This is a genomic window from Salipiger pentaromativorans (assembly GCF_024721115.1).
GTDB classification, from domain to species: Bacteria; Pseudomonadota; Alphaproteobacteria; order Rhodobacterales; family Rhodobacteraceae; genus Salipiger; species Salipiger pentaromativorans.
Genome location: NZ_JAMDHK010000005.1, coordinates 245,155 through 299,655, shown reverse-complemented (window position 1 = coordinate 299,655; position 54,501 = coordinate 245,155). Strand labels below are relative to the sequence as shown.

The window sequence follows — 54,501 nt, the reverse complement described above, 5'->3', positions numbered from 1 at the left end:
GGCGCCTCTTTCAGCCGGTTGCGGAAATAGGAGAGCGCGCTGTCATCGGCGAAATCGTAATTCTTCAGCAGCCCTTCGATGCGGTTGGCGTGGATCGCCGGGGCGAAAAGCTCGGTGAGCGAGGCGGCGACGGCCTCGAGCAACGTCTTGTCGCGCACGAAGCGCACATAGGCGTCGACGGCGAATTTCGTGGCCGGCAGCACGCCCTCGCAGGAGGCGACATAATCGGGGTCGAGCCCCACCGCCTTCGCCAGCCGCAGCCAGCGGCGGATACCGCCCTCATTGGTCTCGGTGCCGTCGTGATCCTCGATCCGGCTCCGCCAGGCGCGGCGCAGCGCCGGATCCTCGACGCGGGACATGAAGGCGGCGTCCTTCATCGGGATCGAATGCTGGTAGTAATAGCGGTTGATCACCCAAGCGCGCACCTCGTCCTGGGTGCAGCCGCCGCCATGCAGCCGGTGATGGAACGGGTGCAGATCGTGATAGCGCTCGGCCCCGATCTGCCGCAGCCGTGCCTCGAATGCGTCGCGTGTCATCGTCATGCCGTGACCTCCATGCCGTCCTGACCGATGGTCCATCCCGCCGCTTCCGCTTCCCGGCGCTCCTCCGAGCCGGGGCGCAGGACGGGGTTGGTGTTGTTCATGTGAACGAAGATCTTCTCTCCGATATCGAGCCCGGCGAAGGCGGCGATCGAGCCCTCCGCGCCGCTCATCGACATATGGCCCATGCGCTGGCCGGTCTTGCTGCCGAGCCCGGCGCGGACCATCTCGTCGTCGCGCCAGAGCGTGCCGTCGAAAAACACCAGTGCTGCGCCGGAAAGCCTGTCGCGCAGCGCGTCGGTGAGCCGCGCGCAGCCGGGAATGTAATAGGCGGTGTCATCGCCTGCTGTGAGCTCGACCCCCACGGTCTGTTCGCCCATGAGATCGGTCTGCACCTCCTCGCCCTCGAGATAGAGCGGCACCTTGCCGGGCACCGCGAAGAGCGTTGCGACAAGGCCCGGCGCGATCTCGGCGGGGCTGTCGAGCGCCACGGTGGCGCGGGTTACGACCGCCGGGTTCAGCGCGGAAAAGATCGGGTTTTCCGCCAGCACCTCGTGGATGCCGGGTGTGGCGTAAAGCGTGAAGGGCTGCATTTCGCGCAACGTCAAAAGCCCCGCCACATGGTCGATGTCGCCATTGGTGAGCAGCACCGAACGCAGCGGTATCTCGCGCAGGCCCGTCGGGTGCAGGACGGTGCAGGCCGCGAGCTGGGCGCGGATGTCGGGCGAGGCGTTCAGCACCGCCCAGTCCCGCCCGTTGGCGGAGACGGCGAGCGAGCTTTGCGTCTGCGGCGGGATCTCGCCCGCGCGGGCGCTGCGGCAATTGTCGCAGCCGCAGTTCCACTGAGGCAGGCCGCCGCCCGCGGCGGCCCCCAGAATGCGCGCGCGGAATTGCATCGCGTCCTCCCGCGCGCCGGGGCTCAGAACAGGACGCCGTCGTCGTGCTCGGGGCCGTACATGTTGATTTCCATACCGCACTCGATTTCGCGGATCACGGGCTTGGTCCAGGCCATGGGTTTCCTCCTCCTCTGGCGTGCCGAACGATTGTTTCGGTGCATGCCAGACTGCCAAACACAGACGGGGGGAGGCGAGTCTTAGTTTCTAAGAAACGCTTAGACTTTGGTCGCGTGTAGAGGTGGAAACGCCCTAAAGCTCGCCCTTGGCGGCCTGTTTCAGCTCTTCGGAGAAGCGGCGGCGCAGGTCGCGGCGGACGGTGGCGGCGCGGTTGCGCTTGGCCTCGGTCTCGGTGAGAATGCGCAGCTCGGGCACCTCGGCGGGTTTGCCGTCCTCGTCCACCGCGACCATGGTGAAGTAGCAGGAGTTGGTGTGGCGCCGTGTGCCCTTGCGGATGTCCTCGGCCTCGACCCGGATGCCGATCTCCATCGAGGTGCGCCCGGCATGGTTCACGCTGGCGCGGAAGGTGACCAGTTCGCCCACGTTGATCGGCTGCTTGAAAGTCACCTGATCGACCGACAGCGTCACCGCATAGCGCCCGGAAAAGCGCGAGGCGCAGGAAAACGCGACGCGGTCGAGCAGGTTCAGCAGCGCGCCGCCATGCACCTTGCCGCTGAAATTCGCCATATCCGGCGTCATCAGCACCGTCATTTCCAACTGGCGGGGGTCCATCGCGCGCTCCGTTGCTGGCTGGGTCCTCTGCGCAAGATGGCAAAAACGCGGGGCGGTGCAAGCGCTTCCTGCGGTTCAGCGCTGCGGCGGCAGGCCGTCGAGACAAAAGCCTTTATGTCGGACGGTGGCGATCTCGAAGCCGAAATCGGAGGCGGGTTTCAGCTTCTTGCGCAGGTAGCCGATATAGACATCGACCACGTTTTCCGACCGGGAGTCGCCCGCCCAGAGCGCATCGAAGATCTCGCCGCGAGGCAGGGGCGTGCCGGCGTGATCGGCCAGCAGCGCCAGCAGTGCGAATTCCCGGTCGGTGAGCGTGACCGTGCGCGTGCCGGTGCTGAGGCTGCGCGCGGCGGGCGACAGCCGCGCGGGCGCCGGGCGCAGCGTGGCGGCGCGGCGCTCCTGCACCTTCAGCCGCGCGGCCAACTCGTCGAAGGAGAAGGGTTTGACGATATAGTCGTCGGCCCCGGCCTCGAGCCCTGCGGCGCGGTGATCGACATCGGACAGCGCCGAGAGCATGACGATGGGCAGTTGCGCGCCCGAGGCCCGCGCGTCGCGCACCAGCGCGATACCGCTGTCGGCGCCCAGCATGACATCGACCACAGCGGCGGCAAAGCGATGGCCGGTCAGATCCGCGAGCGCGGTCTCGGCGCGGTTGCGGGTCTCGACCGCATAGCCGTGCAGCGCCAGCCCCCGTGCGAGGGCGGAACAGATTTCCGGGTCGTCATCGACCACCAGAAGCCGGGTCTGCGTGTTCATGGCGACACCCTAACCCGGCACACGCGGAAGGCGAACCGAGATTTTCGTTCCGGGGGCGTCGCCGAGGGCGGCGTCGCGGGGCACGGGGCTCTGCACTGCGATGCTGCCACCCTGCTCCTCGATCACCCAGCGGGCCAGGGCGAGGCCCAGGCCAAAGCCCTGTGCATTGCCGCCGCCCGCGCCCTGGGCGAAGCGATCGAAGATCTGCGCCTGATCCTCGAGGGCGATGCCAGGGCCGTTGTCGGTGAGCGCGATCTCGCCGCCGGTGTCGGTCTCTTGCAGCGCGAGCCGCAGTTTTTCGCCCGCCCGCGCGTGGCGAATGGCGTTGCGGATCAATCCGACCACCACCTGCCGCAGCCAGTTGCGATCTCCGGTCACGATGACCGGCGACGCAGGCGGTGCCGTGACGGTCATTCCCGCGTTGGAGAGTTCGGCCTGTGTCTCGGCGATGGCCTCTTGCAGCAGCGCGGCAAGGTCGACCGGGGCCGTGTCCAGCGCGAGCTGGCCGGTTTCGGAACGGGCAATGCGCAGCAGGTCGTCGATGCGGCGGTTCAGCCGCTGCGCGCGGGTTTCGATGGTGGCGAAGGCCGGGGCCGGGTCGGCGCCCCGGCGACCGAGCTGGGCTTCCATCAGGATCACCGTCAGCGGCGTGCGCAGCTCGTGGCTGATGTCGGCAAAGAAGCGGCGGCGGTCTTCGTCGATGCGTTCCAGCCGCGTGTTGGCGGCGCGCAGCGCCTCGGTGCGCTGGCGGATCGTCTCGTTGAGCTGCGCCCGGTCGGCGGCGACCGCCCGCTGGCGTGTCGCCAGCGCCAGCGCCATACGTTCGGTTTCGCTGGAGAGCCGGCCGATTTCGTCGCTGCGCCCGTCGGGCAGGGCGATGGCGAAATCCTCGCGGCCGATCCGGCGGGCGGCATCGCGCAGCGCGTCGAGCCGCCGGAACTGAGGCCGGACGAGGCCGAAATAGAACCCCGCCGAAAGCGCCGCCGCACCCAGCGCGATGCTCAGCGCCGCCAGGGTCAGCCGGCGGCGCAGATCCTCGATCCCCGCGAGGATCTCGTTGCGCAGCCGCTTTTCCTCGTTGACGGCCTCGGCCAGAAGCGGCTCGAACCCCGAGGCGAACGTGTCGAGATAGGCGCGCAGCCGGGTCTGTTCGCCGGTTTCGGCCGAGAGCCCGTCCCGTGCCGTCCGGAACAGCGCCTCCATCCGGGCGATGGCAAGCGATTGCGTGGCGCGGCGGCTTTGCGCGTCGAGCCCGCGCGCTTCGGCGACCTCGAGGTCGAGCCCGGCGCGCAGCCGGGAAAAGGTCTGCCCGATGGTTTCGGCGATCCGGTCGATCCGCGCGGCGCGGGTCTCGGTCGGCAGACCGCGCTGGATCACCTCGGCGGCGACCACGATAAAGGTTGAGACCTGGGTCGAGAGCGCGGCATAATGTTCAAGCCGGGTTTCTGCCGCCAGCGCCGTTTCGAGCCGCTGCGACACCCGCGACATGCCCGCCGCGAGCAGCGCCGCGGTCAGCAGCGTGATGAGGCCCAGCAGCCCCGCACCCAGTCCGAGCCGGGCCTTGAGTGACAGTCCTTGCCGCATTCGGTCAGTGCCATTTACCTTTCTGCGCTGCTCAATATTTGGTCACATGATGAGAGAGCATGCAAAAACTTTGTCAAAATGCTGCAATGCAGCATGGTGCGACCTTTCTGTTGATCCTTTCTTCGGGGCCTTTGCGCGATCCTGCGCGGGCATCACGTCCAATTCAACGAGGCAAACATGATTGAGCTTCTCTTTGTGGCCTGCTTGTCCACCGCGCCAGATCAGTGCCAGGAACGCAGCCTGCTCTTTACCGACATCACGCCGATGACCTGTGTGATGGGGGCGCAGCCCGAGCTGGCGAAATGGACGCAGACCCATCCCGCCTTTACCGTCACCGGCTGGAAATGCCGGTCTGTCCGCCCGGGCGAGAAAGAGGCCTGAGGCCCGATGTCAGGGCCGCAGGCAGCAGCGGATGCGGGTGACACGGCTGCGCAGAGCGATCCTTTGCGACCGGGTGAAACCGCTCTCCTCCCTTCGGAGTAATTGACGCGCGCGGCGCGAACGGTCACGGTCCTTCCGAGGAAGGGGAGGATTTCCGTTGCCGAACGACACGGCAGAGCGCTGGCAGGGAGCGGCCACCGCCGGGCAGAAGGTGCCCGGGCGGATTGCGGTGCCCGCGATCTCGCTTGTCGCGCTCGGGCTGATCTGGATCGTGGCGGCGGCGGTGACCGCCGATCCCCAGATCCTGCCGCAGCCCTGGGCGCTGGCCCGGCCCTTTGCACAGGCGCTGCAATCGGGTGAGCTGCTTTATCATCTGGGCTGGACGCTGTCGCGGGTGCTTTGGGCCTTTGTGCTTGCCATGAGTCTCGGCACCGCGCTGGGGCTGGCGATGGGCCGGCTTCCGGTACTCGACCGCTGGCTCGACCCCTGGCTGGTGATCTTCCTGAACCTGCCGGCGCTGGTGCTCATCGTGCTGTGCTATCTGTGGATCGGGCTCACCGAGGCCGCCGCCATCGCGGCCGTCACGCTGAACAAGATCCCCAATGTCGCAACGGTGATCCGCGAGGGCGCGCGGGCGCTCGACCCCGGGCTGGACGCCATGGCCGGGGTCTACCGGATGCCGTGGCGCCGCCGGATGCGCCATGTGGTGCTGCCGCAGCTTGCGCCCTTCCTGACCGCCGCCGCGCGTTCGGGCGTGGCGGTGATCTGGAAGATCGTTCTGGTGGTGGAGTTCCTGGGCCGCTCGAACGGCATCGGATTTCAGATTCACCTCTATTTCCAGCTTTTCGATGTGGGGATGGTGCTGGTCTATGCCTTCTCCTTCATCGCCGTCATGCTGACGGTCGAATGGCTGGTCCTGCAACCCTGGGAACGCCGCGTGCGGCGCTGGCGGGGAGGGACGGCGTGACCGCCCTCGAACTCGTGGATCTCGGCTACAGCTACGGGGCCAAACGGGCGCTCGACGGGGTGAGCTTTGCGCTGCGGCCGGGGCGGTTCACCGCGCTTCTGGGCCCGAACGGCGCCGGGAAATCGACCCTGTTCTCGCTGCTCACGCGGCTTTTCGTCACCAAGGAAGGGCGCATCACCGTCGCCGGGCACGACATCGCGAAAGAGCCACGCGCGGCGCTGTCGAAAATCGGTGTGGTGTTCCAGCAGCCGACGCTCGATCTGGATATGTCGGTGGCCATGAACATGCGCTATTTCGCGGCCCTGCACGGCATTTCCGGGCGCGAGGCGGCGCGGCGCGCGCAAGAGGCGCTGGAGCGGCTGGGCATGGCAGAACGCGCGGGCGAGACCGTGCGCGGCCTGAACGGCGGTCACCGAAGGCGGATGGAGATCGCCCGTGCGCTGATCCACAGGCCCGAGGTGCTGCTGCTCGACGAGGCCACGGTCGGGCTGGATTTCAAGAGCCGGCAGGACATCGTTGCGCATGTGCACGAGCTGGCGGCGGGCGGGCTGACCGTTCTCTGGGCCACCCATCTGGTGGACGAGATCCATGACAGCGACGATGTGGTCGTGCTGCACCGGGGCCATGTGCTGGCACATGACACCGCCGCAGAGCTGCGGAAGGGGCGCCCGCTGGCCGATGTGTTCATCGAGATGACCGCGACCGGAGAGACCGCATGAAACCCTATCTCGTCGCGCTGCTCGCCATCGTGCGCCGCGAGGCGCTGCGGTTTCTGCACCAGCGCAGCCGGTTTCTCGCGGCGCTGGTGCGTCCGCTGGTCTGGCTGGTGGTTTTTGCGGCGGGGTTCCGCGCCGCGCTTGGGCTTTCGATCATCCCGCCCTATCAGACCTACATCACCTATGAGGTCTACATCGTTCCGGGGCTTTGCGGAATGATCCAGCTTTTCAACGGGATGCAAAGCTCGCTCTCGCTGGTCTACGATCAGGAGATGGGCTCGATGCGGCTGCTGCTGACCTCGCCGCTGCCGCGCTGGTGGCTGCTCTTGTCCAAGCTGCTCGCCGGTGTCGCGGTGTCGATTCTTCAGGTCTATGTGTTTCTGGCCATCGCCGCGGGGTTCGGCATCGTGCTGCCGCCGCTGGGCTATCTCTATGTCCTGCCCGCGCTGGTCATCAGCGGGCTGATGCTGGGCGCGCTGGGGTTGCTCATTTCCTCGACGATCCGGCAGCTTGAGAATTTCGCCGGGGTGATGAATTTCGTCATCTTCCCGATGTTCTTTCTGTCGAGCGCGCTTTACCCGCTGTGGAAGATGGCTGAAAGCTCGGACCTCCTGCGCGACATCTGCGCGGTGAACCCCTTCACCCATGCGGTCGAGCTGATCCGCTTCGCGCTGTATCAAAACCTGAACGGTATGGCGCTTCTGTGGGTCGCGGTCAGCTTCGGGGTGTTCTTCGGTCTGGCGCTGGTGGGCTACGATCCGGCCTACGGGCTGACCCGGCGCAAGCCGGGCCGCTAACCGCCGCCTCTCTCCCGCTCGCGGCCCGGAGCGCCGTTGCGACCTAGGGCTGTGTTCCGGCGTGATCCGGGCTCGGCTAGACTGAACAGCAAGCGTTCAACGGGAAGGAGATCACGCGATGTCGGCTCTGCACACCGCAGTCCGAGACCCGGGACGGGTCTGTTTCGGCCTTCGCTCCGGAGCCGATCTCACGTGACCGCCGCGCTGGATGTTCCCGGCGCGGGTCTCCGGGCCGACGAGTTGATCGCGCTGCGTGCCACGGCTCTGGCCGGTCCCGCCGCTCTCCCGGCCTGTGGCGGCGATTGTGTGCTGGTGGCGGATTTTCGACCGTCGATGCTGCGGGGGCTGATCCGGGCCTTCCGGTCGGTGGCCGCTGCCGAGGCGCTGGCGCTGATCGGCTGGCGCGTGGCCGAGGCGGGCGGCGGTGTCGGGCTGCTGGCGCTGGCGGCGGGCGAACCGGTGCGGGTGCCGCCCGGGGGCATGGTCGCGGTGATCCGCGGGCTGGTCCGTGCGCATGAGGCCGCGGCGGCCCATGCGCTGGCCGGCCGGCTGGACGATCCGCCCCTCGATCGGGCGCTGGCGCCACTCAGAGGGCTGGCGGCACCGGGCAGCGCGCTGGTCATCGCCTCCGGGTTCGAGACGCCGGGCGGCGGGCTTGCCGACCGGCTGGACGGGCTGGCACGCGCGCATCCGCTGCGGCTGCTGCATGTCACCGATGGCGCGGGGGCGGAGCCCGGCGTTGTCGGCCAGCCGCTGCTGTCAATCGACGCGAGCCTGCCTCCGGAGGCGACGGTCTGGCGGCTGGGCGCGCTGTTCCCGCCGGATCTTTCTCGCGCGCCGTGGGGCGGATCGTCCGATCCGGCGCATCGGTGACGTCCGGAGCGCGATGTTTCCTGTAAGGCTTTGCTTTTCAACGGAAGATTTGGGCGTTTTCCGCCCGATCTTTCGCAGAGATCCGCGTCTCACCCGTCTCGGAATCGTGCCTCGGGCCGATACGAATGGTTGAATTGCCAGAATCCCGGGCAGGGCGCACCCTTTTGCCGAGGGTGCCGTATGGAGGCGGTGCCCCGCTGGGAGGAGATAACAAAATATGGGAATTCTCGACAAGCTCTTTGGCGGTGAGGGGGGCAGCGCCGCTCCGACATACAGCTACGTGAAAATTCATCCGTCGGTCGATACTGGCGTGAAGCCCGCGACGCCCGGGTTTTCCGGAGGCACACTGAAATGCAACTGCGCCAGCGATCCGGTGGTGGTCGTGGTCGAGGCGCAGACCGCGCATAACCATGTCTGCGGCTGTACCAAATGCTGGAAGCCCGACGGGGCGATCTTCAGCCAGATCGCCGTGGTCGCCCGCGACAAGGTGGGTGTGAAGGAGAATGCGGACAAGCTCGAGATCGTCGATCCGTCGGCGGCGATCCAGCGTCATGCCTGCAAGGGCTGCGGCGTGCATATGTATGGCCGCATCGAAAACACCGGGCATCCGTTCTACGGGCTCGATTTCGTGCATACGGAACTGTCGCCGCAATCGGGCTGGTCGCCGGCGGAATTTGCCGCCTTCGTTTCGTCGATCATCGAATCCGGGGTCGATCCGTCGCGTATGGAGGCGATCCGTGGCCGGCTGAAGGAACTGGGGCTCGAGCCCTATGATTGCCTGTCGCCGCCGCTGATGGATGCGATCGCGACCCATGTCGCCAAGCAAAGCGGCGCGCTGAACTGAGGCGTCAGGCTGAAACCCGGTCCGGCCCCGGCGCGCATTCGCCGGGGATGCCGGGCCGCAACTCGACCGTTGCGCGAATGAAATGTCATACGCTAACCTCCCGGTGGGAGGATTGTTCAATGAAAGACACGCACGAGGCGCCGCCTGCGGGCGCCATCCGATCCGTTGTGATCGTGGATGACCATCCGCTTTACAGCGATGCGCTGGCCGCCGCGCTGCAACTGGTGTTCCCCGATTGCCGGATGGAAAAGGCCCAGACGCTGGGGGCGGCGCTGACGCTGCTCGACGGCGGCTTCGCCCCCGATCTGGTGATGTTCGATCTGAAACTGCCGGATGTCTCGGGGATCTCGGGGTTCCAGCGGTTGCGGGCGGTGCTGCCCGATGCGCCGATTCTGGTGATCTCCTCGCTGACCTCGGTGCAGGTGGTGCGGGCGCTGATGGAGGAGGGGGCCGCCGGCTTTCTGCCCAAGGACGCCTCGGCCCAGGTGCTGCGCCAGGCGCTGGAAGAGATCGGCGCGGGGCGCAAATACGTCCATTCCGGCTATCAGAGCGTGGCCGGCGCCGGGGCAGGGGCTGCGCCGCTCGAAGCGCTCCATCCGAAGCTGGCCGAGCTGACGCCGCAGCAGCAGCGCATCATGAAGCTGATCTGCGCCGGCAAGCCCAACAAGCAGATCGCCTACGAGATGTCGCTGGCCGAGGCGACGGTCAAGGCGCATATCACGGCGCTGCTCCGCCGGCTGGGGGTCAAGAACCGGACCCAGGCGGCGGTTCTGGTCGAGGGGTCGCAGCCCGCCACCGCCATCGGCGCCGGCGAGGCCGACGCCCAGGCGTTTCTGAGCCACTGACGGATGGGCCCGGACCGGCAGCCGCCGCATTATGTGAACATCGCCGTTTCCCGTGAGACCGAGGCGCGGGCTGCGGTCGAGGAGGTGTTGCGTGCCATCGACCTGCCCGAAACCTGTTTCGTGCTGGCCTTCGTGCCCGAGGGGCTGAACCTCGACATCGTGGCGCGGGCGCTGGACGAGGGCGCGGGTGGCGTGCCCGTCTTCGGCTGCACGACCGCCGGCACGATCACGCCGCTGGGCTACGAGACCGAGGCGCTGCTGCTGCTGGCCTTCCCGCGCGAACATTTCCGCTGCGCCTCGATGCTGATCGCGCCGCTGAAACCGCTGTCGATCCAGAGCATCGCCGCCGAGGCCCGCAGCCACGCGGCGCGGTTCCAGCGCACGGCGGGCTGGAACCGGCTGGCGCTGATCCTGGCGGACGGCTTGTCGAAACAGGAGGATCTGCTGGTTGCCACGCTCGAGGCGGCGCTGGGCGAGGTGCCGGTCTTCGGCGGCTCGGCGGGGGACAACCTTGCCTTCGAGGAAACCTTCGTGTTGCAGAACGGGCGGTTCCACAGCAATGCGGCGCTGCTTCTGATGCTGGAGACCGATCTGGAGTTTCGCGGGCTGGGGTTCGATCACTTCCTGCCCACCGAACAGCAGATGGTCGTCACCGACGCCATCCCCGAGGAGCGGCTGGTGCTGGAGATCAACGGCGCCCCTGCCGCGCTGGAATACGCCCGTATTGTCGGCTGCCCGGTCGAACATCTCTCGCCCGAGATCTTTGCCGAGAACCCGATGCTGGTGCGGCAGAACATGAATTACCATGTGCGCGCAATCCATGACGCGCCCGGCGCGCATGCGCTGTCCTTCCTTGGCGCCATCGACGACGGGCTGATCCTGACGTTGGGCCGGGGCAAGGAGATCCTGGAAACGCTCGAGGCCGAGCTGGATGTGAAGGGTCCGAGAGACGCGGCGCCGGATTTCGTGCTGGGCTTCGATTGCGTGCTGCGCAAGTTGGAGATCGAGCAGAAACAGCTCTCGGCCCCGGTGAGCGAGATCTTTCGCGAACGCCGGGTGTTCGGCTTCAACACCTATGGCGAGCAGCATTGCGGCGTGCATGTGAACCAGACCTTCGTGGGCGTCGCCTTTTTCGAACCGGGGAGGCGCGATTTCGCATGATCGACCCCGACGAGCCGCTCGACATTCAGGTCGCGCGCCAGGCCAGGATCATCGACGCGCTGATGCGCCGCGCCAACCGGCAGCACGAGGTGGGCAGCTCGGCCTATGGTGCGTTCCAGTCGGCCATCGCGCTTCAGGCGCAGGTCTGGGCCAAGACCCGCGATCTGGAGCGCACCACCGACGCGCTGCGCCACGCCCGCGACGACAGCGAGCGGATGCGCAAGAACCTCGCCGATGCGCTTTCGGCGATGGATGGCGGGGTGGCGTTGTTCACCGCGGGGCGGCTCGAAGTCTGCAACGACATCTTCCAGATGCTGCTGCCGGATATTTCCGGGCGCTTGCGGCCCGGCCTGCCGGTCGATGACTGTTTTGCCGCCATGGCCGAAAGCCGCCATCTGGTCACCGTCGAGGGCAGTTTCGACACCGCGCTGGCCCATGCGCGGCGTGGCCGTGTCGGGGCCTCGGTGGTGTCGCTGGTGATCGAGCTGGCGGGGGACCGCTGGTATCAGATCAACCTGCAACGCACGAGCGCCGAGAACATGGTGCTGCTGCTGACCGAGATCACCCTCATCGTGCGGCGCAACCGGTCGGAAAAGGAAACGCTGATCGACCGGCAGGCGGATTACCTGCAGGCGGTCTTCGAGAACATGACCTCTGGCGTCTGCACCTTTTCGCCCTCGGGCGCGGTGATGATGTACAACCAGCAGTTCCGGCAATTGCTGGGCCTGCCCTACACGATGCTTCAGAAGGGCACCGATTTGCAGCGGCTTCTGGATTTCGTCGCCCAGCACGCGCTGATCGCCGAAGCGGTGGATTTCGAGATCGGCTATTGGCTGGACCGGCTGGAGCGGCAGGGCCGGCTGCGCAAACGGGTGCGCCATGCCACCGGGCGGATGCTCGACCTGCACGCGCACCGGTTGCCCGATGGCGGCGTGCTGCTCGAGCTCAAGGACGTGACGCTGGAAACCCGCGCCACCGAGATGCTGGAGAACCGTGTTGCCGAGCGTACCGCCGAGCTGACCCGCGCAAACCAGCGGCTCACCGAGCAATACGAGGAAAAGGCGCGGGTGGAAGAGGAGCTGCGGCTGGCCAAGGAACGGGCCGAGGCGGCGGTGTCTTCCAAGACGCGGTTCCTGGCCGCCGCGAGCCACGATCTGCTGCAACCGATCAACGCCGCGAAGCTGTTGATCGCCACGCTGATGGATTCCGTCGCCGAGACCCGCTTTGCCCCGACGGTGGAGCGGCTGGAGGGCTCGTTTTCCTCCATCGAGCAGCTTTTGCATTCGCTGCTCGATATTTCGCGGCTGGAAAGCGCCGATCAGGCGCTGACCGCCACCGAGGTCTGCCTCGGCACGTTGATGCGCAGCGTCTGGGAGGACCAGATGCCGCTGGCACAGCGCAAGGGCGTGCGGCTCGACATGGTGCCCTGCATGGTCTTCGTGCGCTCGGACCCGGTCTATCTGCTGCGCTCGATCCAGAATCTCGTGGTGAACGCGATCCAGTATACGGAACCGGGTGGCCGGGTTCTGGCCGGCTGCCGGCGGCAGGGCGACCGGGTGGCGTTTCAGGTCTGGGATACCGGGATCGGCATTTCCCGCAAGGATCAGAAACGGATTTTCGAAGAGTTCGCCCGCGCCGACAATGTGCCGTTGGGCTCGGGCGTCGGGCTGGGGCTTTCGGTGGTCGACCGGACCTGCCGGCATCTCGGGCACAAGGTGCGGGTGCGGTCGAAGCCGGGCGTCGGCTCGGTGTTTTCCATCGAGATGGAAGCGGTTTCGGGGCGGCCGGCCGATGCGCAGGAAGGGTGCAGCCAGACCCCCAGCGCCGAGTACGACATGGATTACATCGTGCTGGTCATCGAGAACGATCCCGATGTGCTTTACGCCTTCACCAGCAAGCTCGAGCAATGGGGCGCAAGCGTGCTGGCGGCGCGCTCCGCCGGCGAGGCGCTGGACCATCTGCGGGATATCGGGATCGCGCCGGACATCGTCCTGGCCGATTATCAGCTCGACGATGGCGAGACGGGCGACCGGGCGATCCAGGCGGTGCGCGACATGACGGGGGTGCATGTTCCGGCGATCATGATCACCGCCGACCGCAGCAACGCGCTGCTGAAGAAGGGCGCGGAGGAGGGGTTCTCGGTGCTGACCAAACCGGTGCAACTGTCGCGGTTGCGCCCGCTCATCGAATGGAAGATCCGCTGGCAGGCGCCGGAGGAGGCGACGTTCTGACCAGAGCGTTCCGGGGGCCTTGCCACGCGGCGGCACGACTCTCGGCGCGCACAGGACAGGTTGAGGATGGTTGCGAAACGTTTCCGCCAAGCGCATGTTCCCCTTGTCAAAATCGGGCATTCTGCCATGTTGCGGGCATGAAAAATCTCCTTCTCCCGATGGTCGCTCTGATGATTGCGTTGCTCCTTGAAACGGAAGGGGTCTCGGCACAGTCCGCGGTACAGTCGCCGCCGCCTCAGATGGCCGAGGCTGGGCGCTGGCAGGTGGCGGTCGAGGGGCAGGCGACGAGAGGGCTCCGAGGAGCGTATCTTTGTCAGTCGGACCGGTTTGTGGGGCAATACTGCTTTTTTGCGGGCTGTCAGGCCGCGGCGCCGCTCGGGCTTTACGTAGTCACGCCGTCGCTGGCCATCAGCGGTCTGCGTGCCGCGACGCTTGTCGTCGATGGACGGCGGATCGGGCCGCTCGATTTCACTCAGGTCGAGGGGAGCGAAGATGTCTTTGCGGCGCGGCTGAGCGGGGCGAACGCGTCAAGATATCTTCAGGCGATGCGGTCGGGCAGCCGGTTTGCGTTCGATTTTCAGGAGGGGAGCGATGCCTACAGCTATGCTGGAGAGCTGAAGGGCTCGTCCCGGGCGATTGCGCAGGCGATGGAGATCTGCCCGGCTGTCGGTGCGCTTTTTGACGTCGACGGCGTTGTCGATACGGTGCTGGAGGATGCCTGTCAGGGCCGGGGCGGCAGTATGGACGGCGCCGGCGTGATACAGGCGGATCTCGATCGGGATGGCGTGGCGGATGTGATCGTCGATGAATCCTTTGTCACCTGCGAGGGCCCGGAACTGTGGATGCGGCGCCCGTTGAGCTGCGGGGCGCAGGTCTGCGAGTTCCACATCTACATGCATCGCAACGGTGCCCTAGTGCATACGCTCACAGGTCAGAACTCTTTGGGCGGGATCGTGGAGGGTGCGCTCCCGGGGGTTCGCGTCGTCAGCCATGGCGGCCGAACCGATGTCATCCGATGGACCGGCTCCGGCTTTGCGCCGGATTGAGCGTTGTGCCCAGCCAAGATCGTGAAACGGGTAGCGACCGCGGGGTCCGCCGCTCCTGAAGCGGGTGAGGCGGGCACCACCGCCCGGCCGCGGCCGGGCACAGACAAAAGTCGGCAATGACAGGCGGGTCAGGGGGATTAGGCTGGCGTCAGGGAGGATTCGAACCATGCGCAAGACACTGGCCCTCGTGGCGGCGGTGGCCTGGCTCGCGCTGCCGGTGACGGCGGCGACCGGCGAGGCGGCCCAGACCTATGACCTGCTTTTCCGGCAGGGAACGCTGGACGAGGTGAACCGCGATGCGGCGCTGCATTACACCCGCGCCGTGACCAACCGCGCGAACCCCGAGACCGCCGAGCGCGACACCGGCGAGATCGTGCTGTCCTTCGCCGAGGGCGAGGCGGTTCTCGCCAATCTGCAATTTCTTCAGGACGGCAAGCACCGCAATCTCGGCAGCTTTCCCGCCAGCGTCGGTAACCCGATGATCATGTATTTCTATGAAAGCGTGATCCGCGACATGGCAGAGTCCTCGGGCGGATCGCCCTTCTACATCCGCAACCGCGTCAAGGAGGCGCTGGTGCGCCCGGCCGAGATCGAAGAGGGCGAGGTCGTCTTCGATGGCCGGACGGTCATGACCCGGACGGTCACGCTGCGCCCGTTCGCCGACGATCCGAACCGGGCGCGGATGAAGGGCTTTGGCGATCTGGAGCTGCGGGTGGTGATGTCCGACGCGGTGCCGGGCTGGTATCTGGCGCTTGTCGCCGAGGCGCCGGACGCGCAGGGCAGCGCCGGCGGCTACCGGTCGGAGCTGCGGTTCGACGCGGTTGCCGGGCAATGACCCGCGCGGCGCTGGCACTGCTGACGCTCTGCCTCCCGCTGCCGGGCTGGGCGCAGAGCGTGGCCGAGCGGCTGAACGACTACCCCACCGAGGCGCGGGCGGATTACGTCTTTGCCTGCATGGCCTCGAACGGGCAGACCCGGCAGGCGCTGCGGCAATGCGCCTGCTCGATCGACGAGATCGCGGCGATCCTGCCCTATGCGGCCTATGTCGATGCCGAGACGGTGCTGTCCATGCGGCTGACCGGCGGCGAACGCATGGCGGTGTTCAACAGCGCCGCCGCCGCCAATCATCTGGTCGCCGATCTGCGCCGCGCGCAGGCCGAGGCCGAGGTCGTCTGCTTCTTCTGACCCACCTTCCCGGCTCGTGCCCTCTGCCGCTCAGCGCAACCGTGTCGCCACCGGGATTGCCGCGAGCACCGCAATGGTCGCCGCCAGCAGAGGTGTCGTCAGGTCTCCGACGGCGACCAGCAGCCCGCCGGCCAGCCCCGCCGTCCCGATCCCGACGTTGAAAGCCGCGATGTTCAGGCCGGCGCCCGCCGTTTCCGAGCCGCTTTCCCGGGCGATGCCGATGGCCGCATTCTGTAGCAGCGGTGGAAGCGAGAAGGCCATCGCGCCCCACACGAAGAGCACGGCGAAGGCCAGCGGCCCCTGCGCCGCGATCATCAGCATGCCGGCAAGCGAGACACCAAGCACGGCCAGCACGGCCAGCATGGTGGCGCGTATCCCGAAGCGGTCGCCCGCCCATCCGGCCAGCAGATTCCCGGCAAAGGCCCCGATGCCGAAGACCGACAGCGAAAGCCCCAGCCTCGCCGCGCTGGCGCCGCCGACCTCCTCCAGCGTGGCGGGGAGGAAGGCATAGGCGACCATCGAGCCGCCGAAACCGAGGATCGTCATGCCGTAGATCAGCCGCAGGCGTGCCTCGCGCAGCAGGCCGGCCATCGCCGACAGATGCAGGATGCGCAGCGATCCAAGCTCGGGCAGGGTGCGGACCAGCGCCAGAGCGCAGCCAAGCGCGGCAATGCCGATCACCAGAAACGGCCCGCGCCAGTTGTCCATGGTCGCCAGTACCGAACTCAGCGGCACCCCCGCGATCATCGCCAGCGTCGGGCCGACATAGACCAGCGCCACCGCGCGCGTCGACAGGTGGCTGGCGACGATGCTTGACGCGGCGGCGGTCGACAGCCCGTAGATCGCGCCTTGCGACAGGCCCGACAGCGTGCGCAGCCCGAGCAGCGTGGCGAAATTCGGCACGATGGAAATGCCGAGATTGGCGACAGCGAACAGCGCGGTCGCCGCCAGGATTGCCCGCCGGGGCGAGTGCCCCGTGGCGATCAGGTTGACGCCGATGGCACCGGCGATCATCGCCAGCGCATAGGCGGTGATCAGCAGGCCGCTGACCGGCAGCGGCACGCCGAATTCGGCCGAGACAGAGGGGATGATCCCCACAATGCCGAACTCGGCGGTGCCCGTGCAGAAGGTCAGCAGGGCCAGAACGTAAAGGACGATGGGCATGTCTGTGATCCGGGGGCGCCTCAGCGCGCGGCCCAGACGAGGCCACGGATCAGCAGCGTCCGCATCTCGGGCACGTCGAATTCCTCGGGCACATGGCCGAGCGCCGAGAAGAACACCCGCCCCTTGCCGAAGCGCTTCTTCCAGACCACGGGCATCACCGCACCGTCGAGCCAGTCATAGACCGACCCGTCATAGGTGGTGGTGGCCAGTACCTCGACCGAGGGGTCCACATGCAGGAAATACTGTTCCGAACGGTAGTCGAAATCCGAAAGCCCCTGCATCACCGGATCGTCGGGCCGGGTGATGTTGACGCGGTAATCGGTCACGCCGCCCGGCTCCGCCGCGTAGGAGCCGCCGACGATAAAGCGGAAGCGGTCGGAATTGCGGAACGCGTCGGCCATGCCGCCATGGAACCCGCCCAGACCCGTGCCCGCCTCGACCGCCGCCCAGAGGCGCTTGGCGGTGGGCACGCTCATCTCGCCGATGGTCCAGTTCGGCACGATCAGATCGTAGGATCCGAGGTCGAGATCGTCATAGGCCGACAGCGTGTCGCTGAGCGTGACGGAGAAGCCCTGCTGCTCGAGCTCGCCCGCGACGATGGCGGCGGCGTCATGAGGGCGGTGCGGCTCGTAACCGCCGGACACGATAAGGCAGGACTTCATGCGAATCTCCGTCAACATTTGTTGTTTCATGGCGAACAAATGTCAGATGCCAGCCGAGGTCAAGCCTTTCAGATCCTGCTCTGGGCACGGATCTCTTCGGTGATCTCTGCCGAGACGGACTCTATTGCTTTGACAATGTTGTGGAATTTCTCACTGTCGGAGCCAACGAGTGCCGAGATCGTGGAAATGCCGATGGAGGCGAAGGGCAGCCCGTTCTCGTCGAAAACCGGGCGGGCGACGCAGTAGAGCCCGCCATATGATTCTCCGGCATCGACGGCATAGCCGCGCTCGCGGGTCATGTTCAGATCCATGCGCAGATCGGTTTCATTTTCGATCGTGCGGGGCGTATGTTTGGTAAACTCAATTTTTTCAATAAGTTGATCCTGAAGCTCCACCGGAAGATGCGCCAGGATCGCCTTGGCCGCCGCAGAGCTGTGCAACGGCTCGATGCCGCCGATGGTGTGTTGAATCGCAACGATGGAGTTCGAAGTCGCGAAATCCGCCAGCAGCACCCGGTCGTTGAGCAGAAGCCCCAGATGCGCCGTTTGCTGCGTCATCGCGGCCAGCCGCTCCAGATGCCCGTGGAATGTGTCGATGATGCGGGTCTTGTTCCGCAGTTGCGACGCCCAGTAATAGAGCCGCCCGCCGGGCTCATATTCCTTGGTGTCCGCATCCTTCCTGATAAATCCCATATTTTCAAGTGTTTGAAGGAAGCGAAAGGCCGAAGCCTTGTCCATCTCCAGCGCCTTGATGATATGCGCGAGCTTGACCGGGGCGGGCGCGGCGATGATCTCGTCCAGGATGGTGAGGCCCTTGGCGAGACTCTGGATATGTCCAGATTTGCCACGTTCGGACGATGTGGTCTCTTTCATGCGCTCGGCCCTCGTATCCAGGAAACATTTGTTGAGTATATGTGCAGATGTCAGCACAGATACGCGGTTGGGCGCCGAATTTCCACCATCCAGCTTATATTTCGGAACGTTTTTTGCGTTATTCTAAGCGCGCAGGCCGGAAATATGCCGCAGACGGCCCCCGACCGGCGAAGTTCGAACCCTGTTCTGGCTGGGGAATCATGTGCCTCTCCTGCAAGATATGGATGCGTTCACGTGTAAGGTATTGAAACTCAAAGGTTAGCTTTGGATTGACATCAACAGGCGATGCATACATAAAAAAGAAACAAACGTTGATATATACGAACCAACAGGGAAAACCAAAAATGAAGAAAACAACCATCGCCACCAGCCTGCCGCTGCTGGTCTCGCTTGGCGCCGGGGCGCTGCATGCCGAAGGTGTGGTGAACGTGCTGTCGCCCGGCGGCTCGGTCTACGAGGGTGGCAACGCCGTTCTCTGGGGGCCCGCGGGCGAGAAACTCGGCATCGAGGTGCGCAGCGAAACCGCCGACGAGGGGCTGCCGGCGGTGCGTCTGCAGGTCGGCTCGGGCTCGGTCTACAGCGACATCGTTTTCCTCGCCGATTACGAAGGCACGCTCGGCGGCATGGAGGGCATCCTGGAGCCCATCGACTATTCCATCGTGGACAAGTCTCAGTTCATGCCCGGCACCGCGACCGACTATTGCGTCGGCGTCTACGGCTACGCCACCGTCATGGCCTGGAACACCGAAACCTATGCCGCGAAGGCGCCCTCGAGCTGGGCGGATTTCTGGGACACCGAGGCGTTCCCCGGCCGCCGCGCGCTGCGCGGCAACCCCGAAACCCAGATCGAGGTGGCGCTGCTGGCCGATGGCGTCGCGCCGGAAGAGCTCTATGACGTGATGTCCACCGAAGAGGGGCTCGACCGCGCGCTGGCCAAGATTTTCGCGCTGAAGGACGACATTTCCGTCTGGTGGTCGTCGGGCGCCCAGCATGCCCAGCTCATGCGCGACGGCGAGGTCGACATGTCCACCGGCTGGAACGGCCGGTTCCAGAGCGCCATGGACGATGGCGGCCCGGTCGATTTCACCTTCAATCAGGGCATTCTGGCCACCGACTGCCTCGGCGTGCCCAAAGGCGCCCCGAACAAGGATCTGGCGATGAAGCTGATCGCCGAGATGGCCAATCCCGAAAGCCAGGCGAAGCTGACCGAATACATCAGCTACGGCCCGGTGATCCCCGCCGCCTTCGACACCGGCCTCATTCCCGACGATGTCGCCAAGCGGCTGCCCACCCATCCCGATTACCTGAACGACCTGATCGTGCAGAACATCGGCTGGTGGGTCGAGAACAACGACCACGTGCGCGAGCTCTACGAAAACATGATGACCGAATAAGTCGACATGAAGATGGATACCCCTTCGATCCACCCCCACCCCGGCCTCGCCGGGGTGGGCAAGAGCGTGGAAATCACCGCGCTTCGCAAAACCTATGGCAAACATGTCGTCCTCGACGATGTGAGCCTGACCCTCCAGCGCGGAGAGTTCCTGGCCATTCTCGGCGCCTCGGGCTCGGGCAAGAGCACGCTTCTGATGGCGCTGGCGGGGTTCGTCGAGGCGGACAGCGGTTCGATCCGGCTGGACGGGCGCGACATCACCCACCTGCCCGCGAACAAGCGCGGCTTTGGCGTGATGTTCCAGAACTATGCGCTGTTCCCGCATATGACCGTGCTGGAGAACATCCTCTATCCGCTGAAACTGCGCCGCGTGCCCAGACCCGAGGCGGTGGAGCGTGCGATGGCTGCGCTGGCGACGGTCAAGCTCGACCATCTCGCCGCCCGCCGCATCGACGCGCTGTCGGGCGGGCAGCGTCAGCGGGTCGCGCTGGCGCGGGCCATCGTCTACGAGCCGGAAATCCTGCTGATGGACGAACCGCTCTCGGCGCTCGACAAATCGCTGCGCGAGGAAATGCAGATCGAGATCCGCGAGCTTCATGAAAAGCTGGGGATCACGACGCTTTACGTCACCCACGACCAGCGCGAGGCGCTGACCATCGCCGACCGCGTGGCGGTGATGCGCGACGGACGCTTCGAACAGATCGCCCCGCCGGAAGAGATCTACCGCCGCCCCAGCTCGGCCTTTGTGGCGGAGTTCCTTGGCGAAGCGATCCTCTTCGACCCCGAGGAACAGGCGCAGATCCTGTCCGGCCTGCCCGCCGAACACGACAGCGACGGCCCGCTGCTGATGATGCGCTCGGAGGACATGCAGCTTGTGCCCTGGGTCGAGGATGCCGCGCCGGTGACGCTGACCGCCGAGCTGCGCGACATCGTCTTTCAGGGCGACAGCTGGCTGGTAAAGCTGCGGCTCGGCACCGGGCGCGAGATCGCCATCCGGGCGCAGCGCGTCTCCTCCAGCCGGATCGAGACGCTGGCGCCGGGGCAAAGCTGCACCGTCTACCTGCGCCGCGACGCGCTGCATTATGTCGGACGGTCCTGAGATGGTGAGTCTTCCCGCGCCCGACAGCCGCGCGCCGCTCGCGCTGCACCGGCTCACCGGCTTTGTCCTCGGGCGGATCGGCGTGATGCCCGCGCTGCTGACCGTGGGGGTCTTTGTGCTGCTGCCCTGCCTCTGGCTGGTCTGGCTGTCGGTGCTCGACCGCAGCGGCGCGCTCAGCGGCGAGAACTATGCGCGGCTGATCGAACAGGCGAGCTATCGGCGGATCTTTCTGATCACCTTCCGGGTGTCCTTCGAGACGGTGCTGTGCTGCCTCGTGCTGGGCATTCCCTTTGCGAGCTATGTCGCGAAACTGCCGCCGCGCGCCTTCGGGCTGGTGATGGCAGCGGTGCTCTTCCCGCTCTGGACCTCGCTTCTGGTGCGCGCCTACGCCTGGCTGGTGATCCTTCAGCGCAACGGGCTGCTCAACACCTGGCTTCAGGACTGGGGGCTGATCGACGCACCCCTGCCGCTGGCCTTCAACGAATTCGCGACGGTGCTGGGGATGACCCATATCATGCTGCCGATCTTCCTGTTGCCGACCATCAGCGCCATGCGCTCGGTCGATGGCAACCTGCTGAAAGCCTCGGAAAGCATGGGCGCCTCGGGGCTGCGCACCTATCTGTCGGTATTCCTGCCGCTGTCGCTCTCGGGCATCCTCGCGGGCACGATCCTGGTCTTCGTGATGTCGCTGGGCTTTTACGTCACACCGGCCATTCTGGGCGGCGGCAACGTGCAGGTGATCTCGATGCGGATCGCGCGCAGCCTCTCCACCTATTCCAATTTCGGCGCCTCCTCGGCCATCGGCGTGGTGCTGCTGATCTGCGTCTTCGCCGTGCTGGGGCTGAGCCTGCTGCTGCGCCGACGCCTGTCAGGCGGAAAGGAGACAAAATGACCCGCTCCGGTCTCGTTCCCCGGCTGCTGCGCGGCCTGCCTGCGCTTTATGCCGTGCTGCTGCTGGTCTTCCTTGTGGCGCCGTCTTTCCTTGTCGTACCGATGTCCTTCTCGGGCAACGACTTCCTCGAATTCCCGCCCAGCTCCTGGTCGCTGCGCTGGTATCGCGAGTTCTGGAGCTCGCCGACCTGGCGCTCGGCCGCCGTCACCTCCGGGCTGGTCGGGCTGCTGACCGTGGCGCTGTCGCTGCCGCTGGGCACGCTGGCCGCAAGCGCCATGCGCCGGATGACGGCGCGCTGGCGGGCACTGGCCGGCGGGGTGCTGATGCTGCCTGCGGTGGTGCCCTCGATCCTTGTCGCCATCGGCCTTTTCTTTGTGCTGAGCAGCGTGAAGATGGTCGGCAGCCTGACCGGGCTTGTGCTGGGCCACACGGCGCTGGCGCTGCCCATCGTCTTCGTGGTGATGAGCGCGGGCTTTGCCGAGTTCGACGACCAGCTCGAACGCGCCGCCGAAAGCCTCGGCGCCACCCGCTGGCGCATCTGGATCGACGTGATCCTGCCGAACCTGCGCGGCTCTCTGGTGGCCGCCGGGCTGCTGGCCTTCGTCACCTCGCTCGACGAGGTCGTGGTCGCCATGTTCGTCTCGGGCGGGCAGAACGCCACGCTCCCGAAAGTCATGTTCGCGGCGCTGCGCGACAAGATCGACCCCACCGTCGCCGCCATCTCGTCGCAACTGCTGCTCTTCGCGGTGATCGCCATGCTCGCGATGCTGCTGAGCAGACGCAAAAAATCCTGAAAGGCCCCTCGATGACCACGACCATCCCCGACGCGCCGTTTCTGGACGGGGGCCCATACGATTACATCGTCGTCGGCGCGGGCTCGGCGGGCTGCGCCGTCGCCGCTCGCCTGGCCGAAGATCGCCGCCGCTCCGTGCTGCTGATCGAGGCGGGGCCGCGCGACCGCTCGCCCTGGGTGCATCTGCCCATGGGCTATGCCAAGCTCTTCGCCAACCCGCGCCTCAACTGGATGTATGAGGGCGAACCCGAGCCCGAGATGAACGGGCGGCGCATGTATCAGCCGCGCGGCAAGGTTCTGGGCGGGTCCAGCTCGATCAACGGCATGATGTTCCTGCGCGGCAATCATCTCGATTTCGACGACTGGGCCGCCCTCGGCTGCAGCGGCTGGTCGTTCCGCGAGGTGCTGCCCTATTTCCGCCGCTCCGAGGATCATTTCCTGGGCGAGAGCGAATGGCACGGCAGCGGCGGCCCTGTGAAGATCTCCGACAGCACGCGCGGCGGGCGGCTGCCCGAGGCGGTGCTCTCGGCCTGCTATGCCGCCGATCTGCCGCGCAACGACGATTTCAACGGCGCCGCGCAGGACGGGTTCGGCTATTACCAGTTCAACACCGCGCGCGGCCGGCGCTGGAGCTCGGCCCGCGCCTATCTGAAATCCGCGCCGCCCAATCTGCGCATCCTGACCGATTGCACGGTCGAGCGGCTGCTCTTCGAGGGCCGGACCTGCCGGGGCGTGGCGCTGCGCCGCACGGGCGACGACACGCCGTTGCATGCGCGGGCGGCAGGCGAGGTGATCGTCAGCGCGGGCACCATCGCGGCGCCGCAGCTTTTGATGGTGTCGGGCATCGGCCCCGCCGCCGGGCTGATGGCGCAGGGCATCGCACCCGTCGTGGATCGGGCGGAGGTGGGGCGGAACCTGCAGGATCACACTTCGCTTCAGGTGATGTTCCGCTGCACCGAGCCGGTCACTGTCAACGATCTGGCCAACAGTGTCTGGCGGCGGGGGCTGGCGGGGCTGCGCTACGGGCTGACCCGCAAGGGGGTGCTATCGGAGACCGGGATCTATGTCGGCGGGTTCACCCGCACCGATCCGGCGCTCGACCGGCCCGATCTGCAAATCACCCTGTCGAACTGGAGCGTCGCCGAACGCACCAGCACGGGCGCGCGGCAACACCCATTCTCGGGCTTTACCATCAGCCCCGAGCATCTGGCGCCAGACGCGCGCGGCGACATCACCCTGTCGGGTCCTGACATGCGCGCGGCGCCGCGCATCCGCTTCAACTTTCTGCAGACGGACTACGACCGCAACGCGCTGATCCAGGGGGTCCGGCTGATCCGCAGGATCGCCGCGCAGCCGGTGCTGTCGGTGCTGATCGCCGAGGAGCTGCGGCCCGGCCCGAGCGTACAGGACGAGGCGGCGCTGCTATCTTTCGTGCGCGAGGCGGCGGGCTCCGACATCCACGGGGTCGGCACCTGCCGGATGGGCGGGGACGAAGACTCCGTGGTGGACCCGCAACTGCGGGTGCGCGGGGTCAGCGGGCTGCGGGTCGCGGATGCCTCGATCATGCCGCGCGTGGTGCGCGGCAATACCCACGCCTCGACAGTGATGATCGGCGAGAAGGCGGCGGATCTGGTGAAGGGTGTGGTGCAGGGGTGAAAGGGCGGTGGGCAGATTGCCCACCCTACGAGTGAGCACGGGCTTAGCCGCGCAAGCGCCGGACCTTGGGCTGGCGCTCTGCCTGTCGAATCTCTCGATTTATCCCTGCCACATCCGAAGGACCCCAACAGGCAGCGCAAACGTCACCAAAGCGCCAGACCGCGGAGACGGTCCGGCGCCTGCGCGCCTCTCGGCGTTTGCTTGCAAACCCCTGCCGGCAACACATCGCTTTGCGATGTGTGAGAGGCGGGCTTCGGCCTTGATTCCGCGCTGGGGCAACGCACAATTGTAGGGTGGGCAATCTGCCCACCCCCCTTTCACCCCTCCCAATCCGTCTCAGGCAATGGTTCGCAGGATCCCGGCCAGCTTGCCGAACAGCATCTGGATCTCGTCTTCCGAGACGATCAGCGGCGGCGACAGCGCGATGATGTCGCCGGTCACCCGGATCATGATCCCCGCGTCCCAGGCCTTGTTCATCGCCTCGGCCGCCCGCGCGCCGGGGGCGCCGTCGCGGCTCTCCAGCTCGATCCCGGCCACAAGCCCGAGATTGCGCAGATCCTTCACATGCGGCAGCCCCTTCAGCCCGTGCACCGCCTCTTCCCAGAGGCCCGACAGCGCCTCGGCGCGGGCGAAAAGCCCCTCTGCGGCATAGGTCGCCAGACTCGCCTGCGCGGCCGCCACGGCGACCGGATGGGCGGAATAGGTGTAGCCGTGGAACAGCTCGATCGGCGCATCCGCGTGCTCCATCGCGGATTGGTAGATCTTGCCGCTCACCATCACCGCCCCCATCGGCACCACACCGTTGGTCAGCCCCTTGGCCGTGGTCATGATGTCCGGGGTCACCCCGAAATACTCCGCCGCCGAAGCCTTCCCGAGCCGCCCGTAGGCGGTGATGACCTCGTCGAAGATCAGCAGGATGCCGTAGCGGTCGCAGATCTCGCGCAGGCGCCGGAGATAGCCTTTCGGCGGCAGCAGCACCCCGGTCGAGCCCGCCATGGGCTCGACGATGACCGCGGCGATGGTCGAGGGATCGTGCAGCTCGGTCAGCCGCACGAGATCGTCGGCCAGCTCCGCGCCATGCTCCGGGCAGCCGTGCGAAAAGGCGTTGCGCTCCAGATCGTGGGTGTGGCGCATGTGATCGACGCCGGTCAGGAGGGAGCCGAAATGCATGCGGTTCTTGACGATCCCGCCCACCGAAATGCCGCCGAAGCCGGTGCCGTGATAGCCGCGCTCACGCCCGATCAGCCGGGTCCGCGCACCGTCGCCGCGCATGCGGTGATAATGCAGCGCGATCTTCAGCGCGGTGTCCACCGACTCCGATCCGGAGTTGGTGAAGAACACATGGTCGAGCCCGTCGGGGAACAGCGCGACCAACTGCTCGGCCAGCTCGAAGGCCTGCGGGGTGGCGAAATTGAAATGCGGTGCGTAATCGAGCGTGCCGATCTGTTTCCGCACCGCCTCGACGATGCGCGGCCGGTTGTGTCCGGCGTTGACGCACCAGAGTCCGGCGGTCGCGTCGAGGATCTGCCGCCCGTCCGAGGCGGTGTAATACATGCCGTCTGCGGCGGTGATCAGCTTGGGGTTCTGCACAAAGGCGCGGTTGGGGGTGAAGGGCATCCAGAAGCTGGAGGTCGTATTGCTGTGGGCGTTCATGGTCTGTCTCCGGTCGGGGCATCCGGCATAGCCTCTCACCGCTTCGGAAACCGGACAATCCTGATTTCTTCCGCCCTGTTTCCCCATTGAAACCGCAGGTTTTTCATATGACACTGCTTCGGATCGGAAGCAGGAAAGCACATCCGCTCATGTCATCGACCTCCAGTGACGCCATTGTCGCCCGCCGGCTGCGCGTGGTGCGCAAATCCAAGGGCCTGTCGCAGCGGGAGCTTGCGCGCCGCGCCGGTGTCGGTTCGGGCACGATCTCACAGATCGAGGCGATGACGATGCAGCCGTCGGTCTCGGTGCTGAAAAAGATCCTCGACGGGGTTCCGATGGATCTGGCCACCTTCTTCAGTTTCGAACTCTCGGGACAGGACGCCTCCGTCTACCGCCGGGGCGAACATGTCGATATTGGCGCGCCGGGGGTGAAATACCTTCTGGTCGCGCCGCAGCGGCCGGGCCGCAGCCTCCAGATGCTGCATGAATTCTACGAGCCGGGAAAGGACTCGGGCCGCCGTGCCCTGTCGCATGAGGGCGAGGAATGCGCGGTGATCGTCTCCGGCACGCTTGAGGTCACCGTGGGCGACGAGGTGCATGTGCTGAAGACGGGCGACGCCTATTACTTCAATTCCAACACGCCGCACCGGTTCCGGAATGTCGGGACAGAGGTGTGCGAGGTCGTAAGCGCCTGCACGCCGCCGAGCTTCTGAGGCGGCGGGCGCAAGGAGCGTCGTGCCGGCGGCGCCGGGACGCTAGCCGCCGGCTTTCGGCAGCACCGTCTCGAAGCGGTTGCCTTCGGTGTCGGTGGCCTTCACCGCCAGCGCCGGCGCGCCGTTGTCCGTATAGGAAAACCGGAAGCTGGGATTTTCGCTGATCGAGATGCCGCCATCCATGGAGAACAGCATTTCGTCGCCCTGCCACACCTCCAGATGGTCGATGAAATGCGCCGGGATGAAAAGCTGGGTGATCTGGTCGCGCTGCAACCCGGAATAGTTCGGATGGCGCACAAGGATCTGTGCCTCGCGGCGCGGGGTCGAGATCGCCGGGGGGTCTCCGAACAGCCGCAGTTTCATCTGCCCAAGCCCGGCCAGCGCCTTTTCGGGGTCTTTCGTGGCCGGGGCCGAGCAGCCGCCGGACGCCTTGACAAAGCGCCCGTCCATGCGCAGCCCCTGCGGCGTGCCGGCAATGACGCGGATGTTGGAATACTGGTTCACCCGCACCCGCATCTCGAAATCGAGCGGCGCCATGGCGGGAGAGAACCGGAACGCGCCGGCCACCGGCGCGGGGTTCTCGTCGATCACCACCGTGGCGGTTTCGATGCGCAGGGAGGGATCCTGCTGCACGATATGGATGGGCACCGTGGCCGCGTCCTCGGCGCGATAGGGGGCCTCGACGGTAAAGAGCCCATTGGCGGGGGCGACCGGCCCGGCCATGCCGGTGACGTCTTCGCGCAGCGAATCCCAGGTCGGGCTTGCGGTCAGCGGGTTGGGATTGTCGGCGGCCAGCGCCGGAAAAGCGCATGCTGCTGCCAGCACCGCGGCGGTGAGAGTCTTGCGGTCCATGCTTCTCCTCCTCGCATGGGATGTGGGGCACAGTGTGCCAGATTTCGCCGGTTGCCGATACCGAGCGCATGGTCGGTATGGATCACATCCTTGCGCGGGGCGAGGCTGGGCACGGGAGGACGGGCCATGTTCGAAGCTGTGGTAACGCTCTGCGCGACGCTGGCGGGGGCATCCTGCCGCGACGCGCTGCTGCCCGGATACGAGGCGGGCAGCCACGCCGACTGCGTGGCGGCGCTGGCGGCGGATCCGCCCGCGATCGCGGGGGCGGTCTGTCGCCCGGCGGGTCCGGCGCTGGACGTGACCGAGATCGCGCCGGGGGTCTTTGTGCATCGGGGAGAGATTGCCGAGCCGGATGCGGAGAACGGCGGGGATGTATCGAATCTGGGGTTCGTGATCGGTTCCCGGGCGGTGGCGGTGATCGACAGCGGCTCGGCGGCCTGGATGGGCGAGGCGCTCTACCGTGCGATCCGCGCCCGGAGCGATCTGCCGGTGGCCTATATGGTTCTGACCCATATGCATCCAGATCACGTGCTCGGGGCGTCGGTGTTTTCCGGCGCCGAGGTGATCGGCCACGCGAATCTGGCCCGGGCGCTGGCCGAGCGGCGGGACAGCTATCTTGAGAGTTTCGCGCGGCTGATCGGCATGCCGCGCTTTCTGGGCAGCGAGATGCCGCATGTGGACCGGGGGCTTGCCGGGGCGGTCTCGCTGGATCTGGGCGGGCGGATGCTGGAATTGCAGGTCTGGCCCACGGCGCATACCAGCAGCGATCTGACCGCGTTCGACCGCGCGACGGGCACGTTCTTTGCGGGCGATCTGGTGTTCGACGCGCATGCGCCGGCGCTGGATGGAAGCCTGCGCGGCTGGCAGACGGTGCTGGACACGCTTCAGGACATGGCGGTGGCGCGGCTGGTGCCGGGCCATGGCGGGCCGGTGCTGGACTGGCCTGAGGGCGGGGCGCCGCTGCGGCACTATCTGGAGGTGCTGGCCGAAGACACCCGCGCCGCCATCGCCGCCGGAGAACGGCTGGGCGAGGCGGTGACCCATATCGCCGAGAGCGAGGCAGGCGCCTGGGCGCTTTTCGAGGCCTATAACGCGCGGAACGCGACGGTGGCCTTTACCGAACTCGAATGGGAATAGTCGGGCCGGCGTCGGGGGCGTACGCTTATCCCCCGTCCGGCTGCGCAGTCTCGTACAGCATCTGCGCCAACGCATAGAGCCGCTTTTCCAGCAGCACCGGGGTTTCGCAGAGATAGGTGATCGTCTTCTGCCGGTCGGTAAAGATCCGCTGGTCCCAGTCGAGTTGTTCCTCCAGCGCGTCCACCCGGTCGTAATCCGGCGTCTCCAGCGCCATCTGGGCGTCCATCTCGCCGCGGGTCGCGTCGATGCGTTCGGACAGGGCGATCTGGCTGGTCGAAAATGCCCCGATTCCTCCGATGATCCGGGTGCGCCGCGTCGCCAGCTTGTCGAAGACCCGGGCAAAGATCTCGCCCATGAGCGCGGTATCGCGCCCCTCGCTCTCGGCAAACGCCTCTGCCGCAACCCGGGCGGCATCGAGATCGACCCGGCGCAGTGCCAGCGTTTCGGCCAGCTCTTCGGCGGCGCGGTCGGTTTCGGGGGTCAGCTTCAGCTTGGCCAGTGGTGCGGGCCACATCAGCCCGATGGACAGGTGTTCGACCTTGCGCTGGACGCAAGGCCAGGTCGGGTCCGAAAAATCGGCCGCAAGCAGCGGCCCGGCACAGCCCAGAAGGGCCGCGCTCAGGGCGATTTGTTTGATATTCAACATCGCGCTTTCCTCCCGTCGCAGACTATGGGACAGGGTGGGCCGTCTGTCCATTTCGGGGAATACCCACCAATGGGTGTATTGTTCGGTATGCGATAGCGCACCCATACTCTGGGCAATCGCCGCAGAGCGTCAGAACGACTTTAGATACCTAGGAAGGAACCTGCATGCGCACCCGTGCAGCCGTGGCCCTGGAGGCCGGCAAACCTTTGGAAATCATGGAAGTGAACCTCGAAGGCCCGAAGGCGGGCGAGGTTCTGGTCGAGATCAAGGCCACCGGGCTTTGCCACACCGACGAATTCACCCGCTCGGGCGCCGACCCGGAGGGGCTGTTCCCCTGCATTCTCGGCCATGAGGGCGCGGGTGTGGTCGTGGAAGTGGGCGAGGGCGTCACCACGCTGAAGCCCGGCGATCATGTGATTCCGCTCTATACCCCCGAGTGCCGCGAATGCCCGTCCTGCCTGTCGGGCAAGACCAATCTCTGCACCGCGATCCGCAACACGCAAGGTCAGGGCCTGATGCCCGACGGCACCACGCGGTTCTCGATGCTGGATGGCACGCCGATCTATCACTACATGGGCTGCTCGACCTTCGCCAACCACACGGTGATGCCCGAGATCGCGCTGGCGAAAGTCCGCGACGACGCGCCCTTCGACAAGATCTGCTACATCGGCTGCGGCGTCACCACCGGCATCGGCGCGGTGATCAACACCGCCGGCGTCGAGATCGGCGCGACCGCCGCCGTCTTCGGTCTGGGCGGCATCGGCCTCAACGTGATCCAGGGTCTGCGCATGGCCGGGGCCGACATGATCATCGGCGTCGACCTGAACGACGACAAGGCCGAGATGGCCAAGAAGTTCGGCATGACCCATTTCGTGAACCCGTCCAAGGTCGAGAACACGGTGCAGGCCATCGTCGATCTGACCAAGCGCGGCGCCGACCAGATCGGCGGGGTGGATTACAGCTTCGACGCCACCGGCAACGTCAAGGTGATGCGCGACGCGCTGGAATGCTCGCATCGCGGCTGGGGCGTGTCGGTGATCATCGGCGTGGCGCCCGCCGGGGCCGAGATTTCCACCCGTCCGTTCCAGCTGGTCACCGGCCGGGTCTGGAAAGGCACCGCCTTCGGTGGCGCCAAGGGCCGCACCGATGTGCCGAAATTCGTCGAGTGGTACATGGACGGCAAGATCGAGATCGACTCGATGATCACCCACAAGCTCAAGCTTGAGGAGATCAACCACGGGTTCGACCTGATGCACGAGGGCAAGTCGATCCGCGCGGTGGTGGAATACTGAGCCATGGAGATCGTTTCCCAGAACCGGAGCTTCGGCGGCACCCAGTCCGTCTACAAGCACCCGTCCAACACCTGCGGCTGCGAGATGACCTTTGCGGTCTATATGCCGCCGCAGGCCAAGGATGGCCCGGTGCCGGTGCTGTGGTATCTCTCGGGGCTCACCTGTACCCATGAGAACGCCATGACCAAGGGCGGGTTTCAGGAACATGCGGCGAAGCACGGCCTAGCGGTCGTGTTTCCCGACACCTCGCCGCGTGGCGAGGGGGTGGCCAATGACGAAGCCTATGATCTCGGGCAGGGGGCGGGGTTCTATGTGAACGCCACCCGCGATCCCTGGAAGCCGCATTTCCAGATGTACGACTACATCACCTCGGAGCTGCGCAGCATCGTCGAGGGGATGGAGGGCGTGAACGGCAAGCACGGCATCACCGGCCATTCCATGGGCGGGCACGGGGCGCTGACCCTCGCGATCCGCAACCCGGAACTTTACGACAGCCTGTCGGCCTTTGCGCCGATCGCGCATCCGACCCAGTCGGACTGGGGGCGCAAGCAGCTCTCGGCCTATCTGGGCGACGACGAGAGCGGCTGGGCCGCCCATGATTCCACGCTGCTGCTGGAGGAGCACGGCTGGAAGGGCGACATCCTGGTGGATCAGGGGGCGAGCGACCAGTTCCTCGACCTGCTGAAGCCCGAGGCGCTGGCCGCGGCCATTGCCAAGCGGCGCCAGTCGGCGACGTTCCGGATGCAGGAAGGGTACGACCATTCGTATTTCTTCGTGAACAGCTTCGCGGGCGACCATGTGGCCTGGCATGCGGAAAGGCTGACCTGACTTCAGAGCTGACTTAGGGAGGAGGACCTTATGCTCGACAAACTGCTCGCAACCGCGTGCATGACGCTACTGTCGGCCGGGATGGCCCTGGCCGACAGCCATGGCGACCTGCCCGGAGACCCCGCCGCCGGCGAGAAGGTCTTCCGCAAGTGCAAGGCCTGCCACGCGGTGGGCGAGGGAGCCGAGGCCAAGACCGGCCCGGTGCTGAACGGCGTCGTGGGCCGCACCATCGCCGCCGAACCCGGTTTCGACTATTCCGACGCGCTCAAGGCCCTGTCCGAGAAGGACGGCACCTGGACGCCGGAAGAGCTCGACGCGTTTCTGACCAAGCCGCGCGATTTCGCCAAGGGCACCAAGATGTCCTTTGCCGGTCTGCGCAAGGACCAGGAACGCGCCGATGTGATCGCATATCTGGCAACATTCAGCATGGAGGGAGGCTCTTAACCAAGACCACCACGTCCAGGATTCGGGGGGAGGAGAAGAGGCCCCGTATCTGGAGGAGAACAGCGGCCCGGGACTGCATGGCCGCAGGCGGATAACGCCGAAAACCCAAGGGAGTAGGAAATGAAGAAGCTGACGCTTTTGACGTCGGGTGTGGCTCTATGCGCCGCGACCATGGCCATGGCCAACGACGACCTGATGACCCAGATGGACAACCCCGCGCAATGGGCGATCCAGACGGGCGACTATGCCAACCAGCGTTATTCCGAGCTTGACCAGATCAACGCCGGCAATGTGGACGACCTACAGGTCGCCTGGACCTTCTCGACCGGCGTTCTGCGCGGGCACGAGGGCTCTCCGCTGGTGGTGGGCGACACGATGTTCGTGCACACGCCTTTCCCCAACATCGTCTATGCGCTCGATCTCAACGAGGACGGCCGCATCAAGTGGCGTTACGAACCCAAGCAGGATCCGAACGTCATTCCGGTGATGTGCTGCGACACGGTGAACCGGGGTGTGGCCTATGCCGACGGCAAGATCTTCCTGCACCAGGCCGACACCAAGGTGGTGGCGCTCGATGCCAACACCGGCGAGGTGCTGTGGGAGGTGATGAACGGCGACGCGTCCAAGGGCGAGACCAACACCGCCACGGTGATGCCGGTCAAGGACAAGGTGATCGTCGGGATTTCCGGCGGCGAATTCGGCGTGCGCGGCTCGGTGACGGCCTACAACATGGAAACCGGGGCACTGGAATGGCGCGCCTATTCCATGGGCCCGGACAGCGATATCCTGATGGACCCGCAGACCACCACCCATCTTGGCACGCCGGTGGGCGAGAACTCGGGCACCAACACCTGGGAAGGCGATCAGTGGATGATCGGCGGCGGCACCACCTGGGGCTGGTATTCCTACGATCCCGAGGCCGACCTGATCTATTACGGCACCGGCAACCCCTCGACCTGGAACCCGGCGCAGCGGCCCGGCGACAACCGCTGGTCGATGACCATCATGGCGCGCGATCCCGACGACGGCATGGCCAAATGGGTCTATCAGATGACGCCCCATGACGAGTGGGATTATGACGGCATCAACGAGATGATCCTGACCGATCAGGAAGTGAACGGCGAGATGCGCAAGCTGCTCACCCATTTCGACCGGAACGGCCTTGGCTATACGCTCGACCGCATCACCGGCGAGCTGCTGGTGGCCGAGAAATACGATCCGGCGGTGAACTGGACCACCGGCGTCGACATGGACCCGAACTCGGCGACCTATGGCCGCCCGGCGGTTGTGGCCGAATATTCCACCGAGCAGAACGGCGAGGACGTGAACTCGACCGGCATCTGCCCGGCGGCGCTGGGGTCGAAAGACCAGCAACCGGCGTCCTTCTCGCCGAAAACCGGCCTCTTCTACGTGCCGACCAACCACGTCTGCATGGATTACGAGCCGTTCCGGGTCAGCTACACCGCCGGTCAGCCCTATGTGGGCGCGACGCTGGCGATGTATCCGGCGCCCGACAGCCACGGCGGCATGGGCAACTTCATCGCCTGGGACAACATCGCGGGCGAGATCAAGTGGTCGATCCCCGAGCAGTTCTCGGTCTGGTCGGGCGCTCTGGCCACCGCGGGTGACGTGGTGTTCTACGGCACGCTCGAAGGCTATCTGAAGGCGGTGTCGGCGGACACCGGCGAGGAGCTTTACCGCTTCAAGACCCCCTCGGGCATCATCGGCAACGTGATGACCTACGAGCATGGCGGCAAGCAGTATATCGGCATCCTCTCGGGCGTCGGCGGCTGGGCAGGCATCGGCCTCGCGGCGGGCCTGACCAATCCGAACGACGGTCTTGGCGCGGTGGGCGGCTATTCCGCACTGTCCGATTACACCGCGCTCGGTGGCCAGCTGACGGTCTTTGCCCTTCCCGACTGATCCGCAGACCTTGCGCCGGGCCGGCGCGGCATCACGCCCGCGCCGGCCCCCATCCCTCCAAAATTCCTCAGGACAGGTGACCATGACCCGATCCCTCAGCCTTCTTGCAGCCGCCGCCTGCCTCGTCTCGGCCACCGCCCTTTCCGCGGCGGACAAGGTCTCGATGGACGACCCCAACATCAAGGCGGCCTACGAAGAAGACGGACGCTATTACACCGATGACGGCGTGCCCACCTTCAACGTGGCCGAAGACGGCACGGTGGACTGGCCGACCTTCTCAGGCTTTCGTCGCTACCACGCCGAGTGCCATGTCTGCCACGGCCCGGATGGCGAAGGCTCGACCTATGCCCCGGCGCTGAAGAACTCGGCGCTCGATCTGGATTATTACGATTTCATCGACGTCGTGACCAATGGTCGCCAGAAGGTCGGCGCGGCCGAGAACTCGGTGATGCCCGCCTTCGGCACCAATCCCAACGTGATGTGCTACCTCGACGACATCTATACCTATCTCAAGGCGCATGGCTCCGGCGCAATCGCGCGCGGCCGCCCCGCCAAGAAAGAGAAGAAAGGTGAAGTCTTTGCCGAGATGGAAAATGCCTGCATGGGGTCGTAACCTGCGCCGCTGTCTTGCGGCGGTGCTGGCGGCCCTGCTGGTCTTCCACGGCGGGCCGGGTGACGCGCAAACCTCTGATCTCGTCTCCCGGACAGCGTTCAGGGTTTGCGCCGATCCGGCCAACGATCCGATGTCGATGCAGGACGGATCGGGCTATGAGAACCGGCTGGCCGAGCTGATCGCGTCGAAGCTGGATTTGCCGGTGCAGTACACCTGGTATCCGATGGCGACGGGGTTCATCCGCAACACGCTGAAGGCGGGGAAATGCGATGTGGTGATGGGCTATGCCCAGGGCCACGAGCTGGTGCTGAACACCAACCATTACATGACCTCGGTCTATGTTCTGGTGGTGCCCACGGACGGGCCGCTGGCGGAGGTGACGCAGCTTTCCGATCCCCGGCTACAGGGGCTCTCCATCGGTGTGGTGGCGGGCTCGCCGCCCGCGACGCATATGGCGCGCTACGGGCTCATCGGCAAGGCGCGGCCCTATCATCTGGTGGTCGACCGCCGCCATGAAAGCCCCGCCGTCGATATGCTGAACGATCTGGCTGCGGGCGAGATCGGCGCGGCGGTGCTCTGGGGGCCGCTGGCAGGGCCTTTGGTCCGGCGCGACCACCCGGATCTGACGGTGATCCCGCTGCTGCACGAGGCGGCCTTTCCCAAACTTTTCTACCGCATCACCATGGGGGTGCGGCAGGGCGAGAAGGTCTGGCAGCGCAAGCTGAACTCTTTGATCCGCCGCAATCAGGGCGAGATCGACGCGCTGCTGGCCGAGGCCGGAGTGCCGCTGGTACGCGACATGGGCGACGGGATGCTCGAGGTCGGACAATGATCCGGGCGCTGGCGGTGGCGCTGCTGCTGCCGGCGCTGGCCTTTGCCGGAGAGCCGGAGCCCGAGGGCTACCGCATGGATCACTACCGGGGGCCGGTGCCCGATACGTTGACAGGGGCCACGGTGGTCGATGCCGAAGTGGCGTTTGCGCTCTGGCAGTCCGGGGCGGTGGCCTTCATCGACGTGCTGCCGCAGGCACCGAAACCCGCCAACCTGCCCGAAGGCACGATCTGGCGCGACAAGCCGCGCGACAGCATTCCCGGCGCGATCTGGCTGCCCAATGTGGGCTATGGCGCGATTGCCGATGTGACCGAGGCCTATTTCCGCGCGGGGCTGGCGGAGGCGACGGGGGGCGACCTGGCGCACCCGGTGCTGTTTTTCTGCCTGGCGGAGTGCTGGATGAGTTGGAACGCCGCGAAGCGGGCGTTGGAGTACGGCTATTCGACGGTCTACTGGTTTCCCGAGGGCACCGATGGCTGGGTGTTTCAGGACTATCCGACAGAGCGGGGCACCCCACGGGAGCCGCAGCCGTAAACGGAGTAAGGCGGTGCGCCTCCGGCGGGCGTATTCCTAGAAAGATGAAAGGCAGGGCGATCCGCATTTCCGGCCGGTCGCCTGTAGGGTGGGCAATCCTTGCCCACCGCTCCCTCACACCCCGGAGAGCAGCGCGTCCAGCGCGCGCACGATCTCGTCCCGCATCACCGCCAGCGAACCCACCCGCTCGCCCAGCTCGGCCACGGTCAGCGTTGCGGCAAGCTGCGGCATCAGCAGGAAGCGCTCCGCCCCCACCTGCACCGAAGGGTTGAGCGGCGCCATCACCCGGCCGATCTGGTCTGCAGGGATCAGGGGCGCCACGACGCGGGTCTGAAGCCCGTCGAGCAGGTCGCTTTGCAGCACGGTCACAAGCGTGCCGTCGCCCATGCGGTAGAGATCGAACTGCGCGGCCATGGCTCAGAACTTGCGCCGGTCCGCCAGCGGCACCCCCTGCGTGTCGATAAAGGCGTTGTAATCGGCAATGGCGCCCGCATGCTGCGCTTTCCACTGCCGGGCGCGTTCGGCCGAGATGGCGGCGGCCACGCCGCTTTCCGCCGCGCGCGAGATATTGATCCCCAGTTGCCGCGCCTCGTCGAGAAGCGCGGGGTCGAGCGTCATGCTGGTGGATTTGCGGGCGCGGGCGGTCATGGCAGACTCCGGGGAGGGCATAATCATGCCGCTATATATACCGCAGAATGACGGTATCGTACAGGGTGGTTTTCCGCCGCTCAGAACCCCGCCAGATCCTTGTGCGCCGTGGTCACCGTGCCCGAGATGTCGGTCATGGTCACATCCACCGACCGCGTGGCGCCGGGCACCGAGAGGCTTACCTGCGGGTTTTCCGAGAGCGAGATGCTGCCGGTCATCTCCACATAGCCGCCGCCGTCGGTCTGGATCTCGACCCGCTCCACATAGCGCATGGGAAGGAAGAGCAGCGTGATCTGGTCCATCTGCATGCCCGAATGCGACGGGTGCGAGATGTCCACGTCGAGCCGCTTCAGCCGGGCCGCCAGCCCCGCCAGCCGCTCCGCCGCGCTGCCGGGCACATCGCCCGTAACCGTGAGCACCATTTCGCCCAGCGTCGCCAGCGCCGCCTCGGGGTCGGTGCCGGGCGGCGCCGCGCAGGCGCCCTGACCCGAGGTCTTGACGAAGGCTTCTGACACGAAGAGCCGCCCGTCGCTCATCTCGGCCACCACATGCACCGGGGTCGGCCCGTTGATGCGCAGCGTCGTGTCGAAGAAGAAGCGTTGCTGAGGCTCTTTCAGCGTAAAGACCGCCGAAACCGGCATCGGGTTCTCGTCGAGCACCACCGAGACCTTGCCGATCCGCGCGCCCGGCGGCGCGGCCACCTGCGCGGCGATCCGGGTGCGGGCGTCATTGGCGGTGCGATAGGGGGCGTCGAGCGCGATCACCCCGGCGCCCTCCAGCATCGCCCGGTCGCCATAGAGCTGATAGCGGACCGAGTCCCAGGCCTCCCCGGCCCAGGCGGGCAGGGCGGTGAGGATCAGCAGGGCGGCAAGGGCAGGTCTCATGGCAGGTCTCCGTGCAGGATGAAGGCGCCGAAGGCGCGGGGCCCGTCGGCGGTGCCGTAGCTGGCCACCACCTCCAGCGTCTCCGCGTCGATCAGGCTCAGCGTGTTGTCGAACCAGTTGGCGACCGCGATATGCCCGTCCGAGGTGGCGGCGATGCCTTCGGGGTATTCGCCGACCTCGATCACGCCGACCGGGCTCAGATCGTCGAGCGCGATGACGCTGACCGTGTCGGCATATTGGTTGGTGACAAAGGCGCGGCCTGCGGCAAAGCCCACGCCATAGGGGCGTTCCCCCACCGGCAGCGTGGCCAGCACCTCGCCCGACGCGGGGTCGATCACCGTCACGTCGTTGCTGCCGACATTGCCGACAAACAGCCGCCCGTCCGGGGCAAAGCCCAGCCCGAACGGTCGCGTGCCGACGCGCGTGGTGTGGCGCAGGGTCAGGGTTGCGGCGTCGTAAAAGCGGACACGGTCGGCGTCGCGCTCTGCCACGGCCAGCACCGCCCCGTCCGGCGACAGCGCCAGCCCGGAGGGCGCGGCATCGGCGGGCAGCTCGCCCAGCGGCGCCAGCGTTGCGCCGTCGAGCACCCAGAGCCGGGCGTTGTACCAGTCCGACACGAACAGCCGGTCGCGCGCCGCGTCATAGGTCGCGGCGATGGGGCCGCCGTCCAGCGTGACCTCGGCCAGCACCTCGCCCGCAAAGGAAAACCGCCGCACCGCCTTGCTGTCGGGCGACACGGTGTAGACCGCGCCGCCCGTGTCCACCGCCACGCCCGCCGGTTTCCCCGGAACGGTCCAGCGCGCGTGTTCCTCTCCGGTGGACAAGTCCAGAACGCTGACCGCGTCCCCGTTCTGGCAGGTCACAAAGGCCACATCCCCCGCCGCGGGCCATGCGGCGAGGGTCAGCGCAAGGCTCAGCGCCGTATTACGAAGCGGGCGCACCGAACCGCTCGACCAGCGCGTCGAGCCCGGCCTGATAGACCGCCGACACCGCCGCGATGGCGGCCTCGTCGTTCAGCTCGGGCGGCGGATCGTTGTTGGGGTAGCCGCGATAGAAGGCGCCGCGCCATTCCACCACCGAACCGCCGCCGTCGCGCGGCATCACGGTCAGATGCGAGGAATAATTGGTGACCGGCAGCACCTCCACCGCCACCTCGGTGATGCGGTAGGAATAGGACATTTTCTCGGCGCTGTATTTGTACAGGATCTCGTCGATCTTGGGACCGTCGGCGCCCGCGTCGCTCAGATACAGCATGCGGGTGGCGTCGATCTCGTTGCCGCCCTGTCCCTCCTGCGACACCACCGCCGGGTGCCAGCTCATGTCCTGGAAATTGCCGATCACGGCCCAGACCTCGGCAGGCTCCGCCGCCACCTCGGTCGTCAGCGTGATCTTCTGCCGGCTCGGCCCATGGGCCAGCGCCATGCCGGGCACCAGCGCCAGCGCCGCCCCCGACATCAGCAAATACCGTCTGTTCATTCCTCCTCCTCCCTGAAGAATGTGTTGTTCAAGATGTAGCGCATGCCGCGCGTCCAGCTTTCGTCCGTGTTGCCGCGAATATCGACCACGCGGCCCTTGACCATTTGGCCGGTCGCGGCGCTGCGCATCTGCAGGTTCATGGTCAGGATCAGGTTCGAGACCTTCTGAACCTCGCCCACCAGCGCATAATCGGCGCCCAGCTTTGCGGCCATGCGCGTGTCGCAGCCATAGCATTTCGCCGGGTTCACGATCCGGTCGCGTTCCTTGGCCACCGGGGTCAGATCGGCCAGCGCATAGCCCTCCTCCGTAAAGCGCGCGCGCACCTGCTCTTCCAGCATTGCCAGCCGGGCAAGCTCTGCCGGGTCCTGGCCCAGTTCGGCGGTTTGAAGCGAGGAATCCAGCAAGGTGATGCCGAAGAAGGCCACCGTCTCCTCCGCTTGTGCCGCGCCGCAGAGCGCCAGGCTCAGGATGACAACGCGCGTAAGCATTTCCCCCTTCTTAGAAATTAAGAGTCGCGCCTCATGGTGCCGCCGCTACCCTAGAGCCTGCAACCGAACCAAAAGTATCGGTTCCGCCCAAGCCGGAGACTCGGGCAGGGTTGCGCAAAGCCCGACAAAAACAGCCGGGCATCTGGGAGGAGACATTGCTGACAAGGCTTGTGCCGCTGCTCGCTGCGGCGTTTCTTACTGTTTTTGCAGGTGCTGCGCAGGCGCTGGACGTGCGCGCGGCGGTGCTGCGGGTGGACTACCCCACTCTGCTGCCGATCTCGCGCTTCGATCTGCGGCCCGAGGATCTGGGCTTTGCCGGGGCGGTGCTGGCCGACGAGGACAATGGCACCACCGGGCGGTTCCTGGGCCACAGCTACGACACCGCAACCGTTGCCGCAGCGCCGGAGGAGGCCGATGCGGCGCTCGAGGCGCTGCTTGCGGAGGGCATCCGGTATCTGGTGATCGACGCGCAGGCCGGGGATCTGCTGCGGCTGACCGACCGGGCCGCGCAGGCGGGGGCGCTGGTGGTGAACACCCGTGCGCCGGAAACAGCGCTGCGGGACGATGCCTGCCGGGCCAACCTGCTGCATATCGCGCCCTCGAACGCCATGAAGGCCGATGCGGTGGCGCAGTTTGCGGTCTGGAAGAAATGGCCGCGCTGGCTGCTGGTCGAAGGCTCGAACCCCGCCGACCGCGCGCTGGCCGATGCCTATCGCCGCGCGGCGCACAAGTTCGGGGCGAAGGTCGTCGAGGACCGGGTTTTCGAGGACACCGGCGGCGCCCGGCGGACCGATTCCGGCCATGTGATGGTGCAGCGGCAATTGCCGACCTTCATGCAACGAACCAAGGAGCATGACGTGGTGATCGCCGCCGATGCCACCGATTATTTCGCCGCCTATCTGCCCTATCATCTGTGGACGCCGCGCCCGGTCATGGGCAGCGCCGGGCTGCGCCCGGTCACCATCCACGGTGCCCATGAGGCCTGGGGCGCGACGCAGTTCCAGACCCGGTTCGAAAAGCTCACCCGCCGCTACGTGATGGAAGAGGATTACAACGTCTGGCTGGCGCTGCGCGTGCTGGGCGAGGCGGTGACCCGCACGACCAGCACCGACCCGCGCGAGATCGAGGCCTATGTGCTGTCGGACGCTTTCGAGCTGGCCGCCTTCAAGGGGCAGAAGGTGACCTTTCGCGACTGGAACGGCCAGATGCGCCAGCCGATCCTGCTTTACGATGGGCGGATCACCGTCAGCGTGAGCCCGCAGGAAGGCTTTTTGCACCAGGTCTCGCCGCTGGACACGCTGGGGCTCGACCGCCCCGAATCCGCCTGCACCGCATTCCAATGAGGAAACACGCCATGAACCCCCTGATCCTCTCTGCCGCGCTGTGCCTTGCGGCCAGCAGCGCCTTCGCGGGCAAGGCGTTCGTCTCGAACGAGCGCGGCAACACCATCACCGTGATCGACACATCGACCTGGGAGCCCATCGAGGAATTCAGCGGCGGCAACCGCCCGCGCGGCATCACGCTCTCGCCCGATGGCAAGCTGCTTTATGTCTGCGCCTCGGATGACGACGCGGTGCGGGTTTTCGACACCGAAACCTATCAGGAGCTCTACACCCTGCCGTCGGGCCCCGATCCCGAACTCTTCGTGCTCGATCCGGCAGGCTCGCCGCTCTACATCGCCAATGAGGACGACAATCTCGTCACCGTGACCGATACTCGGACCCACAAGATTCTGGCAGAGGTGCCGGTGGGGGTCGAGCCCGAGGGCATGGCGATCTCGCCCGACGAGAAATGGGTGGTGAATACGTCCGAGACCACCAACATGGCGCATTTCATCTCGACCGAGGATTACCAGATCAAGCACAATGTGCTGGTGGACCAGCGCCCGCGCTATGCGGAATACACCGCGGACGGTAAAAGACTCTTTGTCAGCGCCGAGATCGGCGGCACGGTCAGTGTGATCGACATCGCCGAGGACGGAACGCCGACGCTCACGCAGAAGATCGGCTTCGAGGTGCCCGGCGTGCTGCCGGAATGGCTTCAGCCGGTTGGGGTCAAGATCACCCGGGACGGCAGCCGTATCTTCGTGGCGCTGGGGCCGGCGAATCGCGTGGCGGTGATCGACGGCGCCTCGCTGGAGGTTGTCGATTATATCATGGTCGGACAGCGCGTCTGGCAGATGGCCTTTACACCGGGTGAAGAGTTTCTGGTGACGACCAACGGGAATTCCAACGATGTGACGGTGATCGACGTGGCCCGGGAACAGGCCATCAGGTCGGTGCCGGTGGGGCAGCAGCCCTGGGGCGTGGCGATCACGCCCCACTAGACAAGAAGGGGTGCGGCGATCACGTTGGGCCCGATGACCGGGTACGGCGACCCGCTTGCCCGGCGCGCGCTTTTCTGGGGAGGAGAGATTATGCGCTTTCAACGATTTATGGCGGCGCTCGGGGCGCTGTGCCTGGCCTCGGCGGCGATGGCCGCGGATCTGCCGGTGATCCGGGCCGCGACGCTCAAGATCGGCACGGTGAACTGGGAGCTGTCCACCATCGCCGCGAACGGGCTGGACGAGAAACACGGCTTCAAGCTCGAGATGATGCCCTATGCCGACAACGGCGCCACCCGCATCGCGGTCGAGGGCGGCGAGGCCGACATGGCTGTGGCGGATTGGATCTGGGTGGCGCGGCAGCGCGCCGAGGGCAAGGACTATGTGGTGGTGCCCTATTCCCGCGCGGTCGGCGGGGTCGTGGTGCCCGAGGGCTCGGACGCCCGCACGCTGGCCGATCTCGCCGGCGGCAAGATCGGCATCGCGGGCGGGCCGCTGGACAAATCCTGGCTGATCCTGCGCGCCTATGCGCAGAAGGAATACGGGCTCGATCTCAAGGCCGAGACCGAGCAGGTCTTTGGCGCGCCACCGCTGATCTTCAAATCGGCACTGGGCGGCGATTACGCGGGGGCGATCAATTTCTGGCACTTCCTGGCCAAGATGAAGGCCGCCGGCATGCGCGAGCTGATCTCGGTCGAGACCGCCGCGATGGCGCTGGGGCTGGATCCGGACGTGCCGCTGCTGGGCTATTATTTCAAGGGCGACTTCCTGGCGTCCCACCCCGATCTGGCGCAGGGCTTTTACGAGGCCAGCCGCGAGGCCAAGGCGCTGCTGGCCGACGAGGCTGGCGCCTGGGATGCGGTTCGCCCGATGATGAATGCCAAGACCGATGCGCAGTTCGAGCAGCTTCGCGCCGACTGGCTGGCGGGGGTGCCCGCGCGCGGCCCGGTGGATGCGGCGGCGGCGGGCCGGCTTCTGGCGCTGATGGCCGATCTCGGCGGGGCCGAGCTGGTCGGCCGCGCCGACGCCGTGCCCGACGGTCTTTTCGCGGCGGTGCAATGAGGCAGGATCGCTGCGCAGATGACCGGCGCGTCGTGCCCTTTCGCCCCCTGCGTCCGGAGCCGGGCGTGATCCGCGTCGATATTCGCGCCAAGCGGTTCGGGGTCACGCCGATCCTGGAGAACGTGCGCTTCGAGGTGGCGCGTGGCGAGACGGTGGCGCTGTTGGGGCCGTCCGGGATCGGCAAATCCACTCTGCTGCGGATTGTTGCCGGGCTCGACGGCGATTTCGAGGGCCATGTCGACCGGCCGGAATCCATGGCGATGGTGTTTCAGGAGCCCACCCTGCTGCCCTGGCGCAGCGCGCTGCGCAACCTGACGCTGGTCCATCCCGAACTGAGCGACCGGCAGGCCCGGGCCGCGCTGGCGCGGGTCGGGCTGAAAGGCCGCGAAGAGGCCTTTCCGGGGCGCCTGTCGCTGGGTCAGCAGCGGCGGCTGGCGCTGGCGCGCGCCTTTGCCGGCCGGCCCGAGATGCTGGTCATGGACGAGCCCTTTGTCTCGCTCGATCCGGCGCTGGCCGAGTCCATGCTGTCGCTGACCGAGGCGCTGATCGCCGAGGCCCGCCCCGCAACGATCTTTGTCACCCATGCCAGAGCCGAGGCCGAACGCCTAGCCAACCGCATATTGGAGCTGCGCGGCCATCCGGCCACGCTTTCCCCTCATCTGGTCTGAAGGAGGAAGACCCATGAAAACCCCGCTATTCGCGGCGGCGCTCGCGCTATGCGCCCTGCCCGCCGCCGCGCATGACTTCGGCTTTGCCGGCGTGCTGTCCAATTCCAACAAGGGCGAGATGCCCGGCATCCTGCTGTCGGTGGGCAAGCCGCTGGCCGAGGCGCCGATCACGTTGAAATCCGGGATGCTCTACGAGCTCGAGATCGAGGCCGACGGCAGCGGTGAACTGGCGCTGGAAGGCTCGGGGTTCTTCCGGGCGATCTGGGTCAACGAGGTGGTGGTGAACGGGCTGGAGATCCGGCCCTTCGGCCTGGAAAGCGTCGAGTTCGACGAGGCCGGAACGATGGAGATCGAGTTCCTCGCCATCAAGCCGGGCCGTTATTATCTCAAGATCCCCGGCAGCAGCGGCGAAAGCCAGCGCGTGGATATTTCCATCCAGTAGACCGGCGCAAGCGCAGTTGCAGGCGGCGCCATCGCCGTCCGGAAAGATCGGGCTCAGCGCGCCCGGATCGCGGCACCGTCAGGACGGTGCCGCGGAAAGCTGCCTAGCTCCATTTCCAGAGCGCGGGTACAAAGCGATAGGTTTCGCCGTCCTTCATCACATGCCCGACACCGGGGAAGGGGAAGTGATAGCCCAGAACGGCCATGCGATCGGCGACCGCCATGTCGAGCAGGCGCTGGCGCGTGGCGACGGTCTGCGCCCCGTCCATATCGAAACCGTTGAACCACTCGGGATGGGCGAAGTTCATGTAGGAATGGCTCATCGCATCGCCGGTGACGAGCAGTTGCTGGCCGTTCGACTCGAGGATCAGGCTCATGTGACCGGGCGTGTGGCCCGGCGTGTCGATCACGCGCAGCCCCGGCACGATCTCCTGTTCGTTGGACAGAAGCTGCCAGTCGGCGCCGTCCACATTGATCGAGTTCTGCGCCCCCACGACGAATTGCTGCATGTCCGGCGCAACGGTGCCGGCCAGCCCGTCCTGCATCCAGAAATCATGTTCGGACTGGCCGATGAAATAGGCCGCGTCGGGCAGGATCGCCTCGTCGAAATCGTCGCGGATGCCCCAGATGTGATCGGGGTGCGCATGGGTGATGACCACATGGGTGATCTCGCCCGGGGCGATGCCGGCGGCATCGAGGTTGTCCAGGAGCCGGCCGGCGGTGTCGAGGAAGCGGTTGCCCGAGCCGACATCGACCAGCACCTTGGCATCGCCCAGCTCCACCAGCAGGTGGTTGGTGTGCGAATAGTTGATTTCGGGCGAGAGATAATAGCTTTCCAGGAAGGCCTTCACCGTTTCGGGATCGGCGTTCACGCCCAGCCCGTTGGCCGGAAGCTGCAGCGAGCCGTCCGAGATCACCGTCAATTTCGCCTCGCCCAGCGAGAAGGAGAAATGCGACGGGTTGCCCGCGGCGGGTGCCCCCAGCTCCGCGCGGCCCATGGCCGGCAGGGTCAGCGCGGGCGCGGCGGCGGCCATGGCCAGAATGTCCCGGCGCGTCGGCTTGAAAATCGTCATGCGAGCCTCCCAGTTCTTCGCAAACATGAACAGATATGAATAAGATACCCGAGCCACCCACGATTACCAGAGCCAAGGCGGCGCGGCGCGGTCACGCTACGCGCAGAAGCGTCACATGGGTGTCGCCGTAGCGGCGGTTTTCCAGCAGATCGAACCCTTCGGGCGCGGCTTGCGGCGCGTTCTCCTCCCAGACCACCAGCGCCCCCGGGGCGAGCCAGCCGCCCGCGCGGGCCGCGGCCAGTGCCGCCCCGCCCAGAGCCTTGCCGTAAGGCGGATCGAGAAAGACCAGATCGCAGGCGGTGCCCTCCGCCGGCAGGCGGGTGGCGTCGCGGGCGATCACCTTGGTGCGGTCGGCGCAGCCCAGTAGCCGGATGTTCTCGCGCAGCAGCGACAGCGCCTTGCGCCCGTCATCGACAAAGCAGCAGGACGCCGCGCCGCGCGAGAGCGCTTCCAGCCCCAGCGCGCCGGTGCCGGCAAAGAGGTCGAGCACCTGCGCACCCTCGAACGGGTCGCCGAAGCGGCCACCGGCGAGCATGTTGAAGAGGCTCTCGCGCACCCGGTCGGTGGTGGGGCGCAGATGGGCGCGGGGGTCGCCCTTGCCCACCGCGGTCAGCGCCCGGCCGCGCCATTCTCCGGCGATGATCCTCACGCGCTCAAAAGCGCCTTGAGATCGGTGTCGGGGTTGCCCACGGCACCGGGCGCGGGCGATTTCCCCGCCTCGATCAGCCGCTTGCCGACCATATAGGCGCGCGGATCGTTCATCGCGTCGAGCGCCAGCAGCGTCTCGCCGGCGTAGTACCAATGCGAGACCGCCGCGCCGCTCTGGCGCAGCACCACCCGGTCATAGCCGGTGTTCAGCCCTGCGATTTGCAGCTTCACGTCATATTGGTCGGACCAGAACCAGGGTCTCGCCAGATAGGGGCGCTCGGCCCCCATGATATTGTCCGCCACCGTCTCGGCCTGGTCGATGGCGTTGCCGACGCTTTCCAGCCGGAGCCGGGCGCCGCCATGGGGGAACGAGGCGCAATCCCCCGCCGCCCAGACCTGCGGCGCCGAGGTCCGGCCCTGGGCGTCGGTGCGGATGCCGTTCTCGATGGCGATCCCGGCGGCTTCGGCGAGGGCGGTGTCGGGCAGGATGCCGACGCCGGCGATGACGAAATCGACCGCAAGCGCACTGCCGTCGGTCAGCTCGGCCCCGGTCACCCGGCCCCCGGTTCCGGTGAGCGTGCCGAGCCCGACGCCTTCGCGGATATCGACGCCATGACCGGTGTGCAGCGCGCGGAAATAATCGGCGGTCTCGGGCGCGGCGACCCGCTGGAGGATACGGGCCGCCATTTCCACCAGGGTCACCTTGAGCCCCAGCTTGGCAGCGACCGCCGCCGCTTCCAGACCGATATAGCCGCCGCCCACGATCAGCACGCGGGCGCCTTCGGTGAAGCGCGGGCGCATGGCATCCACATCGCCGATGCCGCGCACCACGAAGACGCCGTCAAGATCGCCGCCGATCGCCGCGGGCAGCCGGCGCGGCGCGGAGCCGGTGCAGAACACCAGATCGTCATAGGAGATCTCGCGCCCGCCGGCGATGACGTGCCGCGCCCGGGTATCCACCGCGATTGCGGGGCTGTCCAGCATCAGCGCGATGCGCTGCTCGTCGTAAAAGGCCGGAGGGCGGAGGAACAGGCGCTCCTGCGCCATCTCACCCAGCAGATAGGCCTTGCTGAGCGGCGGGCGCTGATAGGGCGGCAGCGGCTCGGCCCCGATCAGCGTGATGCCGCCGTCGAACCCCTTGCCGCGCAGCCGTGCCACCAGCGAAGCGCCGGCCTGGCCCGCGCCGATCACCACCACATCGCCCATCTGCGCCTGTCCTTCCGAATTTCCGAGTTGGCCTTGATCGGGCGCAGCCTATATCCCGGTGAACGGGAAACGCAAATCAGGGAGACACCCGCACATGTCAATTTCCGCAGGAGATACGCTGCCAGAAGCCACGCTGAGCAGGATGGGCGCCGAGGGCGTGGAGACGGTGACGCTGAGCGACCGTCTCAAGGGGCGCAAGGTGGTGATCTTTGGCATCCCGGGTGCCTTTTCCGGCACCTGTCAGGTCGAACATGTGCCGAGTTTCATCCGCACCAAGGATGCGCTGGCCGAGAAGGGTGTCGAGGAGATCATCTGCATCGCGGTGAACGATCCTTTCGTGATGAAGGCCTTCGCCGAGGTGACCGGTGCCGACGAGGCGGGGCTGACGATGCTCTGCGATGCGGATTCCGCCTTTTCCAAGGCCATCGGGATGGAACTCACCGTGCCGGCGATCGGCTTTTTCTCGCGGTCCAAGCGCTATGCGATGCTGGTCGAGGACGGCACCGTGACCCGGTTCCTGCCCGAGCAGACCCGCGGCTGCGAAACCTCCGCGGGCGAGGCTCTGCTCGCGGCAATGTGAGCGCGCCCGGCGATATGGCCGGCGCGGGCCCCGTTGCGGGGTCCGCGCGCGGCTGTCAGCCGGCGCGCTTTAGATCCTCGATCATCGCGTTGAGATCGCCGCGCCGCTTGTCGAGCATCGCGCCGATCTCGGTGCGCTCGGTCAGCAGCATGTTCACGCCCTCGATATACATGTTGTAGAAACGGCCGGATTTCTCGCCGACAAAGAACGTGACCTCGAAGGGCGCCTCGCCGCGCAGATAGGCGGTGGTCGAGACCTGATAGGCGTTCTTGACCTTCTTGGCGCCGTTCACCTCCAGCCGCCCGCCGACGAATTCGCGGAACCGCTTGCCGTATTTGCGCGAGATATAGCCCGAGAACGCCGCCGAGAACGCCTTTTTCTGGGCCGGGCTGGCGCTGCGGCCATCGGCCCCCAGCGCATAGGCGGCGATATAGGGCATGTCGCCGTAGCTTTCGAAGATGCGCTTGAAGTCGCCGAGCATCGCGGATTCCGATTTGCCGGAATCGATCACCCGGTTGATCTCGCCCACCAGCTTGTCCACCAGCGTCTGGGCCTGCGCCGAGGTGGCCGCGAAGACCGCTGCGGGCAGCGCCGAGATCAACCCCGCCATCGCCAGAGACCCGAGAAGACCGCGCCGGGAAAGGACGTGCCGTGCCATTCAGAAACCCTCCGTATCCAATGCTTCGGGGTCGATATAGTCCTCTTCCCCCGCGCTTTCATCTCCCAGCTCGAAGCGGCGCTTCTGGAGATAGATCATCCGAAGCTGGGCGTAGCTGTCGGCGCTGTCATACAGGACCGAATCCACCGTCTCGCCGTATCGCGCGCGGCTCAGCGCCTTGTCGGCGAGCTTTGCGCCGGTGGCGTAGTAGCGGTCGGGGGTGGGCACGAGATAGCTGACCGGATCGGTGAAGAGATCGACGACCTTGCCGACCGCGTCGCGCTCGGTCGCGGGCCCCAGCACCGGCAGTTCGATATAGGCCCCCTCGGGAAGCCCCCAGACATAAAGCGTTTCGCCGAAATCGCTCTCGTCTTCCGGCAGGCCGATCTGCGAGGCCACGTCGAACAGCCCGGCGATGCCGACCGTGGCATTCACCGAGAATCGCAGCGTGTTGCGCGCGGCGCGGCCGAGGCGCGCCTGCAGGATCTGGTTCATCACGGTTTGCGGCAGCGATACGGTATCGGCGAAATTGGCGACCCCTTCGGCCAGCGGTTCGGGGACAGAGGCGGCCAGCCCGGGCCCCTCGCCGCCGGAAAGCGCGCTGTCGATCCGCTTGTTGAAGGCATGAACGCGGCGGTTTGCGCCTTCGTTCGGATCGTAGATCCCGTCGGGCGCCTCACCCGGCCCGGGCACGGCGCAGGCCGAGACCGCAAGACCGGCCATCAACACCAAGATCGTCCTGATCCCCGAAACTCGGCTCACCCTCTTGGCAAATGGCATTGGAAATTCCCGTTATTGCTATACAAAGACGCATATTCGCAGACTAACCCGCCCCCAAGCAACCCAAGGGCATTCCGCCGCGCTGTGACACTTTGGCGACAGAACGATAGTTAAACGATTGCCTGTGCATGATACAGGCCTACGAGATAGCAACGGAGAGCCGACGCGCTCATGCAACAAAGATCCAAGGATGCCGGCCGCGACGAACTGGTGGCCGCCCGTAAACAAAGCCGCCCGTATTACTGGTTCGTGGCAATCTTCAGCTTCTTCGTGAACATGCTGATGCTGACCGGCCCGCTTTACATGCTTCAGGTCTATGACCGGGTGCTGGGGTCGCGGTCCGAGGCGACGCTGATCGCGCTCTCGGTGCTTGTGGTGTTCCTCTACGGGATGATGGGCATCCTCGACTATGCCCGCAGCCGGGTCATGGCGCGGGTCGCCGCGCGGTTCCAGGCGGCGATGGATCTGCGGGTGTTCGACGCGGTGATGCGCCGGGCCGCCGTGCAGCCCGACGAACTGGCCGCGACCGGCCTGAAAGATCTCGAATCGGTGCAGCGGCTGATGTCTTCGCCGGTGCTGATGTCGATGTTCGACATTCCCTGGACGCCGTTCTTCATCGCCGGGATCTTCATCTTCCATCCCTGGCTTGGCTATCTCGCCATCGCCGGCGGGCTGGTGCTGGTGGTGATCACCGGCTTCAACCAGCTTCTCAGCCGCAACCCGACGCTGAAATCGAACCGCGCGTTGCTGCGGGCCGAACATACCTCGGAACAGATCCGCAACGAGGCCGAGATGGTGCAGTCGCTCGGCATGCGCGAGGCCGCGTTCAAGCGCTGGCACAAGGCACGGGCCGAGTCGCTGAAGGGGCAGATCGGCACCACCGACATCGTCGGTACCTTCTCGGTGGTCACCAAGACATTCCGCCTGTTCCTGCAATCGGCGATGCTGGGTCTGGGCGCCTATCTGGTGCTACAGGGCGAACTGACCGCGGGCGCAATGATCGCCGGCTCGATCCTGATGGGCCGTGCGCTCGCCCCGATCGAGATGGCGATCGGCCAGTGGCCGATGGTGACCCGCGCGCGCAAGGGCTGGGACAGCCTCGCCCAGCTTCTGAACGAGGTGCCGCCCGAGGAGGCCCGCCTGCCGCTGCCCAAGCCGAAGGCCAATCTCGAGGTCACGCAGCTGACGGTCGTGCCGCCGGGCGAACATCAGGCGGCGCTGCGGCTGGTCAGCTTCACCCTGTTGCCAGGGCAGGCGATGGGGGTGATCGGATCCTCCGGCGCCGGGAAGTCGACGTTGGCGCGCGCGCTGACCGGGGTCTGGCGCCCGGCGGGCGGCAAGATCCGTCTCGATGGCGCCTCTCTCGAACAATACGGTCAGACGCTGGGCCAGCATATCGGCTATCTGCCGCAGCGGGTCGCGCTGTTCGACGGCACCATCGCCGAGAACATCGCGCGGCTGTCGCAAACCCCCGACCCTGAACAGATCGTCGAGGCGGCGAAAAAGGCCGACGCGCATGAGATGATCCTCAAGCTGCCCAACGGCTACGACACGCGGGTGTCTTCGGCGGGGGGGCGGCTGTCGGGCGGGCAGGTGCAGCGGATCGGGCTGGCGCGTGCGATGTACGGCGATCCGGTCATTCTGGTGCTGGACGAGCCGAACTCGAATCTCGACAATGAGGGCTCCGAGGCGGTGAATCAGGCGATCCGCCGGATGAAGGAGCAGGGCAAGGCGGTGATCATCATGGCGCACCGCCCCGCCGCGATCCGCGAATGCGACGTGCTGATGATGCTGGAACACGGCGCCCGCGCGGCCTTTGGCCCCAAGGACGAGGTGCTGCGTTCCATGGTCAAGAACCACGAACAGATCGTGCAGAACGCCGGGCCGGGAGGGGTAAGATGAGCGAGACCGACAAGGATTTTCCGCTGCGCAGGCCGATGATGTTCGGTCTGATCGCATTGCTGATTCTGGTCGCCGGCTTCGGCACCTGGGCGGCAACCACCGAGATTTCCGGCGCGATCATCGCCGGAGGACGGATCCAGGTGGATCAGAACCGCCAGGTCGTGCAGCATGCCGATGGCGGGACGGTCTCCGAAATCCTCGTCGATGAGGGCGATGTGGTGGAGAAGGGCGATGTGCTGATCCGCCTCGACCCGACGCTGCTGCAATCCGAACTGACCATCGTCGAGGGGCAGTATTTCGAACTGCTCGCGCGCCGGGCGCGGCTCGAGGCCGAGCGCGACAACAAGGACGAGATCGTCTTCCCCGAAGAACTGCTTCAGATGGCCAGTGCCGATGGCGAGATTTCCGAACTGGTGGATGGCCAGCGCAACCTGTTCTTCGCCCGGCTCGAATCCGTCGCGCGCGAGGTCGAGCAACTGGGCAAGCGCAGCGAGCAGATCGGCAATCAGGTTGTCGGCATCGAGGCGCAGACCGAGGCGCTGGGCAGCCAGCTTGCGCTCATCGAAAAGGAGCTGACCGATCAGCAAACGCTGTTCGACCGGGGGCTGGCGCAGGCCAGCCGCGTGCTGGCATTGCAGCGCGAAGAGGCGCGGCTGTCGGGCGAACGGGGCGAACTGATTGCGCAGAAGGCGCAGGCCGAAGGCCAGATCACCGAGATCGACATCGAGATCCTGAAGCTCGCGACCGCGCGCCGCGAAGAGGCGATCACCACGTTGCGCGACATGCAGTTCCGCTCCCGCGAGCTGGCCGAGCAGCGCCAGGCGCTGCGCGAGCAGCTCAAGCGGATGGAGATCACCGCGCCGGTTTCGGGGGTCGTCTACGGGCTGACCGTCTTCACCCCGCGTTCGGTGATCCGCGCCGCCGAGCCGGTGCTCTATCTCATTCCGCAGGACCGCCCGCTGGTGATCTCGGTGCAGGTCGAGCCGATCCATATCGACCAGACCCATATCGGCCAGCAGGTCTCGCTGCGCTTCGCCGCGCTCGATCAGCGCACCACGCCGGAACTCTTCGGCACCGTCACCAAGATTTCGGCCGATGCGTTCACCGACGAGAACACCTCGATCAGCTATTACCGCGCCGAGATTGTGCTGAGCGAGGGCGAGATGGCCAAGCTGCCCGAGGACACCACCCTCATCCCCGGCATGCCGGTCGAGGCGTTTCTGCGCACCGCCGACCGCACGCCGCTGGCCTATCTGGTGAAACCCTTCACCGATTACTTCTCGAAGGCGTTCCGCGAAAGCTGAGCCTTTCCGGTCCTCCGGCTATTTCCATTGCGCTGCGGGGCGGTTAGCGTCGCGCCGAAATCAGCCGGAGGATTCCATGACCGACATCGACGCCCGCCTGGCCGAGCTGGGCCTGACCCTGCCCGACGCGCCTGCCCCCGCCGCCAATTACGTGCCCTATGTGCAAAGCGGCAACATGCTCTTTGTCTCGGGTCAGATCAGCCAAGGTCCGGACGGGCTCATGCTTGGCAAGCTCGGTGCCGATCTCGATGTCGAGGCGGGCGCCAAGGCGGCGGCGGCCTGTGCGCTCAGCCTGCTGGCACAGGCGCGCGCGGCCTGCGGCGGCGACTTTTCCAAGCTCAAGCGGGTGGTGAAGCTGACCGGCTTCGTCAACTCCACGCCCGAGTTCACCGACCAGCCCAAGGTGATCAACGGCGCCTCCGATCTGCTGGTCGCCGTTCTCGGCGACGCCGGGCGGCATTCGCGCTCGGCGGTTTCGGCCGCCGCGCTGCCGCTGGGCGTGGCCGTCGAGATCGAAGCGATCTTCGAGCTCGCCTGATGCCCGCGCTGCCCGCCGCCTTCCTCGACCGGCCCGTCGCGCATCGTGCCCTGCACGACAAGGCGGCGGGGCGACCCGAGAATTCCGCCGAGGCGATCCGCGCCGCGGTGGCGGCGGGCTATGGCATCGAGATCGACCTTCAGCCCTCGTCCGACGGCGTGGCGATGGTCTTTCACGATTATGCGCTGGACCGGCTGACCGCCGAGACCGGGCCGGTGACGGAGCGCAGCGCCGCCGAGCTGGGGGCGATTCCGCTCCTGAACGGAACGGCGGGCATCCCGACGTTGTCGCAGGTGCTGGAGCTGGTTGCGGGACGGGTGCCGCTGCTCATCGAGGTCAAGGATCAGGACGGCGCCATGGGCCCCGATGTGGGCCCGCTGGAGGCTGCCGCCGCCGAGACGCTCGCAGGCTATGACGGGCCGGTGGCGCTGATGTCCTTCAATCCGCATTCGGTGGCGACGCTGGCGCGACTCGCGCCGCGGATCCCGCGCGGGCTCACCACCTGCGGCTATACGCCCGAGGACACGCCGGGCCTGCCCGAGACGGCGCGCGCGCACCTGCGCGGCATTCTCGATTTCGAGCGCACCGGCGCGAGCTTTATCAGCCATCACTGGCGCGATCTCTCCAATCCGCGCGTGCAGGAGCTTCGGGCGCAGGGGGTGCCGGTGCTCTGCTGGACGATCCGCTCGCCTGCGGAAGAGGCGGAGGCGCGCAAGGTCGCGCAGAACATCACCTTCGAGGGCTATGCGGCTTGAACCCCGCCCCTCGCGGACCAGATAAAGTCCGGCAGGGAACCCGAGCATGACCGATCACGACCCCGGCGCCAGCATCGCCGTCAACGTCCTGACTTCACTCGACCAGATCGCGCCAGGCGACTGGGATGCCTGCGCCTGCCCCGAGTCCGCCGACGGCGGGCGCCCGCACGACCCGTTCACCACCTGGCGGTTCCTGCATGCACTGGAAGCCTCGGGCTCGGTCGGCCCCGGAACCGGCTGGGAGCCGCGCTATCTCGCCGCCGAGCTGGACGGCGAGACCATTGCCGTGGCGCCGCTTTACGCCAAGGGCCACAGCCAGGGCGAATATATCTTCGATCATTCCTGGGCGCATGCCTACGAACGGGCGGGCGGGCAGTATTACCCCAAGCTGCAAATCGCCGTGCCCTTCACCCCCGCCACCGGGCGGCGGTTCCTGACGAAACCCGGCCACGAAGCCACGGGCATGTCGGCGCTGGTGCAGGGGGCGGTGCAGTTTGGCGCGGAAAACGGGCTCAGTTCGCTGCATGTCACCTTCTGCACCGAAGCCGAGGCCATCGCGGGCGAACGCATGGGGCTTCTGCGCCGGATCACCCAGCAGTTTCACTGGCAGAACGAGGGCTATGCCGATTTCGATGCCTTCCTTGCCAGCCTCAGCTCGCGCAAGCGCAAGAACATCCGCAAGGAACGGCGCACCGCGCAGGAGTTCGGCGGCACCATCGCGATGCTGACCGGCGACGAGATCCGGTCCGAACATTGGGATGCCTTCTGGCGGTTCTATCAGGACACCGGCTCGCGCAAATGGGGCTCGCCCTATCTCACCCGCGCGTTTTTCGAGATTGCCCATGACACGCTGCGCGACGACATCGCGCTGGTCATGGCCGAGCGCGGCGGGCGCTATGTGGCGGGGGCGCTGAATTTCGTGGGGCGCGAGGCGCTTTACGGCCGCTACTGGGGTTGCGTCGAAGATCACCCCTGCCTGCATTTCGAAGCCTGCTATTATCAGGCCATCGAGTTCGCGATCGGCCACGGGCTGGACCGGGTCGAGGCCGGCGCGCAGGGGGAGCACAAGCTGGCGCGGGGCTATCTGCCGACGCAGACCCACAGCCTGCACTGGCTGGCCGACCGGGGCTTTGCCGAGGCGGTGGAGCGCTATCTCGAGGAAGAGCGCCGCGCAGTGGATGAGGATATCGAGATCCTCACCGCCTACGGGCCCTTCCGCAAGGAGCACAGGGAGGAACAGGAATGACGGAAAAGCTTTCCGAGACGGCCCGGGAGACGATCCTTGCGCCGCTTTTGCAGAACGGCTGGGAGATGGTCGAGGACCGGGACGCGATCCACAAGACCTTTGTGTTCGCCGATTTTATCGAGGCCTTTGCCTGGATGACCCGCGCTGCCATGTGGGCGGAGAAATGGAACCACCACCCGGAATGGACGAATGTCTACAAGCGGGTGGATGTGGTGCTGACGACCCATGATGTGGGCGGGTTGTCGTCGCTGGACGCCAAGCTGGCGCGGAAGCT

61 protein-coding genes (1 of these 61 only partly in view) are annotated in these 54,501 nt (G+C 66.4%); 38 read left to right on the top strand and 23 right to left on the bottom strand.

Annotation, left to right across the window (positions count from 1 at the left end; all coding sequences use genetic code 11):
• The 6 genes from pqqC to M4578_RS11265 all read right to left on the bottom strand — a co-directional run.
• Nucleotides 1-542, bottom strand: partial view of a pyrroloquinoline-quinone synthase PqqC gene (pqqC, locus tag M4578_RS11290; RefSeq protein WP_258093519.1) — the 5' portion only. Its footprint begins 208 nt before the window's first position; only the first 542 of its 750 coding nucleotides appear in the window; the start codon lies at nt 540-542; the stop codon falls past the left edge of the window.
• The gene (gene pqqB, locus M4578_RS11285) at nt 539-1,435 is read right to left on the bottom strand and encodes a pyrroloquinoline quinone biosynthesis protein PqqB (RefSeq protein WP_258093518.1); all 897 of its coding nucleotides are present in this window, start codon (nt 1,433-1,435) and stop codon (nt 539-541) included. Before pqqB ends, pqqC begins: the two co-directional genes overlap by 4 nt.
• A gap of 23 nt (nt 1,436-1,458) precedes the next feature.
• Nucleotides 1,459-1,551 carry a pyrroloquinoline quinone precursor peptide PqqA gene (gene pqqA / locus M4578_RS11280; RefSeq protein WP_040384855.1) on the bottom strand — a complete coding sequence of 31 codons (93 nt, stop codon included), beginning with the start codon at nt 1,549-1,551 and terminating at the stop codon, nt 1,459-1,461.
• Between the two features lie 133 nt (nt 1,552-1,684).
• Complete coding sequence (locus tag M4578_RS11275) at nt 1,685-2,164, bottom strand: acyl-CoA thioesterase (protein WP_258093517.1); 480 nt, start codon at nt 2,162-2,164, stop codon at nt 1,685-1,687.
• A gap of 75 nt (nt 2,165-2,239) precedes the next feature.
• Entirely contained in the window at nt 2,240-2,920 is a 681-nt protein-coding gene (locus tag M4578_RS11270) for a response regulator transcription factor (protein ID WP_258093516.1), read from the bottom strand.
• Between the two features lie 9 nt (nt 2,921-2,929).
• Complete coding sequence (locus M4578_RS11265) at nt 2,930-4,504, bottom strand: sensor histidine kinase (protein ID WP_258093515.1); 1,575 nt, start codon at nt 4,502-4,504, stop codon at nt 2,930-2,932.
• Nucleotides 4,505-4,681: 177 nt separating this feature from the next.
• Here M4578_RS11265 and M4578_RS11260 point away from each other — a divergent pair, with 177 nt between their 5' ends.
• The 12 genes from M4578_RS11260 to M4578_RS11205 all read left to right on the top strand — a co-directional run bounded on the left by M4578_RS11260 (nt 4,682) and on the right by M4578_RS11205 (nt 15,550).
• Complete coding sequence (locus M4578_RS11260) at nt 4,682-4,885, top strand: hypothetical protein (RefSeq protein ID WP_258093514.1); 204 nt, start codon at nt 4,682-4,684, stop codon at nt 4,883-4,885.
• Between the two features lie 211 nt (nt 4,886-5,096).
• Nucleotides 5,097-5,852, top strand: coding sequence for an ABC transporter permease (locus M4578_RS11255; RefSeq protein WP_258093541.1), 756 nt, complete (start codon nt 5,097-5,099; stop codon nt 5,850-5,852).
• Nucleotides 5,849-6,571 (top strand): ABC transporter ATP-binding protein, encoded by a 723-nt coding sequence (locus tag M4578_RS11250; RefSeq protein ID WP_258093513.1) that lies wholly within the window; start codon nt 5,849-5,851, stop codon nt 6,569-6,571. Before M4578_RS11255 ends, M4578_RS11250 begins: the two co-directional genes overlap by 4 nt.
• Nucleotides 6,568-7,365, top strand: coding sequence for an ABC transporter permease (locus M4578_RS11245; RefSeq protein WP_258093512.1), 798 nt, complete (start codon nt 6,568-6,570; stop codon nt 7,363-7,365). Before M4578_RS11250 ends, M4578_RS11245 begins: the two co-directional genes overlap by 4 nt.
• Before the next feature lie 192 nt (nt 7,366-7,557).
• Entirely contained in the window at nt 7,558-8,238 is a 681-nt protein-coding gene (locus M4578_RS11240; RefSeq protein WP_258093511.1) for a DUF58 domain-containing protein, read from the top strand.
• A gap of 217 nt (nt 8,239-8,455) precedes the next feature.
• Nucleotides 8,456-9,082, top strand: coding sequence for an S-(hydroxymethyl)glutathione synthase (gfa, locus tag M4578_RS11235; RefSeq protein WP_258093510.1), 627 nt, complete (start codon nt 8,456-8,458; stop codon nt 9,080-9,082).
• 119 nt (nt 9,083-9,201) lie between these two features.
• Nucleotides 9,202-9,927 carry a LuxR C-terminal-related transcriptional regulator gene (locus M4578_RS11230; RefSeq protein WP_258093509.1) on the top strand — a complete coding sequence of 242 codons (726 nt, stop codon included), beginning with the start codon at nt 9,202-9,204 and terminating at the stop codon, nt 9,925-9,927.
• Between the two features lie 3 nt (nt 9,928-9,930).
• The gene (locus tag M4578_RS11225) at nt 9,931-11,088 is read left to right on the top strand and encodes an FIST N-terminal domain-containing protein (RefSeq protein WP_258093508.1); all 1,158 of its coding nucleotides are present in this window, start codon (nt 9,931-9,933) and stop codon (nt 11,086-11,088) included.
• On the top strand, nt 11,085-13,319 hold the full coding sequence (locus M4578_RS11220) for an ATP-binding response regulator (protein WP_258093507.1): 2,235 nt from the start codon (nt 11,085-11,087) through the stop codon (nt 13,317-13,319). Before M4578_RS11225 ends, M4578_RS11220 begins: the two co-directional genes overlap by 4 nt.
• A 137-nt stretch (nt 13,320-13,456) precedes the next feature.
• Nucleotides 13,457-14,365: a hypothetical protein gene (locus tag M4578_RS11215; RefSeq protein WP_258093506.1), complete on the top strand. Its 909-nt coding sequence runs from the start codon at nt 13,457-13,459 to the stop codon at nt 14,363-14,365.
• Between the two features lie 166 nt (nt 14,366-14,531).
• The gene (locus M4578_RS11210) at nt 14,532-15,200 is read left to right on the top strand and encodes a hypothetical protein (protein ID WP_258093505.1); all 669 of its coding nucleotides are present in this window, start codon (nt 14,532-14,534) and stop codon (nt 15,198-15,200) included.
• A complete protein-coding gene (locus M4578_RS11205) occupies nt 15,197-15,550 on the top strand; it encodes a hypothetical protein (protein WP_258093504.1) in 354 nt (117 codons plus the stop codon). The genes M4578_RS11210 and M4578_RS11205 overlap by 4 nt, the downstream gene beginning before the upstream one ends.
• 30 nt (nt 15,551-15,580) lie before the next feature.
• Here M4578_RS11205 and M4578_RS11200 read toward each other — a convergent pair whose 3' ends face one another.
• The 3 genes from M4578_RS11200 to M4578_RS11190 all read right to left on the bottom strand — a co-directional run bounded on the left by M4578_RS11200 (nt 15,581) and on the right by M4578_RS11190 (nt 18,305).
• Entirely contained in the window at nt 15,581-16,714 is a 1,134-nt protein-coding gene (locus M4578_RS11200) for an MFS transporter (RefSeq protein WP_258093503.1), read from the bottom strand.
• 20 nt (nt 16,715-16,734) lie between these two features.
• Nucleotides 16,735-17,376 carry a ThuA domain-containing protein gene (locus M4578_RS11195; protein WP_258093502.1) on the bottom strand — a complete coding sequence of 214 codons (642 nt, stop codon included), beginning with the start codon at nt 17,374-17,376 and terminating at the stop codon, nt 16,735-16,737.
• 68 nt (nt 17,377-17,444) lie between these two features.
• Nucleotides 17,445-18,305: an IclR family transcriptional regulator gene (locus M4578_RS11190; RefSeq protein ID WP_258093501.1), complete on the bottom strand. Its 861-nt coding sequence runs from the start codon at nt 18,303-18,305 to the stop codon at nt 17,445-17,447.
• 287 nt (nt 18,306-18,592) lie between these two features.
• Here M4578_RS11190 and M4578_RS11185 point away from each other — a divergent pair, with 287 nt between their 5' ends.
• Genes M4578_RS11185 through M4578_RS11165 form a run of 5 tightly spaced genes read left to right on the top strand, consistent with a single transcriptional unit; the run spans nt 18,593 to nt 24,081 of the window.
• The gene (locus M4578_RS11185) at nt 18,593-19,642 is read left to right on the top strand and encodes an ABC transporter substrate-binding protein (protein ID WP_258093500.1); all 1,050 of its coding nucleotides are present in this window, start codon (nt 18,593-18,595) and stop codon (nt 19,640-19,642) included.
• Between the two features lie 6 nt (nt 19,643-19,648).
• Nucleotides 19,649-20,740: an ABC transporter ATP-binding protein gene (locus M4578_RS11180; RefSeq protein ID WP_258093499.1), complete on the top strand. Its 1,092-nt coding sequence runs from the start codon at nt 19,649-19,651 to the stop codon at nt 20,738-20,740.
• Nucleotide 20,741: 1 nt separating this feature from the next.
• Entirely contained in the window at nt 20,742-21,632 is an 891-nt protein-coding gene (locus M4578_RS11175; RefSeq protein ID WP_258093498.1) for an ABC transporter permease, read from the top strand.
• Nucleotides 21,629-22,426, top strand: a complete 798-nt coding sequence (locus M4578_RS11170; protein WP_258093497.1) for an ABC transporter permease — start codon at nt 21,629-21,631, stop codon at nt 22,424-22,426. The genes M4578_RS11175 and M4578_RS11170 overlap by 4 nt, the downstream gene beginning before the upstream one ends.
• Nucleotides 22,427-22,437: 11 nt before the next feature.
• Nucleotides 22,438-24,081 (top strand): GMC family oxidoreductase, encoded by a 1,644-nt coding sequence (locus M4578_RS11165; protein ID WP_258093496.1) that lies wholly within the window; start codon nt 22,438-22,440, stop codon nt 24,079-24,081.
• A gap of 336 nt (nt 24,082-24,417) precedes the next feature.
• On the opposite strand, the gene aptA is transcribed toward M4578_RS11165, so the two are convergent.
• Nucleotides 24,418-25,734: an omega-aminotransferase AptA gene (gene aptA, locus M4578_RS11160; RefSeq protein WP_258093495.1), complete on the bottom strand. Its 1,317-nt coding sequence runs from the start codon at nt 25,732-25,734 to the stop codon at nt 24,418-24,420.
• A gap of 149 nt (nt 25,735-25,883) precedes the next feature.
• On the opposite strand from aptA, the gene M4578_RS11155 reads away from it, so the two are divergent.
• Complete coding sequence (locus tag M4578_RS11155; RefSeq protein ID WP_258093494.1) at nt 25,884-26,447, top strand: cupin domain-containing protein; 564 nt, start codon at nt 25,884-25,886, stop codon at nt 26,445-26,447.
• 42 nt (nt 26,448-26,489) lie between these two features.
• Here the strand turns inward: M4578_RS11155 and M4578_RS11150 are convergent, their stop codons facing one another.
• Nucleotides 26,490-27,299 (bottom strand): quinoprotein dehydrogenase-associated SoxYZ-like carrier, encoded by an 810-nt coding sequence (locus M4578_RS11150; protein WP_258093493.1) that lies wholly within the window; start codon nt 27,297-27,299, stop codon nt 26,490-26,492.
• A 126-nt stretch (nt 27,300-27,425) separates the two neighbouring features.
• On the opposite strand from M4578_RS11150, the gene M4578_RS11145 reads away from it, so the two are divergent.
• The gene (locus M4578_RS11145) at nt 27,426-28,436 is read left to right on the top strand and encodes a quinoprotein relay system zinc metallohydrolase 2 (protein WP_258093492.1); all 1,011 of its coding nucleotides are present in this window, start codon (nt 27,426-27,428) and stop codon (nt 28,434-28,436) included.
• Between the two features lie 25 nt (nt 28,437-28,461).
• Here the strand turns inward: M4578_RS11145 and M4578_RS11140 are convergent, their stop codons facing one another.
• Nucleotides 28,462-29,082, bottom strand: coding sequence for a hypothetical protein (locus M4578_RS11140; protein ID WP_258093491.1), 621 nt, complete (start codon nt 29,080-29,082; stop codon nt 28,462-28,464).
• Between the two features lie 164 nt (nt 29,083-29,246).
• Between M4578_RS11140 and M4578_RS11135 the strand changes: the two genes are divergently transcribed.
• From M4578_RS11135 to M4578_RS11105, 7 genes are all read left to right on the top strand, one after another.
• The gene (locus M4578_RS11135; RefSeq protein WP_258093490.1) at nt 29,247-30,374 is read left to right on the top strand and encodes an S-(hydroxymethyl)glutathione dehydrogenase/class III alcohol dehydrogenase; all 1,128 of its coding nucleotides are present in this window, start codon (nt 29,247-29,249) and stop codon (nt 30,372-30,374) included.
• Nucleotides 30,375-30,377: 3 nt separating this feature from the next.
• On the top strand, nt 30,378-31,202 hold the full coding sequence (gene fghA, locus M4578_RS11130; RefSeq protein ID WP_258093489.1) for an S-formylglutathione hydrolase: 825 nt from the start codon (nt 30,378-30,380) through the stop codon (nt 31,200-31,202).
• 30 nt (nt 31,203-31,232) lie between these two features.
• Nucleotides 31,233-31,646, top strand: a complete 414-nt coding sequence (locus tag M4578_RS11125) for a c-type cytochrome (protein ID WP_258093488.1) — start codon at nt 31,233-31,235, stop codon at nt 31,644-31,646.
• A gap of 120 nt (nt 31,647-31,766) precedes the next feature.
• Entirely contained in the window at nt 31,767-33,569 is a 1,803-nt protein-coding gene (locus M4578_RS11120; protein ID WP_258093487.1) for a methanol/ethanol family PQQ-dependent dehydrogenase, read from the top strand.
• An 82-nt stretch (nt 33,570-33,651) separates the two neighbouring features.
• Nucleotides 33,652-34,182: a c-type cytochrome, methanol metabolism-related gene (locus M4578_RS11115; RefSeq protein ID WP_258093486.1), complete on the top strand. Its 531-nt coding sequence runs from the start codon at nt 33,652-33,654 to the stop codon at nt 34,180-34,182.
• Nucleotides 34,163-35,014, top strand: a complete 852-nt coding sequence (locus tag M4578_RS11110; RefSeq protein ID WP_258093485.1) for a substrate-binding domain-containing protein — start codon at nt 34,163-34,165, stop codon at nt 35,012-35,014. Before M4578_RS11115 ends, M4578_RS11110 begins: the two co-directional genes overlap by 20 nt.
• A complete protein-coding gene (locus M4578_RS11105; RefSeq protein ID WP_258093484.1) occupies nt 35,011-35,547 on the top strand; it encodes a PQQ-dependent catabolism-associated CXXCW motif protein in 537 nt (178 codons plus the stop codon). The genes M4578_RS11110 and M4578_RS11105 overlap by 4 nt, the downstream gene beginning before the upstream one ends.
• A gap of 114 nt (nt 35,548-35,661) precedes the next feature.
• On the opposite strand, the gene M4578_RS11100 is transcribed toward M4578_RS11105, so the two are convergent.
• From M4578_RS11100 to M4578_RS11075, 6 genes are all read right to left on the bottom strand, one after another.
• Complete coding sequence (locus M4578_RS11100; protein WP_258093483.1) at nt 35,662-35,961, bottom strand: CcdB family protein; 300 nt, start codon at nt 35,959-35,961, stop codon at nt 35,662-35,664.
• Nucleotides 35,962-35,964: 3 nt separating this feature from the next.
• Nucleotides 35,965-36,195: a type II toxin-antitoxin system CcdA family antitoxin gene (locus M4578_RS11095; RefSeq protein ID WP_258093482.1), complete on the bottom strand. Its 231-nt coding sequence runs from the start codon at nt 36,193-36,195 to the stop codon at nt 35,965-35,967.
• 80 nt (nt 36,196-36,275) lie between these two features.
• Nucleotides 36,276-37,079 carry a quinoprotein dehydrogenase-associated SoxYZ-like carrier gene (locus tag M4578_RS11090; protein WP_258093481.1) on the bottom strand — a complete coding sequence of 268 codons (804 nt, stop codon included), beginning with the start codon at nt 37,077-37,079 and terminating at the stop codon, nt 36,276-36,278.
• Nucleotides 37,076-38,020 (bottom strand): YncE family protein, encoded by a 945-nt coding sequence (locus M4578_RS11085; protein ID WP_258093480.1) that lies wholly within the window; start codon nt 38,018-38,020, stop codon nt 37,076-37,078. The genes M4578_RS11090 and M4578_RS11085 overlap by 4 nt, the downstream gene beginning before the upstream one ends.
• The gene (locus M4578_RS11080; RefSeq protein ID WP_258093479.1) at nt 38,004-38,555 is read right to left on the bottom strand and encodes an SRPBCC family protein; all 552 of its coding nucleotides are present in this window, start codon (nt 38,553-38,555) and stop codon (nt 38,004-38,006) included. Before M4578_RS11080 ends, M4578_RS11085 begins: the two co-directional genes overlap by 17 nt.
• Nucleotides 38,552-39,043 (bottom strand): DUF3280 domain-containing protein, encoded by a 492-nt coding sequence (locus M4578_RS11075; RefSeq protein WP_258093478.1) that lies wholly within the window; start codon nt 39,041-39,043, stop codon nt 38,552-38,554. Before M4578_RS11075 ends, M4578_RS11080 begins: the two co-directional genes overlap by 4 nt.
• 158 nt (nt 39,044-39,201) lie before the next feature.
• Between M4578_RS11075 and M4578_RS11070 the strand changes: the two genes are divergently transcribed.
• The 5 genes from M4578_RS11070 (at nt 39,202) to M4578_RS11050 (ending at nt 43,538) form a co-directional block, all read left to right on the top strand.
• Nucleotides 39,202-40,386, top strand: a complete 1,185-nt coding sequence (locus tag M4578_RS11070; protein WP_258093540.1) for an ABC transporter substrate-binding protein — start codon at nt 39,202-39,204, stop codon at nt 40,384-40,386.
• A gap of 11 nt (nt 40,387-40,397) precedes the next feature.
• The gene (locus tag M4578_RS11065) at nt 40,398-41,369 is read left to right on the top strand and encodes a YVTN family beta-propeller repeat protein (protein ID WP_258093477.1); all 972 of its coding nucleotides are present in this window, start codon (nt 40,398-40,400) and stop codon (nt 41,367-41,369) included.
• 90 nt (nt 41,370-41,459) lie between these two features.
• Nucleotides 41,460-42,428, top strand: coding sequence for an ABC transporter substrate-binding protein (locus M4578_RS11060; protein WP_258093476.1), 969 nt, complete (start codon nt 41,460-41,462; stop codon nt 42,426-42,428).
• Nucleotides 42,429-42,493: 65 nt separating this feature from the next.
• On the top strand, nt 42,494-43,096 hold the full coding sequence (locus M4578_RS11055; protein WP_258093475.1) for an ABC transporter ATP-binding protein: 603 nt from the start codon (nt 42,494-42,496) through the stop codon (nt 43,094-43,096).
• Between the two features lie 13 nt (nt 43,097-43,109).
• A complete protein-coding gene (locus M4578_RS11050) occupies nt 43,110-43,538 on the top strand; it encodes a cupredoxin domain-containing protein (protein WP_258093474.1) in 429 nt (142 codons plus the stop codon).
• A gap of 103 nt (nt 43,539-43,641) precedes the next feature.
• On the opposite strand, the gene M4578_RS11045 is transcribed toward M4578_RS11050, so the two are convergent.
• The 3 genes from M4578_RS11045 to M4578_RS11035 all read right to left on the bottom strand — a co-directional run bounded on the left by M4578_RS11045 (nt 43,642) and on the right by M4578_RS11035 (nt 46,464).
• Nucleotides 43,642-44,610: an MBL fold metallo-hydrolase gene (locus tag M4578_RS11045; protein WP_258093473.1), complete on the bottom strand. Its 969-nt coding sequence runs from the start codon at nt 44,608-44,610 to the stop codon at nt 43,642-43,644.
• Nucleotides 44,611-44,701: 91 nt separating this feature from the next.
• Nucleotides 44,702-45,259, bottom strand: coding sequence for a 16S rRNA (guanine(966)-N(2))-methyltransferase RsmD (gene rsmD, locus M4578_RS11040; protein ID WP_258093472.1), 558 nt, complete (start codon nt 45,257-45,259; stop codon nt 44,702-44,704).
• Complete coding sequence (locus M4578_RS11035; RefSeq protein ID WP_258093471.1) at nt 45,256-46,464, bottom strand: NAD(P)/FAD-dependent oxidoreductase; 1,209 nt, start codon at nt 46,462-46,464, stop codon at nt 45,256-45,258. Before M4578_RS11035 ends, rsmD begins: the two co-directional genes overlap by 4 nt.
• 94 nt (nt 46,465-46,558) lie before the next feature.
• On the opposite strand from M4578_RS11035, the gene M4578_RS11030 reads away from it, so the two are divergent.
• Nucleotides 46,559-47,044: a peroxiredoxin gene (locus M4578_RS11030; RefSeq protein ID WP_258093470.1), complete on the top strand. Its 486-nt coding sequence runs from the start codon at nt 46,559-46,561 to the stop codon at nt 47,042-47,044.
• A gap of 55 nt (nt 47,045-47,099) precedes the next feature.
• Here the strand turns inward: M4578_RS11030 and M4578_RS11025 are convergent, their stop codons facing one another.
• On the bottom strand, nt 47,100-47,702 hold the full coding sequence (locus M4578_RS11025; RefSeq protein WP_258093469.1) for an MlaC/ttg2D family ABC transporter substrate-binding protein: 603 nt from the start codon (nt 47,700-47,702) through the stop codon (nt 47,100-47,102).
• Nucleotides 47,703-48,425, bottom strand: coding sequence for an MlaA family lipoprotein (locus tag M4578_RS11020; RefSeq protein WP_258093539.1), 723 nt, complete (start codon nt 48,423-48,425; stop codon nt 47,703-47,705).
• A gap of 228 nt (nt 48,426-48,653) precedes the next feature.
• Here M4578_RS11020 and M4578_RS11015 point away from each other — a divergent pair, with 228 nt between their 5' ends.
• The 6 genes from M4578_RS11015 to M4578_RS10990 form a co-directional block, all read left to right on the top strand.
• The gene (locus M4578_RS11015) at nt 48,654-50,384 is read left to right on the top strand and encodes a type I secretion system permease/ATPase (protein ID WP_258093468.1); all 1,731 of its coding nucleotides are present in this window, start codon (nt 48,654-48,656) and stop codon (nt 50,382-50,384) included.
• Nucleotides 50,381-51,688, top strand: coding sequence for an HlyD family type I secretion periplasmic adaptor subunit (locus M4578_RS11010; RefSeq protein ID WP_258093467.1), 1,308 nt, complete (start codon nt 50,381-50,383; stop codon nt 51,686-51,688). The genes M4578_RS11015 and M4578_RS11010 overlap by 4 nt, the downstream gene beginning before the upstream one ends.
• Nucleotides 51,689-51,764: 76 nt before the next feature.
• Nucleotides 51,765-52,226, top strand: coding sequence for a RidA family protein (locus M4578_RS11005; RefSeq protein WP_258093466.1), 462 nt, complete (start codon nt 51,765-51,767; stop codon nt 52,224-52,226).
• Nucleotides 52,226-52,981 (top strand): glycerophosphodiester phosphodiesterase family protein, encoded by a 756-nt coding sequence (locus tag M4578_RS11000; RefSeq protein WP_420854806.1) that lies wholly within the window; start codon nt 52,226-52,228, stop codon nt 52,979-52,981. Before M4578_RS11005 ends, M4578_RS11000 begins: the two co-directional genes overlap by 1 nt.
• A 46-nt stretch (nt 52,982-53,027) precedes the next feature.
• Nucleotides 53,028-54,227: a GNAT family N-acetyltransferase gene (locus tag M4578_RS10995; RefSeq protein ID WP_258093465.1), complete on the top strand. Its 1,200-nt coding sequence runs from the start codon at nt 53,028-53,030 to the stop codon at nt 54,225-54,227.
• Nucleotides 54,224-54,501 (top strand): 4a-hydroxytetrahydrobiopterin dehydratase (locus tag M4578_RS10990; protein WP_258093464.1); only part of this gene is annotated, 278 nt, incomplete at its 3' end. The genes M4578_RS10995 and M4578_RS10990, both read left to right, overlap by 4 nt.

Bases quoted from the DNA above. Each gene is read 5' to 3' on its own strand.
- pqqB (WP_258093518.1), bottom strand. From the start codon at position 1,435: ATGCAATTCCGCGCGCGCATTCTGGGGGCCGCCGCGGGCGGCGGCCTG.
- pqqA (WP_040384855.1), bottom strand. From the start codon at position 1,551: ATGGCCTGGACCAAGCCCGTGATCCGCGAAATCGAGTGCGGTATGGAA.
- M4578_RS11275 (WP_258093517.1), bottom strand. From the start codon at position 2,164: ATGGACCCCCGCCAGTTGGAAATGACGGTGCTGATGACGCCGGATATG.
- M4578_RS11270 (WP_258093516.1), bottom strand. From the start codon at position 2,920: ATGAACACGCAGACCCGGCTTCTGGTGGTCGATGACGACCCGGAAATC.
- M4578_RS11265 (WP_258093515.1), bottom strand. From the start codon at position 4,504: ATGCGGCAAGGACTGTCACTCAAGGCCCGGCTCGGACTGGGTGCGGGG.
- M4578_RS11260 (WP_258093514.1), top strand. From the start codon at position 4,682: ATGATTGAGCTTCTCTTTGTGGCCTGCTTGTCCACCGCGCCAGATCAG.
- M4578_RS11245 (WP_258093512.1), top strand. From the start codon at position 6,568: ATGAAACCCTATCTCGTCGCGCTGCTCGCCATCGTGCGCCGCGAGGCG.
- gfa (WP_258093510.1), top strand. From the start codon at position 8,456: ATGGGAATTCTCGACAAGCTCTTTGGCGGTGAGGGGGGCAGCGCCGCT.
- M4578_RS11230 (WP_258093509.1), top strand. From the start codon at position 9,202: ATGAAAGACACGCACGAGGCGCCGCCTGCGGGCGCCATCCGATCCGTT.
- M4578_RS11225 (WP_258093508.1), top strand. From the start codon at position 9,931: ATGGGCCCGGACCGGCAGCCGCCGCATTATGTGAACATCGCCGTTTCC.
- M4578_RS11220 (WP_258093507.1), top strand. From the start codon at position 11,085: ATGATCGACCCCGACGAGCCGCTCGACATTCAGGTCGCGCGCCAGGCC.
- M4578_RS11215 (WP_258093506.1), top strand. From the start codon at position 13,457: ATGAAAAATCTCCTTCTCCCGATGGTCGCTCTGATGATTGCGTTGCTC.
- M4578_RS11210 (WP_258093505.1), top strand. From the start codon at position 14,532: ATGCGCAAGACACTGGCCCTCGTGGCGGCGGTGGCCTGGCTCGCGCTG.
- M4578_RS11205 (WP_258093504.1), top strand. From the start codon at position 15,197: ATGACCCGCGCGGCGCTGGCACTGCTGACGCTCTGCCTCCCGCTGCCG.
- M4578_RS11200 (WP_258093503.1), bottom strand. From the start codon at position 16,714: ATGCCCATCGTCCTTTACGTTCTGGCCCTGCTGACCTTCTGCACGGGC.
- M4578_RS11195 (WP_258093502.1), bottom strand. From the start codon at position 17,376: ATGAAGTCCTGCCTTATCGTGTCCGGCGGTTACGAGCCGCACCGCCCT.
- M4578_RS11185 (WP_258093500.1), top strand. From the start codon at position 18,593: ATGAAGAAAACAACCATCGCCACCAGCCTGCCGCTGCTGGTCTCGCTT.
- M4578_RS11180 (WP_258093499.1), top strand. From the start codon at position 19,649: ATGAAGATGGATACCCCTTCGATCCACCCCCACCCCGGCCTCGCCGGG.
- M4578_RS11175 (WP_258093498.1), top strand. From the start codon at position 20,742: ATGGTGAGTCTTCCCGCGCCCGACAGCCGCGCGCCGCTCGCGCTGCAC.
- M4578_RS11170 (WP_258093497.1), top strand. From the start codon at position 21,629: ATGACCCGCTCCGGTCTCGTTCCCCGGCTGCTGCGCGGCCTGCCTGCG.
- M4578_RS11165 (WP_258093496.1), top strand. From the start codon at position 22,438: ATGACCACGACCATCCCCGACGCGCCGTTTCTGGACGGGGGCCCATAC.
- aptA (WP_258093495.1), bottom strand. From the start codon at position 25,734: ATGAACGCCCACAGCAATACGACCTCCAGCTTCTGGATGCCCTTCACC.
- M4578_RS11155 (WP_258093494.1), top strand. From the start codon at position 25,884: ATGTCATCGACCTCCAGTGACGCCATTGTCGCCCGCCGGCTGCGCGTG.
- M4578_RS11150 (WP_258093493.1), bottom strand. From the start codon at position 27,299: ATGGACCGCAAGACTCTCACCGCCGCGGTGCTGGCAGCAGCATGCGCT.
- M4578_RS11145 (WP_258093492.1), top strand. From the start codon at position 27,426: ATGTTCGAAGCTGTGGTAACGCTCTGCGCGACGCTGGCGGGGGCATCC.
- M4578_RS11140 (WP_258093491.1), bottom strand. From the start codon at position 29,082: ATGTTGAATATCAAACAAATCGCCCTGAGCGCGGCCCTTCTGGGCTGT.
- M4578_RS11135 (WP_258093490.1), top strand. From the start codon at position 29,247: ATGCGCACCCGTGCAGCCGTGGCCCTGGAGGCCGGCAAACCTTTGGAA.
- fghA (WP_258093489.1), top strand. From the start codon at position 30,378: ATGGAGATCGTTTCCCAGAACCGGAGCTTCGGCGGCACCCAGTCCGTC.
- M4578_RS11125 (WP_258093488.1), top strand. From the start codon at position 31,233: ATGCTCGACAAACTGCTCGCAACCGCGTGCATGACGCTACTGTCGGCC.
- M4578_RS11120 (WP_258093487.1), top strand. From the start codon at position 31,767: ATGAAGAAGCTGACGCTTTTGACGTCGGGTGTGGCTCTATGCGCCGCG.
- M4578_RS11115 (WP_258093486.1), top strand. From the start codon at position 33,652: ATGACCCGATCCCTCAGCCTTCTTGCAGCCGCCGCCTGCCTCGTCTCG.
- M4578_RS11110 (WP_258093485.1), top strand. From the start codon at position 34,163: ATGCCTGCATGGGGTCGTAACCTGCGCCGCTGTCTTGCGGCGGTGCTG.
- M4578_RS11105 (WP_258093484.1), top strand. From the start codon at position 35,011: ATGATCCGGGCGCTGGCGGTGGCGCTGCTGCTGCCGGCGCTGGCCTTT.
- M4578_RS11100 (WP_258093483.1), bottom strand. From the start codon at position 35,961: ATGGCCGCGCAGTTCGATCTCTACCGCATGGGCGACGGCACGCTTGTG.
- M4578_RS11095 (WP_258093482.1), bottom strand. From the start codon at position 36,195: ATGACCGCCCGCGCCCGCAAATCCACCAGCATGACGCTCGACCCCGCG.
- M4578_RS11090 (WP_258093481.1), bottom strand. From the start codon at position 37,079: ATGAGACCTGCCCTTGCCGCCCTGCTGATCCTCACCGCCCTGCCCGCC.
- M4578_RS11080 (WP_258093479.1), bottom strand. From the start codon at position 38,555: ATGAACAGACGGTATTTGCTGATGTCGGGGGCGGCGCTGGCGCTGGTG.
- M4578_RS11075 (WP_258093478.1), bottom strand. From the start codon at position 39,043: ATGCTTACGCGCGTTGTCATCCTGAGCCTGGCGCTCTGCGGCGCGGCA.
- M4578_RS11065 (WP_258093477.1), top strand. From the start codon at position 40,398: ATGAACCCCCTGATCCTCTCTGCCGCGCTGTGCCTTGCGGCCAGCAGC.
- M4578_RS11060 (WP_258093476.1), top strand. From the start codon at position 41,460: ATGCGCTTTCAACGATTTATGGCGGCGCTCGGGGCGCTGTGCCTGGCC.
- M4578_RS11050 (WP_258093474.1), top strand. From the start codon at position 43,110: ATGAAAACCCCGCTATTCGCGGCGGCGCTCGCGCTATGCGCCCTGCCC.
- M4578_RS11045 (WP_258093473.1), bottom strand. From the start codon at position 44,610: ATGACGATTTTCAAGCCGACGCGCCGGGACATTCTGGCCATGGCCGCC.
- M4578_RS11035 (WP_258093471.1), bottom strand. From the start codon at position 46,464: ATGGGCGATGTGGTGGTGATCGGCGCGGGCCAGGCCGGCGCTTCGCTG.
- M4578_RS11030 (WP_258093470.1), top strand. From the start codon at position 46,559: ATGTCAATTTCCGCAGGAGATACGCTGCCAGAAGCCACGCTGAGCAGG.
- M4578_RS11025 (WP_258093469.1), bottom strand. From the start codon at position 47,702: ATGGCACGGCACGTCCTTTCCCGGCGCGGTCTTCTCGGGTCTCTGGCG.
- M4578_RS11020 (WP_258093539.1), bottom strand. From the start codon at position 48,425: ATGGCCGGTCTTGCGGTCTCGGCCTGCGCCGTGCCCGGGCCGGGTGAG.
- M4578_RS11015 (WP_258093468.1), top strand. From the start codon at position 48,654: ATGCAACAAAGATCCAAGGATGCCGGCCGCGACGAACTGGTGGCCGCC.
- M4578_RS11010 (WP_258093467.1), top strand. From the start codon at position 50,381: ATGAGCGAGACCGACAAGGATTTTCCGCTGCGCAGGCCGATGATGTTC.
- M4578_RS11005 (WP_258093466.1), top strand. From the start codon at position 51,765: ATGACCGACATCGACGCCCGCCTGGCCGAGCTGGGCCTGACCCTGCCC.
- M4578_RS11000 (WP_420854806.1), top strand. From the start codon at position 52,226: ATGCCCGCGCTGCCCGCCGCCTTCCTCGACCGGCCCGTCGCGCATCGT.
- M4578_RS10995 (WP_258093465.1), top strand. From the start codon at position 53,028: ATGACCGATCACGACCCCGGCGCCAGCATCGCCGTCAACGTCCTGACT.